The sequence below is a fragment of the Oscillibacter sp. genome, from assembly GCF_040505565.1.
Taxonomy (GTDB): Bacteria; Bacillota; Clostridia; order Oscillospirales; family Oscillospiraceae; genus Oscillibacter.
In genome coordinates, this window is sequence record NZ_JBEUWZ010000019.1 from 1 (window position 1) to 57671 (window position 57671).

Below are 57671 nucleotides of genomic sequence, written 5' to 3' on the forward strand. Positions count from 1 at the left end.
TGATTCTATCACATTTTGGGTGTTTGCTCTCTGCACTTCTATGATATCCCTCCACTTCTATGATATCCCTCCAATGTATCCACGGCTGCGCAGATTTGGCACCATGAGGTACATCGTTCCCATGCGGGTATCCAGCCGCCGGGGGCGGTAACCGCAGCGATAGTCGCTGCGGGACGGATTGTGTGCGTTCTTTTCCGCGCCAACGATCCCGGAGACTTCCGCCTCCATAAGTTGCTTACACAGCCACTCCAACACGCTGAGCATAGGATCTGGCTCGCTCATACATTTGAGTAGCAAATCCGTGAGACCTGTGATATTCTTTCCTTGAGCCATTGAGTGATCACTCCTTCTTTGAATGTCTCGACACCATTCATTTTACTGGAGTCCCAATGGCTTTTCTATGCCTTCATGAAATTGCGAACTTTATTATACACGGCCCTACAGTACGTATGGCGTAAGCAGTATGAAACGAGATCCGGTGCTACTACACTTTGGATTATCTGGTTGCGGTACACTTCCGCTCCCATGCGGATATCCAATTTTCTCTTAAAGTTGTTCCAAGCGTCTCCAATTGAGCTGTGTGAATGAATTTTTCTACTCAGCGGCTGGATTAGAACCGACTCGAACGGGCCTTCACGGGCAGCAAGTAATTTCGACCACAGCACATCTTGGATTGGAATATCTCAATTTCCCGCATCGCTTTTTGGGCTTTTTACTTCTCCTGTCCTCCCACTTTCAATTGCTTCACCCGGACGCAAACCACAGTAAAGAGCCAGAAGATATCGAATCAATTGGCGCCCGTCTCAAATCCAGAAGTTAAGCAAAAGCGGTCCGTATGCCGCTAAGAAAGCGGAACATAAAAAGTCATCCATCCGGTCTAAAGTCGAACATGTTTTTGTGGGAGTGAAGGGTCAATCCCGATACAGAAAAACGCGATACCGCGGTCTGCAAAAGCAGACCGCTGAACTTAATATGCTGGTTGCACTGGCAAATGCGATTCTGGCTGACAGGTCCTGCCTGGCAGCTTAAGTCGGTTTGTCTCCGCAGCAAAAAGAAAGATCTTCCCTGTGCTGCTCATCTGCTATTGTGAGCAGCACAGCTTTTTATTTCATTGCGCGGTGTTGCCCTAATTCTTCTTTCCTATGAGAATCGGTTTGACAGCTATCCTTTCAGCAGCGCAAGGTCGATGCAAGCCATGACCAGCGCCGCCATAATGAGCGGCACCATGCCGTCGATAAAACCCGCCGGCGCTGAAAGCTTATAGTACAACATATAGCAGATCAGGCTGATCACCGCGCCTGCGGCAATGATCGCCGCAAAAGTGATCGCGATCCTGTGACTAAATGCGCCGCCGCCGAACAGGGCGCTCACCTCGCTCAGCGCCAGCATCGCCCAGCCCACAATCAGGAAAAGTTCCGTCGTCACCGGGCGGTGCAGCAGGAACCTGGTAGCCGCCAGCAAAACCACATACGCAAGAACGCTGCCCCAGAGCACCCAGCCGGACGGGAACAGGCCCGGATAGGCCGCCGCCACACCAAGCCCTTTGGCCGCAAAGACCACCGCCGCAATACCTGCGGCGAAGGCCGGAATCAGCAGCCAGCCAGTCTTCATGCCCTTGATGGGATTCACCGGCTTGAATACCAGCAGCCACCACGCCAGATAAAATGCACAGCAGATGACCAGCAGCAGATTGGCGAGAAAAATTTGTCTTGTCTGAAAATTAAAATCATGCCACATAGGCATCCCTCATAATCTCCCGAACCATAGCGCTAAACCTCCCGGCTTTTTTACGATAACATAATTCAATTATAAATTGCCTTCCGGAATTTGTATACGGTGTGCTGAGCGTTGGCACTTTTTTAATTCAGATGAAAGCTGTCCGCAATTCGGACCTTAAGCCCTTGAAAGGCCAAAAGCTGGTAAATTTCAGAATTGAATTTCAAATTTTTCTGCGGTATGTTAATGGTATGATTTAAATAGACCCGGGGTGTTCTGATTTTTTGTTGGGGAGGAATTTGATGTCGTCCTACATCAGTGCCAGTCAGGTCCCCCGCTCCGTACCGGAACCGCAGAAGTTTATTCCCTTTCTCTGGAATGGACCCGAATTCTCCCTGCAGCACCGGATTTTTCCATCGGAACACGAACTTGGCCAGCTGATTATGGACTCTTTTGAAATCTCCAACTCAAGTGGTGCCACCATGTCCTACCCCATTCTGCCTTTCGGCGGGCTTCGGGCTGTCTTTTTGTTCAATAGGGGGCTTACCCGCGCGGAACTGTGTGGCCCCACCACCTTGCTGAAAAAACTGTCTCTTCCACCCCAGTCCAGCGTTTTTTGTATGCGTTTCTTACCCGGAAGTATGCGGTACTTCAGTCCGCTGTCCGCCTGTGAGTTAGCCGGACAATCGCAGCCCCTGTCCCAGTATCTCTCCCACTCAGACAATCTTTCCTCCGCCATGCGGCGGGGTGAGTCATTTCATGCCCGGAACGTCCTGTTGGTCCGCACCCTGTGCGCGGGAGGGGCCGCGCGCTTTCAGCCATTTCCCCTGATCGGCCAATCAGTCGGATTTATCTCGGAGCACAGGGGCATCGTCAGGGTCTCCCAAATTGCCGCAGAAATGGGATGCAGTGAGCGCTACCTCAGCCGAATGTTCCAGGAGCATATCGGCATTTCCGCAAGCTTTTTTGTGAACAGATTCAGCTTCAATTTTTCTTGTATCTTATCGTGGCTACCAAGCCGAAAGTCTTGACGGCCACCGCCGAGCGCTGCGGTTATTTCGACCAGACCCACATGAACCGTTCTTTCCGTAAGTTTCTGGACTGCACCGCAGGCGATATGCGCGCCACCAGGAACGACTTCATTAATCTACAGGGTGCTGCCAACCTCATCTGAGCGCGGTTAACCTTTATGATTCTTGCTAGTTCTGCGCTCTAAATTTCGTTTGGGAACTCCATCAAATTTTTTAGGAGGTATTACTCATGAGTATGACAAAACTGTTCAGCCCCGGTCCCGTTATGGTAAAAGATAATGTCCGCCGCGCCCTGCTGCACTATGACATCTGTCACCGCAGCCACGAGTTCGAAGAGATGTTTCAGGACACCCAGTCCAAGATTCTGAAACTGTTCAACGCAGACGATTCTTACTATAGTTTAATCGTCTCCGGTTCCGGTACATCTTCCAACGAAACGGTGCTCTCCTCCATTTTCAAGCCCGTTGAAGAAGTCTTGCTGATTCGCAACGGCGTATTTGGCGAGCGGTTGCTGGAAATTATCAATAAATACAACATTCCCCTTGTGGATCTGTCTTTTCCCTGGGCCACCATGCCGGATCTCGCTGTGGTGGAGCAGGCGCTGAAGGATCATCCCAGCGTGAAAGTCGTGGCCATGGTTTTCCACGAGACCTCTACTGGAATGATTAACCCCGTATCTAAAGTGGGCGCCTTGTGTGACAAATACGGTAAGATCTTTTCCGTAGACTGCGTCTCCGCCGCCGGCGGCCAAAATATTGATGTGGTGCAAAATCACATCTCCATCTGCACATCCGTTGGCGGTAAGTGCATCGGTGCGTTCCCCGGTACTGCCTATATTTGCGCCAAGAAGTCCCTGCTGGACAGCTTGACATCTGACCAGTGCAAGAACGTTTACCTGAACCTCTACAAGCACTATCAGAGTTCCGTGGCTTCCCATCAGACCCCCAATACGCCCAATGTCAACCTGTTCTGGCCTTTGAATGTTGCTTTAACCAACATCATCGAGGATGAAAGCTTGGCAGGCCGCATCGCCCGGTACCAGCGTTGTGCCGCAATTATCCGCGAGTGTGTGCTATCCATGGGCTGCCGTCTGCTGCTGAATGACAACATGGCCAACACGGTTACTTCTGTCTATTTACCCGCCGGAATCGATGCTCAGACTTTTTTGGACGAGATGACCAAGCGGGGCTACACGTTCTACATCGGCAAGGGCGACTACGGCAAAAACGGTATGATCCAGATTGCCAACATGGGCGAAATCTATGAGCAGGACTGCCATAACATGTTGGAGGTCTTCCAGGTTGTGCTGAATCGGCTCAGTAAATAAAACGGCTTTTCCTTTTACTCATTTAATCTTTGCGGAAAGCGCTGGACGGTGGAAGCTTTTGCTTCCACCGTCCACTGTCTGATTCTCCGTTTTACTTTTGAAATTCTGGCATCTTCTGTATATTGGTATGGGGGTAATGTTCTTCCTTAAATAGAAGTTTTTTGTAAAGGCCGAGAAACTTTTCCTTTTTTCAGGTGAAGAAGTGTGGTAAAGTAAATTCTGCCGATAAAAGCACAGTAAATTTTGCACAAAAAACCCGATTATAGGGGAGGAAACTATGGCAGCGCAGTATTATCTCGGAATTGATCAGGGCAGTACGGGCACCACAGCAATCCTGTTCGACAGCACATGGCATGTAGTGTCCCGAGGCTACAGTAATATCCATCTCTTCTATCCCCGGGATGGCTGGGTGGAACACGACGCCGAAGAGGTGTGGCAATCCGTACAGCGAGCAGTGGCCCAGGCCCTCCGTGCCCCAGCAATCCAGCCGGCCCAAATTCGAAGCATCGGTCTAAACCATGAGGGCGAGACCGTGGTCATCTGGGATGCGAAAACCGGCCGTCCGCTCTGCAACTCCATCGTATGGCAGGACCGCCGCACCGCCCGATATGCCGACGCCATGGCCGACCAGTATAACTCCCTGGTCCGTGAAAAAACGGGGCTGATGATTGACTCCTATTTCAGCGCCACCAAACTCAAATGGATGCTGGACCATGTGGAAAACGCCCGGGAATATCTGCACCAGGGCCGCCTGTTGGCGGGTACCATGGACTCATGGATCATCTGGCGGATGACTGGAGGCAGAACCCATATCACGGATGCCTCAACCGCCTCCCGCACAATGCTGTTCGATGTGGCGGAGGGTGACTGGTGTCCGGAGCTGGTCGATTTATTTGACCTGGACCGCTCTATTCTCCCCACGATCTCCGACAGCACGATCTCTGGCGTCCTCACGGATCCAGAAAGCTTTCAGGGCATCCGTGCGTCTTTGTCCGGCGTTCTGGTGGACCAGCAGGCAGCCCTGCTGGGACAAGCTTGCGTTACGCCAGGCTCCGTAAAAACCACCTATGGCACCGGATGTTTCATGCTGATGAACACCGGGCACACGATGGCGCTTTCCAAAAACGGCCTGTTGCCCACTGTGGCTTGGCGACTCCATGGAGAGACCACCTATGCCCTGGATGGCGGTGTCTACATCACGGGTGCCGCAGTAAAATGGCTTCAGGAAGGGTTAGAGGTAGTAGCATCACCGGCGGATACGGAACAGCTTGCTCTCTCCGTTCCGGACAACGGCGGCATTTACTTCGTTCCAGCTTTCACCGGCCTCGCGGCACCTCACTGGGATTCCTATGCGCGGGGGATGATGATCGGCATCACCGGCGGTACCCGGCGGGCTCATGTAGTCCGGGCCACCCTGGAATCCACCGCCTATCAGGTGCGGGATGTGCTGGACGTGATGCGGCGGGAGTCCGGGGTCTCCGTTCCGGTCATGCGCTGCAACGGCCGGGCCACATCCAACACCTTTCTGATGCAGTTTCAGGCGGATATTCTCGGTATCCCTTTGGAAATTCCGGAAATCGAGGAAACCACCGCTCTTGGCTCCGCTTTTCTTGGGAGCATTGGTCTTGGGGACTACGACGGCGTGGAAGATCTGGCACAGACCTGGCGCTGTGCCCGCTGCTATGAACCACGCATGAGCGCAGACCAGCGAGGCAGCCTGCTCTATAATTGGCACAGAGCCATAGAACGGGCCAAGTATTGGAGTGAAGACTGATTTTTTTGCTGCAAAGCTCCCAAAAAAGGAAGACGTTTCCGCTCATGCAGAGCGGAAACGTCTTTTTACATATGAACAGGTTGCTGTATTCTTTTGCTTATGTCCGACAAACGGTCAGTTCAGAATCCACTTCTGCGCCCGCTCAACGGCCCGGTGCCAATCCGCCAGCAGACTCTCCCGCTGGTCCGCGCTCATCTTGGGCTCGAAGCTGCGGGCCAGCTTCCATTGGCCTGCCAGTTCAGCCGGGGTGGAAAATATCCCGACTCCGATGGCCGCCATATAAGCGGCCCCCAGGGCCGTGGTATCCGTAATCTCCGGAACATTCAACGGAATTCCCAAAATGTCAGCCTGAAACTGCATCAGGAAGTTATTGGCCGTGGCGCCGCCGTCGCAGCGCATGACGCTGATGGGGACGCTGGAATCCTGCTCCATCACCTTCAGCACGTCACTAACCTGATAGGCGGTAGATTCCAGGGTAGCCCGCACCACATGCTCCTGCGTCGTTCCGGCAGTAATACCGATCATCATTCCCCGCGCATAAGAATCCCAGTAGGGGGCCGCCAGCCCTGTGAAGGACGGAACAAAATACAGTCCCCCGTTGCCGCCCGCTCGCAAAGCCATCTCCTCTGTCTCTGACGCGGACTTAATGATCTTCAGCCCGTCCCGCAGCCACTGTGTCGCTGCGCCGGAGATATAGATACCGCCATCCAGGGCAAAACTGCGTTTTCCCTTCAACTGCCAGGCCACTGTGGTCAGAATGCCATTGGGGGAATATACCGGCGTGTCCCCCGTGTTCATCAGCATAAAGCATCCGGTGCCATAGGTTGTTTTCACGGTGCCGGGTGTGATGCAGGTCTGACCGAACAACGCCGCTTGCTGATCCACCAGAACGCCGGAAATTGGGGCGTTGATACCGCAAAAATCGATAGGATCAGTATAGCCGAACAGCATGGCGCTGTCGCAGATTGTAGGCAGAATGCTGCGGTCCACGCCCATAATGTCCAGCACATCCTGATCCCAGTCCCCACTGCGCAGATTCAGCATCATCGTGCGAGACGCGGTGGACGCGTCTGTGACGTGAAGCTTTCCATGGGTCATCTTCCAAATCAGCCAAGTGTCCATCGTCCCTGCCAGCAGCCTCCCCTGTGCCAGCAGAGACTTGGCCTGTGGCACATTTTCCATCAGCCAGTGGAGTTTTGGTGCGCTGAAGTAGGAATCGACCATCAGCCCGGTCCGCTCCCGGATCAGGTCGCCATATTCCGCCGTCAATTGATCCGTATAGCGGGCCGTGCGGCGGTCCTGCCAGACGATGGTGTTGTAGATGGGTTCGCCGCTGAGCTTATCCCACATGACTACAGACTCGCCCTCATGGTCAATCCCTATGCATGTGATGTCCCCGGGCTGAGCGCCCACAGCCGCCATAGCCTCCCGGATCGCAGCTTTCGTCGAATTCCAAATATTAATGGCGTCATGCTCCACCCAGCCGTCCTGGGGATAAATTTGGTTGATCTCCCGGTATCCCCGAGCAGTCAGGTTCCAGTTCTCATCGAACAAAATAGCAGTGGTACCGGTGGTTCCCTGGTCCAGTCCCAAAAAAAATTTTTTCATGGCGCAGCCTCCTCAAATCATATCAAAGAGCAGCCGGAATGTCATCCGCGATGATCGTACTGCTGTCCGCATAGCGGATATCACTGGCGGTGCAATCCAAAAGTTTGCGATATAAGCGGTTCATATGCGTCTGGTCAAAATATCCAAAATTCACAGCAATATCCAGCAACGATTTTGGCTGCGTTGTCAGAATGCTGTATAGGGAAAACTGCATCTGGATGATCTCACTGTATAGCTTAGGGGAAATGCCCACCCGCTCTTGAAAGACGCGGTTGAGGTATCGGTCACTGCAACCCACAGTGGCCGCAATCTCCGACACCCGCGCCAGTCCGCAGCTGTCGAGAATCAGATCCATACAGCGACGCAGAAAAGCCATGGGCCTGTATTGTCCGGCCTCCCGGGCAGACAGCATACGGGTGATCAACACGCACCGCTCATGGAAAGATTCGCTTCTGCGTAGGCCAGTGAGCAGCTGATCGGTGCCATGCAGGTACCGCGTCAGCGGCGCGGCCCGGTCCGCCAGTAAAGACGCACCGTGCTGTTCAACGAGCCAATCACTGCTCTCAGGCCTAAACCTTACGCAGAAAACCAGAGACCCGGCAGGAATCCGCAGCCGCCGCATGGTTGTCAGTGCTCCGCACAGGATGCAGCTGGCAGCTCGGGGACTCAGATAGAAAATCATCATCATACAGCCGCTGGGCAGCATAAAGTAAGGCTCCTCTGCGCCGCTTGTATTATTCAATTCGAACATATCCTGCAGCAGCTTTCCAAACTCAAATTCCTCGGAAAAGGTTCTGTGCTGCATACCCAGATCAGGCGACAGCAGCAATAGCGGCACAGGCGGCCGCTCCGCATTTTCCCGATCAAGCTGCTTACTGCTGATGTATAGGGACACAGGAATCCCTCCTTTTCCACAGTAGTGCGTTGGCAAAGTAAAGTCTTTTTTGATTTTGGTAAAATATATGGATGATATTTTAGTTTAGCACAAAATTTCTCGTTGGAAAATTCCGATTTGTGCCAAAATTGCAATAGGCAATATGTTAACATGCTATTATGTTTTATCTTACCCCCCATTTGTTTTATTCAGATAGTAAGAGGAGGGGGAGATGGCAAGAGTAAGGAGGATGAAAGGCAATGCAAGAAAGCAAAAACAAGGTTCTGACGCGCGCGTTGGGTCTACCGGAGTGCGTCACGATCACAGCCGGCGCGGTTATCGGCGTCGGTTTGTTCACCACCGGTTCCTCTCAGGTTGGCATCATGGGCAGCTCCATCATTATTGCAACCATCATCGCATTCCTGCTGGTCCTGTGGCCCGCCGCCATCTATGGTGAGCTAAGTGCGGCACTACCTCTGGCTGGAGGCACCTACGCCTATGCTAAGCGCGCCATCAATTATCCTGTGGCTGTGTTCTGCAGCTGGAATTATACCGTTGCCCAAATCGGCATCGGCGGCGCTGAGGCGCTGGCTTTTGCAAACTACTGGGCGATCCTGCTGAGTGCGCTGGGCATTCCCTGGAACGTGGATCCCCGGATCACGGCCAGCACGCTGTTCATCATCTTTGTGGCGGTAAACTATTTCGGCATCGAGTTCGCCGGAAAGTGGCAGAACTGCTCCATGTACTTCTTCTGGGGCGCTTCTATTGTCTGGTTTATCAGCGTATTCAATAAGATGGACTTCACTCGGTTCACCTCTCCCATTGCGGGCATTCCCAGCAGCGTGACCTCCTTTGCTACAGTCGTGCTGATGGTTTGGTGGTGCTTCGCGGGATTCGAAACCGTAGTAGGTATGGGCGCCGAGGTGAAGTTTCCAAAGATCACGCTTCCCCGAGCCCTGTGCATTTCTCCTTTTATCGTGTTCGGCGTAAACACCCTGTTCCAGTGGTTCCTTGTAGGGTTGACCCCCGCCGACTCCCTCAGTGGCCTTGCCACTGCCACTGCTCCCTTCGCTTTTTGCATGAATACTGCCGGAATCATCGGCATCCCGGTAGTTATCCTGTGTCTGGGCATTACTTTCGGTGGGGACTTTTCCACTATGAATCCCTGCGTAACCGGCCCCGCCCGCTATATGTACGTCATGGCAAACGACGGAAATATGCCCAAGGCTTTTGGCCGGCTGCACCCCAAGTATAACACTCCTCATATCTCTATCCTGACGGTGGGCATACTGGGAGTACTTCTTATCTCCACTGGCTCTATCGCGATTTTGGCGGCTATGTGCGCATTTTGTCAGATGACCTGCTATATTATCGGTTACATCTCCTATCTCATGCTGCAAAAGAAAGAGCCCGATCTGGAGCGTCCCTTCAAGGTCCCCTTTGGTACCTTCGGTGCTTGGTTTAGCATCGCGACATACGCCGTGTTGGCAATTTTGGCCCTGGATATGCATGCCCTGCCTTTCAATCTGGGTTTTGACGCAATCTGTATCCTCTACTATTTCATTTTTGTTCGCAAACGCCCCATCCCCCAGGAGGCCATAGATGTGGAACTGCTGACACTGCAGTCCACAAGTCCCACGGCCGAGGAAAAGTTGTCTCTGGACAAACAGTTCAATCGCTGGAAGTTTGCTGCTATCGCTGCGTTCATCGTGTCTCTTTTACTGTTTGTTATAAGCTATTTCCTGTAAATCGCGTTTTCGTTTCGATACCGCATCCCTGCCAATAGCGGCGGGGGTGCGGTATTTTTTTTATTTACTACGACTACATCTGCTATGGTCCTTTCTAAGGATAGGAAGGGCTGCACTTTCGCGAACGAGATCACGCGCAGCCCGTGTTTCCTCGCCACTTTTCCGTCGGTAATGCACGGGCTCAACAGCAAGAGTGTCATTGCTTCCATGAGTCAGTTTGAGAAGCTGCTGTATAAAAACGAGAGCGATGTTCTCGAGTACATCTTTTGGTGTAAGAATACGATTACAAGAGGCCTGAGCGGTTTTCATCGCTCAGGCCTTTGGAGAGAGTATATGTTGATATGTAAATTACCGCTTAAAGAGCATCTGGTTCCTTACAGGGAGTCTCCTTTTCAACGCAGACATGGTGTCCGCTGTACTGACCTGGCATTGCAGCCTTCTGGGCCTTTGCGGCAGCTAGCGTGCGGGAGAAGCTAATCCCGGTGTCATAACCCATCTCATTGAGCATCCACACCAAGTCTTCCGTTGACAAATTGCCCGAGGCGCCGGGTGCAAAGGGGCAGCCGCCCAGTCCGCCCAAGGCAGACTGCACTTTATGCACCCCCATGTCGATGGCCGTCAGCGTATTGACCATGCCAAGTCCCCGCGTATCATGGAAATGAACCATCAGATCCAACTCTGGATATGCGTCTTTCAGGGCACCCAGCAGCCGACGGGTCTGGGCTGGGTCCGCAATTCCGATCGTATCGCATAGGCAGCAGGTTTTCATGCCTGCGTCCGCATAGTCCTTCAGAAAAGATACAGCCTGCGCGGGATCTTCGAATTTGCCTTCAAATGGACAGCCAAACGCGGTCGCCAAATCCACAATGACATCCAGATCCGGATAGGTTTCGCGGATTTCGCGGTATGCTGCCAAAGACTGCTCGTGTGTGCGGTTGATGTTGGCTTTGTTGTGACTTACGCTCAAAGAGACTACGTATACCACTTTGCGCAAACCAAGCTCATAGGCATTGTCTGCGCCACGCAGGTTTGGAACCAGGGCAAACAAGTCCATATCCGTGTATTTGTTTAGAACCGCCTTGGTCACTTGCCGTGCATCCGCCAACTGAGGAATGGCCTTGGGGCTAACAAAGGAGGTATACTCCATGTGCCGAAAACCGGCCTGAAACAGTTGGTCGATGATTTCCAATTTCTTCTCCGTGGGAATTTGATAGCAGTCAGCCTTTACGCTTTGGAATCCGTCGCGGGGGCCAACTTCTATCACTTCAATTTTTTGAGACATCTTTTTTCCTCCCTTAGATCACGCCGGAAGTTTTGAACTGGCTGATTTTTTTAGCATCTAGACCGAGGAACTGCCCATACACCTCATCGTTGTCCTGACCCAGAGTGGGTGCGGGACGGCTGGGATCGGCGCTCTCGTTGGCAAATTTCAGAGCATTGTTGGTCAGCCGCATTTTCCCAGCTACAGGATGATCCATCTCGGGGAACATATTCCGGGCCTCAGCAATTTGGGCATCCCGTGTCACCCGGTCAATGGAGTTAATAGGGCATCCGGGGATGCCTGCGGCGTTGAGCAGGTCGGCAACCTCGTCCACCGTGTACTGCATCGTCCACTTCTCCACCATTTCCTTCATGGTCACATGGTTTGCCACACGATCCTTGACAGCGGTAAACCGGGGATCTGTCTTAAGCTCGGGCTCACCCATCAGGTCACACAGCTTGCCGTACAGCTTATCGTTGCCAGCGCCGATGATCACGCTGTCGTCCTTAGTCTTGAAGGAGTCATACGGATAGGTCGATTCGTAGCGGTTGCCGATTCGTTCGGGAATCCGCCCGGTAGCCAGATAGATCATGTTAATGTTGGTCATTGCAGAGACAACGGAATCCACCAAGGATACATCCACCTTTTCTCCTTCCCCGGTCATACGCTGATGCAGTAGAGCTGCCAGAACGCCAATGCTCAGGTTCAGTCCACCCAGCACATCGCCCATAGGCGTGCCGGTGCGGGTGGGTTCTCCTCCGGGCCAGCCGGTCGTACTCATCAGGCCGCCCATAGCCTGCCCGACAATATCATACCCGGCGCGCTGGTGATAGGGGCCTGTATGTCCGAAACCCGAAACGGCGCCATAGACCAGACGGGGATTGATTTCTTTCAGCACATCATACCCAAGTCCCAGCTTCTCCATGGTGCCGGGACGATAGTTCTCAATCACCACGTCCGCCTTTTTCACCATTTCCTTAAACAGTTCTTTGCCCTCGGGGCTTTTCAGATTCAGCGTGCAGCCAATCTTGTCCCGGTTAAAATTCATGTAATAGACACTCTCGCCATTTTTGAAGGGACCGAATGCCCGACTGTCGTCCCCTTTGACGGGAACCTCGATTTTATAGACCGTGGCGCCCATATCCGCCAGCAGCATTCCGCAGTAGGGACCCGCCAAAACGCGCGTCAGATCCAAGACGACAATGCCTTCCAGAATACCTTTTTTCAATTTGAACACCTCAAAATTATTTAAATGTTTTGCTAATTGGTTACAGTATGCTGTACATACCGATGAAAGCGGCGAAAATGATCAGAAGCAGCATCAGTCCGGAAACGATAAACAATTGAACAAACAGCTTGTTTTCCTGCTCTTTGTCAAAGTTTGGGTCGGTTGCTTTGGCTGCCATAATGAGCGCGCCGCCGGTGGAAGCAGGGCTGAGTCCGGCAAAGGAGGCTGTCAGACACATGATGCTGATCAGGCCGTTGGCGGGAACGCCGACATTCTTTGCAATATCACCCACCGTGGGAACAAGGGTGGGCCACACAACTCCGATTGCAGAGCTGAACCAGGACATAATACCGGCCGTTAAACCTTGGATGGCAATCGCGGTATGGGTGCTCATGATGGAGGAGAGTGCATCAGACAGTGCGATAACGCCGCCCACATTAATGACAACCTCCATAAGCATGCCTACGCCTGTGACCATCAGCAGCGTGGACCAGGAAATCGTTTTGAACACCTGCTTTTCGTCCGCCGCCTTAATCAGAACCAAAACGATGCCCACCGCAAAAGAAATTAAGCCCACGTTCCGAGAGAAAAACGCACTTCCAATAATCACCACCACAAACCCCAGGAGTGTGAAAATCTGATTGCGGTTAAAAGCGGGAAGCGCTTCCTGCTCCGCAATCTGTCCTTTCACCTTGTAGCCTTTGAAGTAAATAAATGCAACCACGGACAACAAAACCGTGGTGACCGTGGCATAGATCAATACGGCAGATTGATAACCCGAAATCCCCTGGGGTTCAGCAAGACCACTGATCAGCACGGATTCCGGTGTGATTGGGGAAAAGCGCCCTGCAAAAGAGCCGATTTCTCCAATGACAGCCAGCATTACGGAATTGTAGCCGGTAGACTGCCCCAGCGGCAGGGCAAGCGCTGCCACGATGCCCAGAGCCGGAACACAGCCAGGGCCCATCGCGGCAATGCCGTAGCCAATAATGTAGATCAGGAAGGGAGCAACCACAGCGTGACCGCCGGAAAGTCGGAGAAACTTTTTGGACAGGAGCTCAAGCGATTGATTTGAAATGGCCACCGCACAGAGAAAGGATACGCCCAACAGCATGATGAACAGATTTGCGCTGAATCCTTTGATAATCTCTTTGTCGCTGGATCCCACAAAGGCGCCAAAGATGGCAGCTGCCAGAATTGCAACCAGTCCGACGTTGATCTTTCTAAAAAAGCCAAGCAGAATGACCAGAATCAGAACGAGCAAAGAGAGAATTGCTACATTCATATTGTAACCTCCATATTTTCCCCAATAATTAATGCGAGCGCTCACTCTATACCAAGCAAATTGTGTGCCAAATCAAGAGGCACCGAAAATTACTTGATTTTAGGGCGTTTTCGAACGTAGGGATGATCGCGAGGGAAGAAAAAAGGCAGTGCCATGTATCAAAACAAAACGTTTCAATACAGGACACTGGCCCAAAACGACGCACTTATGTGCTGAGTTTACGATACAGAGTCGAACGACTGATCTGAAGTTCCTTCGCGGTGCGTGTTATATTCCCATCATTGCGTATCAGAGCCGCCTGAATCCTGCTCCGCTCCACCTGCTCCAGTGTCTCCGGAGCGGAAAGCAGGGGTATGACAGTTTCCATCCGCTTTTCGCTGTGATTCATCGCCCATAGCGTATCCAAAATTCGTTCCTTTTGCAGCCCCCGCTTTTGCAGCAGGCAGATGCGCTCCACCACATTATTTAGCTCCCGTACATTTCCGGGCCAGGGATAATTGCAGTAACTCTTCATAACCTCCACAAATCCGGTGTGTTCCTCCGCAGAGCGGTGAGGCGCAACATTTTTATAAATCAGCTCGGCAATTTGCAGGTAGTCGTCTCCTCGCTCTCGCAGTGGAGGAATCATCAGATTCAGCACATTGAGGCGATAATACAGGTCGCGGCGGAACTCTCCCTTTTCCACCCGCTCCACCAAATCACGGTTGGTCGCACCAATCACCCGGATATCCACTGGAATGACGGAATCCCCCCCGACTCTCCGCACTTCCTTTTCCTGAAGCACCCGGAGGAACTGTGCCTGAAATTCCAAAGGCAATTCTCCAATCTCGTCAAGAAAAATGGTGCCGCTGTGTGCAATTTCAAAGAGTCCGGGCTTTCCGCCACGCTTTGCTCCAGTAAAGGAACTGTCCGCATATCCAAACAATTCCGACTCCAACAGGCTTTTGGACAAGGCCGTACAGTTGACCGCCACAAAAGGACCAGACCTACGGGGGCTTGCATTATGAATACTTTGGGCAAACATCTCCTTGCCTGTTCCGGTTTCGCCGTAGAGCATGATGGTAAATTCGGAATCCGCAAAATTTGCAGCAAGTTCTTTTGCACCGGTCAGAAGTTGGGAGGTTCCCACGATATCCGATAGATGGTATTTGGCAGTAAGACCCTTTTCGTGCATCTTGATGCGAATGCTGCGCTCGGCGCTTTGAAGGGATTGAACATCCTGAAAGGTAGCCACAACTCCTTTGACCTGATCGTTCACAATGATGGGGATCCGGTTTGTGGAAACCATTGTTCCGTGTATGCTCATCACCTGATCCGTCTCCATCTGACCGCTACGGAGTACATCATAGATATGGGTGTTGGGCAAGATATCCTCAATTGCTTTTCCTTCAAATGGTTTTCGATTCGGATCCAGCATCCGTTCCGCCACTTGGTTTGTGACTTCCACGTAGCCCTGTGCATTCACGGCTATAATGGCGTCGTGGGTATAGTTCAAGATGTTTCGATAGCGTTCAAGCTTAATCTCCAATCGTTCCTGCTTCTTTTCATTCGCCTTTTGCAGGGAATAAATCTGGCAGGCTGTTTCAATCGCTTGAGAGATTGAGAAGTCAGAACTCTCCACAACAATGTACGACAAATTCATTTCCGCAGCGAATTTCCCGGATATAATCCCGCCAATTCCCAACACGGCGCCATCCTGTATCGCTTGCTTCACGCACGCGCGGCAACTGGCGGTGTCTGAGAATTGATAATGACGCATGTGGATATGCATGAGAAAGCAGATGGTCTGAAGCTCATTGCTGAATGCTTCATAGGAAAAGAAGGCAACCATTCCGTTTACCTTCTGTGCCTGCAGGATTGCCGGGATATAGTCGGAGGCCTCAATGGGAATATTTACAACGGTGGTATTCAGTTCTTTTTCCAAAAGATCCCGCGTACCCCTTCTGCTGATAAACAACCAGGTTTTCCGCGCTATCAGCTCCCGTGCCAGCGTCACCGCTTCCTCCAAAGCCGCGGTATGCACTTCTATTGAAAGATTTTGCCTGCGGATGATGGTTCTGGCACGGTCCGCTAAATTTTCCGTGGGTGCAATCAAGCAAATTTCCTCTGTATTTAATGACATAAAACCGATCTCCTCCGGATATAACCGCTGCATAATACACTGCCAACATAAAACAATTTCGAGTCCTGTTCAGAGCCGACAAAGAATTCACCTCTGAAAGGAATACAATCTGTTTTACGATTTGCTTAATTCTACCTTTATTGAATTAATTTTGCAATATGCCGACTCAGCTCGCTCTGTGACAGACGTTATTGATGGTCCTTGTGTGGGAATCGCGATTCTCGGGCTGATCAGGACACAGCCCAGCGGGGCCGTTTTAAGTCTACTTCGATCTAGCGTGCAGCGAATCATTCTTTTATAGTTGCTCCCGTTCAAGCTCTATGCATTGCGCTGCACAGTCTGTCCTCCGCCAAGGGAGTAGCGCGGCTCAACGCAGCGAGGGTTTAAATCTCTCTTTCTCCGCCTAAAAGGGCTGGAAAACCGCTTAGTAAACGGTTTTCCAGCCCTTTTTTCTTCCTATTTGATAGATATTTATAATCGCCTGTTTTTGAAAGACTTCAAAAAATGCTCTATGAAATCAAAAAAGCAGACCTGTAAAGTACAAGTGGCCAAAATAAGATCAGCCAACACCAGCTTCCTGTGGAGCTGTTAGGGCGGTTTATTAATCTGAGTGTTTTTTCGAATGCTTAGGTTTAATCGCAGACAAGTATCAAAAAGCCTCTTTACGCCATTCCCTCCGCTCTTTTGTCCTTTTAATCCTCATCTTTGTTAAAATCATTCAGTTCCTCGGAAAATTCCGCGTGTGCCAGTCTGGAAGAACCATAATCTTGCGGGTACTTTCTGACTTTGACATTCCGAGTGATACCATAACAGGCCGTATAAAAAGCGACAAGGCAAACTCCTGCAATGAGACCGGACAGTTGATCTTTCACAAAAGGCATACTGGCTATCGCGGCAATCAGAGACACCAGAACAAAAACGGAAGTATACGGAAATCCGCGCATCTGGCAATTTCCATCCGGCGGACAGCCATGTTTCCTGCGGAAACGGATGTGTGTCGCCATAATAACCGCATAGGAAACCAGCAGCGCAAAGCCGCCGGAACTGATCAGGAAAAGGTAGACTCTTGGGAAAAAAAGGCCGGACCGCAGCGCGAACAGCATGGCTGCCCCGGAACAGAGAATACCGCGATAGGGAACATCGCCCTTGTCCCGAAGCCATTTGGGGGCCATATGCTCATCTGACAGTGACCGCATCATTCTGCCCAGCGCGAACATCGCCGCCAGCATAGTGGACAAAATCGCGGTGATCAGCACCACATTCATGGCGGTTCCCACCCAGGCTAATCCGTTTGCTTGCAGCGCCATTACGATTGGACTGGAGTTTTCACTGATTCGGTCTGTGGGAACAAGCGGAAGCAGGAGAAACATAAAAACAACATACAGTCCTACCAGCGAGATTACCGTATACCGAATTGCCTTTGGAATTGTTTTTTGCGGATTCTCCGTTTCGGAAGCAGTGAACCCAATGACTTCGAAGCCGGCGTAAGTGAACATCACGACAAGCATGCTCCCGGCGAGGCCCGCCAAACCGTTTGGCAACAGTGGCTCGCCCGAAAGCGCGCCCAGCCCAACGGCCGCTTTTCCCGGAAAAAGTCCAAAAATCAATAACAGCGAAACCATGAGAAATGATAAAACCGCCAAAATCTTTAACCCGGCCAACACGCTTTCCAATTTGCTGAGGTTGCTTGCGCCAAGAAGGTTCAATAAAGTCACAGCCAGAATGATTCCGCTTCCAAGCCAGGCAATGGACACGTTCGGCAACCATTCCCGTACCAGTGTGGACACAGCGGCGGCTTCGCTGGACATGGCCAAGACCATTCCGGTCCAATAGGTCCATCCGACTACAAATCCGGTTCCAGGGCCGAATGCCTGGGAAGCAAACGCCCGAAAAGAGCCCTTGCCCGGATTCGCCACCGTCATTTCGGAAAGAGCGTACAAAATATAATAGACGAGAATGCCGCCGAAAATAAAACCAATCACCACAGAAGGCCCCGCGGTATGAATGGCAACCGAGCATCCCAGAAAAAAGGAGCCGCCGATGACGGTACCCAGAGCCAGCATGACGATCTGCCATACGCTTAAACCTTTATCTTGCTTTTTCATTTTTCACTCCAATATTACATTAATAGCTTTAGTTTCTCTAAAAATCCTGTATCTATGAAGATGAGTTCTTTTTCTTCAAAAATTTGAGGCCATGCGCTTTTGCGCATGGCCTCAGACTCCGTATTTTAAAATCGAGTAGAAGCCTAACCCTCTGATTAAGCTCTTACACAATTCTTGCACTGTGAAGTTTAAAACTTATACCCTGTGCCCGTCATCTTTCGCGTCTCTTCCGGCTGCCCGCCGCGCGGCTATACTGTTTTGCGGATTCACCGTGAGGTCTTGCATATGAAAAGGGATCGGTCGCCGAGGCATGCGGTCTCCTGGGCTTAGCTGTTGCGGTTGCATGAGGATTCCCAAAGCCATACCGTTTCTGCGGCGCCTTTTCGGACTTTTGCAGAATCGTCATCGGCCATTCCGACTTTTCCTCAGGGATGGTTTGCCCCATCAGCTTTTCAATATCTTTTAGATAGGGAATTTCATCATAGTCGCAGAAGCTAATGGCGACGCCTCCCAGACCGGCACGACCAGTTCTGCCGATGCGGTGAATATAGGTTTCCGGTTCATTGGGCAATTCATAGTTAAAAACGTGGGACAGCTCAGGAATATCAATTCCCCTCGCCGCAATATCCGTTGCAACAAGGATTTTGATATCTCCGCTCTTAAAGCGTTTCAGCGCGTCCTGCCTGGCATTCTGGCTCTTGTTTCCGTGAATAGCCATCGCCGTCATACCGGCTTCGGCCAGTTCCTTGACTACCTTGTCGGCGGCGTGCTTTGTGCGTGTGAAAACCAGCGCGCTGCCAACCTCACGGCCGCGGAGCAGCTTTGCCAACAGGCGGCGCTTATTGCCCTTGTCAATCAAATACACATGCTGGAGAATGGAAGAAGCCGTGCTGGTCACGGGATCGACTTTTACCGTAACCGGATTGTGAAGGATGGTATTTGCAAGGGCCTCGATCTCCTTTGGCATAGTTGCGCTGAAAAGAAGCGTCTGCCGTTCCTTTGGCAGAATGTTTAGGATTTTTTTCACATCTCGGATAAAGCCCATATCCAGCATACGGTCGGCCTCATCCAAGACGAAAACTTCAATCTGAGAGATATCAACATAGCCCTGATTTATCAGGTCGCAAAGCCGACCCGGCGTGGCAATCAGGATATCAACGCCGCGCCCCAGTCTTTCTACTTGCGGCACCTGGCTGACGCCGCCAAAGATAACGGTGCATCGAAGGGGTAGATAGGTCCCATAGTACTCAAAATTTTCCTGAATTTGAATCGCCAATTCCCTTGTTGGCGTCAGGATTAACGCTTTGATTCCTTTTCTCCGTTCCAATGCAAGATTTTGAAGAATCGGAAGGGCAAAGGCCGCTGTCTTTCCTGTGCCGGTTTGGGCGCAGCCGATCAGGTCTCTCTTCTGCAATAGCATAGGAATTGCTTTTTGCTGAATGGGAGTCGGTGTAGTATATCCCTGACGGTCAACCGCCTTTAAGATAGGTGCTGTGAGGTTCAGTTCTTTAAATGTCATTTTGCTCTCTTCATTCTAAAATATCAGAATAGACGGCATTCATGCACACGGCATAGATGCTTTCTACTTTGTAAGACTTAAAAAAAGCAAAGCAGCTTCCGTCAATCAAAATCAACGGGAACCGCTTTGCTTTTTGATGATACTATTATAGTATACCACAAATAGAGAAAAAAGAAAAGCTATTTTTTGAGGGAGACCTCATAAACAACGTTGCCTCCATCAGAGAACCTTGCTCAAGAAATCCACCAGCTGCAGATTCTTCGGTGAGCCAAATACCTCGTCTGGGGTTCCTTGCTCGGCAATCACGCCGTCGTGAATAAAGAGGACGCGGCTGCTGACCTCACGGGCAAACGCCATCTCGTGCGTGACGACGATGGTGGTCATGCCCTCCTGTGCCAGTTCCCGGATGACAGCCAGAACCTCCTTAACCATTTCAGGGTCAAGGGCGGAGGTGGGCTCATCAAAGAGGATGACGTCGGGATTCATTGCCAGCGCCCGGACGATGGCGAGACGCTGTTTCTGTCCGCCGGAGAGAGACCGGGGAAAGGCATCAGCCTTATCCTCCAAGCCGACGCGCTTCAGAAGTGTCATGGCAGTATCATCTGCCTGTTCCTTCGTCAGAATGCCGTTGCATACCGGAGCGAGGGTGATGTTTTCCTTCACGGTAATGTGGGGAAACACGTTGAAGTGCTGGAACACCATGCCGATCTTCTGGCGGTGGCGGGTGATGTCCAGCTTGGGATCTGCCAGATCCACACCCTCAAAAATGACCTTGCCGGAAGTGGGACGTTCCAGAAGATTCAGACAGCGGAGGAAGGTGGACTTGCCGCAGCCAGAGGGTCCAATAATGGAAATAACGTCGCCCTTGTAGACTTCGTAGTCGATCCCATTCAGGACCTCCAGATCATCGAAGGACTTGTGCAGGTTGCAGACCCGAATCAGCGGTTCAGCCATTTGCGTTCAACCTCCTCTCCAGAATGCTCAGAAGCTTGGAAATACCCAGCGTCAGGATCAGATAGATGATGCCTGCGATGGTCAGGGATTCCAGCGCCAGATAGGTGATGGACTGGATTTGCTTCATGGTGGTCATGATCTCGCCCGCCATAAACGTGGAGGCCAGGGAGGTCTCCTTGATCATTACGATGAACTCGTTGCCCATAGCAGGAAGGATATTGCGCAGCGCCTGAGGGAAGATGACCTTCCGCATAATATCCCGTTCCTTCATTCCGAGGCTGACGGCGGCCTCTCGCTGGCCGGAATCTACTGCTTGAATACCGGCACGGAATACCTCTGCCATATATGCGCTGGAGTTGATGACCAGTGCAATGCATACACAAGTCAGATTGCCAATATTTGAAAGGCCAGGAATCTTGGGCAGCAGAATCCAAAACAGATAGAGCTGCAGCAGCATGGGCGTGCCGCGGAGGAGTTCGATGTAAACGCTTGCAATACGGGAGATCCATTTGCGCTTGGACATTCTTGCCAGCGAGATAAACAGGCCCAAAAAACTGCCCAACAGCACAGAGATCAAAGAGAGGAACAGTGTAATGACCGTACCCTGCACATATTTCATTCCGTATCTTGTGAGAATTTTTTTGATATTGAAGAAAAAGTTCACCCGAGGGTCACTCCCTTCTGAAAGTTAATGGGGAAGCCGGACGGCGAAGGCCGTCCGGCGCCTTATTCGCGATCGACTAGATATTAGAGTCCTAATTCCTTCACACGGGCCTGAGCGGCAGTCGTCCAATCGGTGTACAAGCCCTTGGAAATTTCGTCGGCGATGATTACGTTGATCGCAGCCACAAGATCGCTCTCGCCCTTCTTGCAGGCGACGACCAGACCGTTCTTATCGTAGATGAAGTTCACATCGCTGATCACCAGGTCCTTGTTGGCCTCCACCATGGGCAGGCCCACCTGATAAGCAATGGCCACTGCGTCACACTTGCCGGACTGCAGTGCCAGAACGGCGTCCTGCACACTGGAGAACTCAGAAGTCACAGGGTTTTTCAGCTGGTTGTTGACCAACTCCTGTTGGACAGTACCCATCTGGTAAGCGATACGCTTGCCGTCAAAGTCAGACAGCTGGGTATAGTCGTTAACCTTGTCCTTCGGGACGATAAAGGTCTGCACGTTGGTTTCATCGGTAACGTAGATGTCGCTCAGATCCATAGCCTCGGCACGCTCTTCGGTGTACAGCATACCGGAGATGGCCATGTCATACTTGCCGTCCTGCACGCCGGTTGCCACGGCATCCCAAACGACGTTATCGATCTCCAACTTAACGCCCAGGCAGGAAGCAATGTAGCGGGCCAGCTCCATATCGGAGCCAACATAAGAATCCTGCTCGTTCGAGATATCGGGGTCTACGAACTCATACGGAGCGAATGCAACCTCGGAGACACAGGTGATCTTGCCTGCGGCAAGGATATCGGCCAGACGGCCCGTTGCGTTGTTCAGAATGGAATCCAGTTCCGGCATACCGGTATTATACTTGGCGCCGGAGGCAGAGGCGGAGGCGGAAGTGGAAGCCACAGCGGAAGCAGCGGGTGCGGCGGAAGAGCCGCAGCCAGCCAGCAGGCTGGCGGTCATGGTCAAAGCCATGAGCAGCGCAAACATCTTTTTCATCATCATTTCCTCCTAATTTTACTCATAAAATTGTTGTCTCTTCTTATGTCAAGCGTGTGCGGAGATCCGCGTCGCACAAAACATCCAGAGCGGTGGCTGCCATTGCTTTGGCAGCAGTGTGCAGCAGCTTGTGGGCATATGAAGAATCCACGACATCCAGATAAGCCGCGTCATGGGGATTCGCGTTGGAAATGGCGGAAGTACTCAATACGCCGTAACATGTAGGCGCGTGATAGGAGACATTGCCGATGTCGGTGGACCCGGCATGATAGAGATCGTCCTGTCGGAAATCCGTTATGCCAAGGCGCTGGAGATTCGCCTGCATTTTTTCCACCAGCGGTATGCAGTTTTTCATATCATAAAAGGTGTTGGGGGCCCGCTCAACGACCAGCTGACAGCCGGTCATCAGCGCCGCGCCCTTCGCACAGTTATTCACCTTTTCAATGATCTTCTCTAATAGATCCTTGCTTCGGGAACGGACGAAATACTGCATCACGCAGTGGTCGGGCACAACATTGCAGGCGGTACCGCCATGTACGATGATGCCATGGACGCGGGTGTCTGAGGGGAGATGTTGGCGCAGGGCGTTGACGCCTGCAAAGGCCAGATTGCATGCATCCAGTGCATTGACACCGCTCTCAGGATTGAAGGAGGCATGGCTGGCGTGGCCGGTAAACGTATACGTCAGATCGGTACAAGCCAGTGCATAATTTTCCAAGCAGCAGCCGGGAGCGCCAGCCAGATGGAACTGAAAGACCGCATCTACGCCGTCAAACGCACCCGCTTGCGCCATATTGATTTTCCGGCCGCAGGTTTCCTCTGCCGGCGTGCCAATCCAAATGATCTTGCCATGAAACTGGGATTTGACGGATTTCAATGCCGCTGCCGCCGCATAGGTACTGGCGGCGATCCAGTTGTGGCCGCAGGCGTGACCGTTGCCGCTGCCGTCAGGACTCTTGTCTCCGTAGCCCGGCAGAGCATCATACTCCGCCAGAAAGGCGACAGACGGGCCGTCATCATCACCGAACTCTGCCCGGAAGGCAGTAGGCACGCCTGCATAGGGCATCTGCACCTGATAGCCCAGCGATTTTGCCATGTCTGCCAGATACCGGCTGGACCGGATCTCCTGATCTCCTAACTCTGGATGGGCATACAGAAAGGCACTGACCGCTTCAGCTTCCGCCGATGCGGCATCTTCCGCTGCAAATGCCTGCTGTTTCAGTGCGTCGAGTTCCACGAAAAAGCCTCCTCAAGTATGAAAAAGCCGTCGGATACCGACGGCTTTGCTTCCACAGTATGCGCTCTGCGCATTTTTGCTTCACAAAGCAGACAGCGCTCCATCCCGTTCAGGGGGTGACAGTCGTCAGGTTGTTTGCCTGAAAACCAGAATCAGTGCCCCGGCGGTACAAATTCTTCGGCGGCTTTTCCTTTCGCGACGGCATACGGATTCCGGGTCCTGTCCGCGCTAATCATAAAAACCGCGCCTCTATTCTGCAAGGTTGTGTTTGAGTTTTTATTATCGTAATGCGTTAGTATGGTAAAGTCAACTGTAAATTTGCATAAATTTTCATTTTTCGTGAATTTTTCACAGTCTGTGAAGTGCGTACAGCGGTAAAACCGTCGCTTTTCCAGTGAGAAAGAGTACCCAACTCCGCCAAAAGGCGGGGACGGGTACTCTTTACAAGGTGTATCACTGCAATTCGAGGTTCCGCAAAGGAAAATGAATCTGCCTGCATAGCAATTCCATCACTTTAGATAAGTTACGGGCCATGTGCCGCATAACCTCTTGCATAACAGCAGGCGAAAACAGCAAGACAAGGATTTTCTGGGATTCCAATATGCCAGGACAAAAAGCAGGCGGCACCAGATCGGTACCGCCCTGTAAACCATTCTCAGTTTGTGTTTACTAGTCCCCCACCGCTCCTATTAGTAGATTTGGCGAGGATATGCAAGCAGCAAATCCAGAAGAGCCTAGCAGCTTCGCACACAATTCCTGCCAGCATTTTTTGCCTCATACATCAGATTATCTGCTCGCTGTATTATAGAATCAACCGTTTCATTCGCACAATATTCCGCAACTCCAATACTAACTGTTATCTTATTGGCAACCAATGTGTCCATTTTACTAATACTATTTCTCAATTCTTCAATTAATAGTTTGGCCTCAGCAAGCTTTGTATGTGGAAATAATAAAATAAATTCTTCCCCTCCCCATCGGGCCAAACAATCAATTTTTCGAATTCGATTATTAATTGTTTCTGTTAATTTGGTTAAAACAATATCCCCAGCATGATGGCCAAAACAGTCATTGATGGATTTAAAATGATCTATATCCAGCAAAGCAACCGAAAAGGTGCCCCAGCCCTGCTTTTGTACGCGATGACACTCTTCCTCTAACTTTTCAATAAAATACCGGCGATTATATACACTTGTCAGTGGATCGGTTGAGGATAAAATACGCAGCTCCTCTTCCATATGTTTTTGTTCCGTAATATCATCAATAATCAATTGCGCTCCAATTGAATTACAGCAGCCTGTAAAAGGCTTGATATGCAACCGAATATATGCCCTTTTACCCCATTTAGATTCGTAATCCATTTCGAAAATGCCGTGCACATTGTCCACTATGCACTTTTTGAGTTGCTCAGATAATCCGCAATGAACGAGAGCCGGAATCCTAAATATATTAATTTTTTTTGTTTCTTCCGCACTTGGCGAGCCCAATATTTCAAGGGCGGATTGATTCACAAAAATAACATTTCCGTTGCTATCACATTTCAAAATTCCAACCGGAGCATTCTCCGCTAATTCTATATATTCTTTGCGGCTGGCTTCAAGTTCTATATGAGCCTTCGCAATTTCATAATTAAAATTTTTTGTTTGCTTTTTTTCCTCATGCAGAGTTAACGCCATTTCAATTGTAGATAATAGCGAAAATTCATTTGTGCCCTTGAGGACAAATCCATAGGCCTGAACTGAGGCAAGTTCCAGAAAAATTTCCTTTGACGCATTGCCTGTTAAAAAAACAATAGGAATATCCTTATTTTCTAGTATTTTGCGAGCAGCATCGATCCCATTCATGCACCCTGCTAACTCAATATCCATAATAATTAAGTCAGCTAAAGAGCTGCTGCAGGCTTTTTTCACTGCCGCTTCGCCTGTATCAACATGTTCTACTTTGTATCCGTTTTCGATTAGGAAATCAGAAATGATTTTAGATGAAAGACGACTATCTTCTACCAGTAATATGTTTTTTTGCATCAAGCAGCTTACCTCTTTTATGAGCAGAATAATCAGGCCTAAATTCCATGCGTATTTCTATCGCGTACAACGTCGGTTCCTTGTCCCATCTAAGCATGTTTAGCTCCTGCCGCTTTTCTTTTGCTTTTCATTATTGTACATCTGAAGTCTTAATTTTGCAACAATATGGGGCCCAAAATGTTCAATAAGAATTCGGTTTATTGTTGCAAATTATGTTGTAAAAATAGGATTCAAATATCAAATTTTGCTGGCATACATGTATTAAATTGCTGTAATCGTTTGACACAGAGACTCTTCCGTGCTACGATTGCAAAAAATGCTCCGGCCGGCCAATGGGCCCCGCGGGAGATACACAGGAGGCGTATCCATATGCAGAAATTGTCAGACCGGACGGCGGACTTCACTGACTCTGTGATCCGGCGGATGACCCGGATATCCAATCGATACGACGCGGTAAATCTCTCTCAGGGGTTCCCGGATTTCAAACCGCCGAAGGAAATATTGGACCGCATGGCCCAGACAGCCCACGAGGATTTCCATCAATACTCCATTACATGGGGCGCTCAGAATCTGCGGGAGGCCCTGGCGGCGAAGCAGTCTCGCCTGATGGGACACGCCGTCGACCCGAACGGAGAACTCGTGGTCACCTGCGGCTCTACCGAGGCGATGATGGCCGCCATGATAACCGTGGCGAATCCCGGTGACAAAGTCATCGTGTTTTCTCCGTTTTACGAAAATTACGGTGCTGACGCGATTCTCTCCGGGGCGGAGCCGATCTACGTGCCGCTGTACCCGCCCGCGTTCAACTTTGACCCGGAGGAGCTGGAGGATGCATTCCGCCGCCGTCCCAAGGCGCTGATCCTCTGCAATCCTTCCAATCCCTGCGGAAAGGTATTTTCAAAGGCGGAACTGGAGACTATTGCCGCTCTGGCCGAGAAGTACGACGCTTATGTGATTACCGACGAGGTGTACGAGCATATCGTATACGCGCCCAACCATCACACCTATTTTGCGTCCCTGCCGGGCATGTGGGAGCGGACCATCTCCTGCTCATCTCTCTCCAAGACTTACTCCATCACTGGTTGGCGACTGGGATACACCATCGCGCCGCCGGAGATCACGGAACGTGTCAAGAAGGTCCACGACTTTTTGACCGTGGGAGCTGCCGCGCCGCTGCAAGAGGCGGTAATCCCGGGATTGAAATTCGGACAGGATTACTATGACGGACTGCTGGCGGTCTATACCCGCAAGCGGGATCTGTTTTTAAAGGGCTTGGATGATATCGGCCTGATCCACAATGTACCCCAAGGGGCCTATTATGTTCTGATGGATATTTCAGAGTTCGGTTTTGACAGCGACCTTGCGTTTTGTGAGGCACTGGCGGAAAAAGTGGGCGTGGGGGCCGTGCCCGGGTCCAGCTTTTTCCGGGAGCCGGTGAACCATCTAATCCGCTTTCACTTTGCCAAGAGGGACGAGACGCTGCGGGAAGCGCTGGACCGGCTGGAAGGCCTGCGAAAGAAGATTCCGCCGGAGAAGCGTGGCTGATACTATCTCCGATTAAAAATGCCGCGCGCCGCAAAGAAGCGGCGGCTTCAAGCGCGTTCCGGCAGGAACCTAAAGTGAGCCGTGGGTATTCGTAAAGGCAGACAGCAAATTTTGCTGTCTGCTTTTGTCTGTTAAACGGCGTTTTTCTTTGTTTTCTCTATGTCTTACGGTGTACAGGTACGCTATGGAAACAGCCTGGCCGCAGACGGGGTTGTTGGCAATGTATGTGACGAGCGATACTATTAAATCGTGTAGGCACGCAGATCTTTTGCAGGCAGAGGAGCAAGTCACATCAAAGCAACGCACGCAAAAAGGTTGTATGCGTTTTAGTTTTATCAGCATATCAAAAAACAAAGCAAAAATCTCTTTCTATACGCTACCACAAAAGTACGGAAAACAACTCCAATTAAATGTTCGCTTTGCCGAAAAGTCTGAATTGCGCGTTACTTGACAGCCAATAATATCAACTATAGATTTTCCTTTCATGTATTTAGCTAATTTTTACAGCGTCACAAAGAAATATTTAAGTTTACTTTCATAATAAAGTAAGATACTATATATTTAGGAATCGTTCAAAATTATATTTGCACTTCCTTAACACTATTTTCATTATGAAATAAGGTGGAGCGGATGATAAATAAGAGCGGAATATTAGATGAATATGCCCGCTACAAATACGTGATAGAAAATATAAAAGACGTCATTTGGGAACTTGACACGAATCTAATATTTACTTTTATTACTCCGGCAGTTAAGAAAATGACTGGGTATGACGATTGTGAAATTATTGGGCAATGCATGCTGAATTTTTTAACTAACCAGTCAAAAAGAGCTATAATGGATCAAGTAAACAAAAGAAAAGCCAGTGGAAATAGAGACGAGTCACCTTTATATGACGTAAAATTTATCTGTAAAGATGGGCACAAAATATGGTGTGAGGTTTGTGTTAAGCCCATCTTTAAAGATGAGGCTCTTATTTGCTATATCGGAACAACACGCGATATTTCCGAAAAGAAAATATATGAAAAAAAATTAAAAGAAATGATTGCAGAGCAGAAGAGGATTAACAAACAGCTGGAAAACTTAGCGACCTTTGATACGCTGACGGGAGCATATAACAGAACGAAATTTGAATATTTTATCACCTGCGAAACTAAAAAAGCTGAGAAGTATGGGACGACGTTTTCAATTGGTATATTTGATATCGATAATTTTAAAAAGGTAAATGATGTGAACGGGCATGACAAAGGGGATCTCGTCTTGCATGATATCACTACATTAATCAAAAACACGTTCCGGGCCACAGATCGGTTGTTTCGCTGGGGCGGCGATGAATTCATTATTCTCTTTCCTGATTTAAACATTGAAAATGCGCTTGTTGTCGCAAATAAAATTATTGAAACCGTTGACTCTTATCAGTTTGATATTGAGGGGAAATCAATCTCGATTAGCTTTGGGATTGGCTCCTATAATTGCAATGAAAATATGGACCAGTTTATCTCGCGCGTTGATAAAGCCTTGTTAAGGGCTAAAGCTACTGGTAAGCATACGATTGAACAATGCTAATACTAGTATACCTAACAAGGATTTTTCACACTCAATTCGCCTCACAGCGCTAGCCTGTGTATCAGTTCAGCATATAAGTGTACCAAGACAACCTATGCTGGCAATGCCTTCTCAATGAATTGGGAACTCATTCCGTATCGGCTGGGGTTTATTAAAGTATTAGTTAAAGGGAAGGAATTCCCCACCTGACCGTGAAATGATTGCTTCGGTTGTTTCGTATGCCTGTTCCTCCGCATTTTTTAAATCCGGCATACAGAGGCAATTCAAAGTACTTTTTCAGGTTTTCCAAACTATTAAAGTGCCTTATACACAGGAGTAAACCACTCCGCTATTCAGAGCTGTCTGTGTTTGCTTTTTTTCTTGGCCACAGCAACCGCCTGGGAAAGCTCTTCCATGCCGGCGAAGGTCTTCCCGCAGTTGGTGACTACCGCGATGGAGAGCGCGGCAATGGGAAAATTCTCCGTAAAGCCATGGCGGTTTTGGGAGATGATATACCCCCGATTCCAATCCTCTTCGTTATATAACGAGCGGATAGATTCGCTAAAGGTAAATTTGATCCGGTCGCACAACGCCTGCACTGCGTCTGGCTGGCACAGAGCCGAGACAATCACAAAATCGTCCCCTCCGACATGTCCTTTCAAGTCGTCGTCGAGACAGCAGGTACGGATGGTATCTGCCACCGTCTTGATCATCCGGTCTCCGTTGGGAAAGCCGTAAGCATCGTTGTACGCTTTAAAATTGTCCAGATCCAGATAGATCAGCGAAAATGGCCGGTTGTCCTTCAGAGCGGAAGAAATGGCGCCCTGGATCACGGCATTCCCGGGAAGACCTGTAAGCGGATTCGCCTGAGTTGCCCGCTGCACCTGAATGCTGATCGTCGCCATCAAAAGATCCCGTACGGAGATGGTTCCGCAATAAACCTCATGGTCCGTCACCGCCACGCAATCATAGACGCGGGAGGATTCCCGTTCCATCGCGAGGCGCGCTACATCGTCGATGGTGGCAGTGCGGTCTACGTGTAGAAAGCTGCGCAGCGCCAACTGTCCGGCAGTCCGCTTCATGTTGAGATTGTATCCAAACTGTCCGCCGAAGCGCTCAAACAAATATCCGCGTGTCAAAATGCCGCAGATGGTCCCGTCAGGATTCAGGACAAATTTTTCCTGGATCTGTTCGTCTTGCTGCATCCGCTGGTAAACGTCTACCGCCGGGAGTTGGATTTGCACCGCTTCTTCGTGCCGACAGATCGAGTCTATTGTGCCGAAGACTGAAAGCTGCTGCACAAATGCGGAGACTTTGCTCTGCTTATCCTTGATTGCCAGTTTTAAGTCAATGGATGGCTCCTTAAATTCATCCTGCGGCCTGCCCAGATAATATCCCTGGCCATAATCGACACCCAGTCGTATCAGCGTGTCCAGTTCCTCCTCTGTCTCGATTCCCTCGGCAATCAGAGAAATCCCCATTTCCCGGCAGAACTTCACAATGCTGCCCACCAGAGAGCTTTTGTTGGCAAACGCATGAATATTCCGAACAAGCTCCATATCGATTTTAATATAGTTGGGGTGCAGGGCGCACACACGGCTCAGACCCGAGTAACCCGCGCCGAAGTCGTCAATGGCGATCTTGAAATTCTGCTTTTGATAGTGCGCGATGGAGTCTGTAAAAATGTTCATCTCTCCGATGGCACTCCGCTCCGTAACTTCAAAAACAACCTCATCGGGGTTGAGTCCGTATTCCTCCAACTTTTCATGGGTAAACCCCTCCCGAAGGTCCGGATCGTGGATCAGATTTGGATCCACATTCAGAAAAAGCTTTGAGCTGCGAACCTTTTTGGTTGCGGTTTCAAGAGCCGTGGTGCGGCAAAGTTTTTCCAAATCCCAGAGCTTCCGTACCCGCCGGGCAATGGAAAAGAGCTGTTCAATGTTCAATTCGCACTCCGGAAGGCAGATTCGGCTCAGTGCCTCATACCCTAAAACACTGCCGTTTTGCAAAGAGATAATCGGCTGATATACCGTTTTAATATGCCCGCCGTTTAAAATTGCGAAAAATTCTTCGTCTTGGTAAGTTTCCATCTGCATCCCCCAAAATCGGTTTATCCCATTAGGGTGAACATTATCCTGATGGGAATATATTTATATTATCCAGTTTCATTTTAATTGGAAATTTATAACATAGCAAGGAAATGATTGTATAATTTATGTAAAATAATTGCTTGAGGAAGCGTGAAAAATACGCGTTCCGTGCATATCTGAAGTTCTTTACATCGAATTTACACGATTTTTGGAAATACGTGCTATTTTTTTACTTTTTCCGCCTATATGATAGGGGTTGTACAGACCGTATCCCTGAAATTCGCCGTTGAAGCGAGTGAGCGGCAGGCAAAGGAGAAAAAGAATCGTGTTTCAGAAAAAACAAATTTTGCTGCGTGAAAAGCTGATCCTAAGCACCCTGGCGCTGGTCGGGATTCTGATGACTTTACAGGCAGGTATCTCCTACCGGAGTCTGACCCGGGCATACGGCACCGCCCTTGACGTGGCAAAGGACGGCTTTGACACCATGCTGCAGGCGGAAGTTCAGACTATGATCAGTTCTCTGGATGAAAACTATCAGCAGTTTCAGGATGGCAAAATCACCACAAGCCAACTGATGACACGGGCCAAGGAGCTGGTTCGAAATACCCAGTACAACGGCGGAGTTGGTTACTTTGAAGCAGATCTTGCGGACGGCACTTGTGTGGCTCACATGAATCCTGAATACGAGGAGCAAAACCGTCTTCAGGCGCAGGATCAAAAGGGGAATTCCTACATAAAAAATATCATTGCCGCAGGAGATCAGGAGAGCGGAGGCTTTACGGAATATTATTTTCCGAAACCCGGCGGGCAGGATGTCGTGCGCAAGCGGGCCTATACTCTGCAATATCAACCCTTCCACTGGTACATTACCACCGGGGTTTATATGGACGAGGTGGAGGGCAACGTGCAGCAGTACGCCGCAGAAAAGCAACGGGCTTTGGTACTGCTGGTGATCAGCAGCGTTTTTTCAGCCGCCATAATGATAGCGGTAATGGCGGCTCTGGCCAATTCCTTTTCCCGCAATCTGCGCAGTATCACAAGGCGGATTGAACTGCTTGCCGAGGGTGATCTCCATACACCCGTCCCAAAAATCAACACCCGGGACGAGACCAGAATTCTCTCCGACGCAGCGGAGAAGACCATCCGCAGTCTGCACGATATGATTGCGGACATCACCCGCCAGCTCTCCCTGATTGAGAAAGGAGACCTGTCCGGCGGAATTGCAATGCAGTATGACGGCGATTTCGTTCCCATTCAGTCCGCATTGAGTCGGATTCTCTCCTCACTGAATCAGATTTTTCTGCAGTTCCGGCAATCGACAGCACAGGTATCCGCCGGCGCGCAGGAGGTTTCCTTGGCCTCGCAGAATCTGGCACAGGGCGCAGCGGAGCAGAACGGGTCCATGGAAAAACTGCTGGCAAGCGCTGCTGAGATTTCCGTTGGCATAAACGATACCGCCGCTGCCGCCACGGCGGTGCGGGAACTATCCGAACGGGCGGGGCAGGAAGCTCGGACGGGGCAGGTTCACATGGATGATATGGTTCGCGCCATGGAAAAAATTCGGCAGTCCTCCATGGAAATTTCCAAAATTATCAGCCTGATTGAGAATATCGCGTTTCAGACCAAGATACTCGCCCTCAACGCCGCAGTGGAAGCCGCCAGAGCGGGCAGTGCGGGTAAAGGCTTTGCAGTGGTAGCGGACGAGGTGCGCAACCTGGCCGGAAAAAGCGCCGAAGCCGCCAAGCAGACCGGTACACTGATCGAAGCTTCCGTTCAATCGGTAAATGAGGGAGAAAAAAAGGTGAGCATGGCGGCTGATTCCCTGCTGGTCATGACCACAAGTGTCAACGAAACCGCCGATCGAATTCGTCAGATCGACCGTGCCGTCTCTCGTCAGGCTGAACACCTAAAGCAGGTAACAGCGGGCACGGATCAGATTTCCAAGGTCATTCAGGCCAATTCCACCACGGCGGAGGAAAGTGCGGCGCTCAGCGAAGAACTCTCTTCCCAGGCGGAGCTGCTTCACCAGCAGGTCGGTTTCCTGCGGCTTTCGGCTGACACAGCTGCATCGGAAGAAGAGACCTTTTCTGAAAGCGGCAGAATCTGAGTTGCCTTTTAAATAGTTAAAGGAGCCTGACATTCTTCGATGTCAGGCTTCTTAGCAATAAAATCCGTTAGCCACTAGCAGAATGCAGATTTTTAATTAGCCTGTCCAGCCATTTTTTTGTCCAGGCTCCGACTAATCAATCTGGCCAGAAGACTGAATCCGAAGACCATCAGTATCAGCACGGCGGCCGAAAGGTTGGCAACTTCTGTTGAATTGGCATACAGACTTCCCTCTGTGCGCATGGCCCAGATGTGGAGGGCAAGCGTTTCTCCCGGACGAAATGGATTCAAGGGGCAGGTCGGTGATAAAAGGTTCCAGTTAGACCAGTTAATATTGACACTCTGCCCCGCCGTATATAGGAGAGCCGCCGCCTCGCCGAAACCTCTGCCCGCAGCCAGAATGATACCGGTGATCACCCGGGGAAAACAGGCTGGGAGCAAAACGCCCACAATGGTCTGCCATTGGGTGGCACCCAGGCTCATGCTGCCCTCCTTATAGCTGTGGGGCAGAGCGCGCAGAGCGTCCTCCGTCGTGGTTGCGATCAGGGGGAGGCTTAGGATAGAAACCGCCTGAGCCCCCGCCAACAGGTTCCACTTCGCTCCTGTCATCAAAATAAACACAAGATACCCGAACAGCCCCACCACGATAGAGGGCAGGGACGACAGCGCTTCAATTGAAACCCGCAGAGCCCGGGTTGTTCTTCCGGGGCGGGCATACTCCGCCATATAGATGCCGGCGGCGATTCCGATGGGGACGCTGATCAGCAGAGAGAGGAAAACCAAATAGACGGTATCAAAAAACTGATTTCCGATCCCATTTCTATTGAAAGCCAGCAGTCCCGGCTGAAAGTCGGAAAAACCATTGATTAGAATGTATCCGGCCAGCACCAAAAGCAACAGCAGAAAAAAGCCGCCCACACAGTAAAAGATGCCGGTCATGATGCGGTCCGTTTGCCGGGCTCGCAGAGAATGTGAAGTATTCATTCGACCATACCTTCCTTCTTTTTGCCGACCCCATGAATCACCACGATGAACAGGATGGAAATCAGGAACAGCAGAAGCGCCATACTCCACAGAGCCAGATTTTGTTCACCGCCGTCGGCCGAGTTGCCCATGTCGGCGGCGATTGCCGCAGTCAGGTTGTTCGTGGGATATAGTAGGCCCGCGGGAAAAGCTCTGGTTTTTCCGATGACCATGGCCACAGCCAGAGCTTCGCCGAACGCCCGGGACAAGCCCAGCACGATTCCCGTGATAATCCCCGGCGCGGCAGCGGGAACGACCACGTTGTAAATTGTCTGCCAGCGGGTGGAGCCCAGTCCGTAAGCCGCCTCGCGGTACATCACGGGTACGCTGCGGATAGAATCCGCGGCAACCGTTGTAATGGTCGGGAAAATCATGACGGACAGCACAATGGCTGCCGCCAGTACGGAGTACCCGCCCATAGGGGCGTGAAAGGTGTCCCGGATAAAAGGGACCAGGACGGTCAGGCCCACCCAGCCGTAGACAACGGAAGGGATTCCCACGAAGATTTCCACTGCCGGCTGAATCAGACGCGCTCCCAACTTCGGAGAGATTTCCGTGATGAAGATCGCCGCCGCCAGGCTGAACGGAGCGGCGATAAGGAGCGCCAGCCCGCAGGTCAGCAGAGATCCACAGATATAAATGGCCGCACCCACGCCGCCGCCGCTTTTCGTCCCGCTGTCCATGGGAGACCAATCCGAGGAAAAGAGGAACTCAAGCACGCTGTGACCGTATCGGGCGAAGGTTCCGGTTCCCTTGAAGATCAAAAAGGCACCGATCGAAACGGTCAGGGCAATTACAAAGAGGCCGCAGATTGTGACAATGCTGCGGCCCAAATATTTCTGAAAAAAAAGCTGTCTTCCGGGATTGATTTTTTTTGCTGCCCCAAAAGGCCTTGAATCAGACATCGCGTTCACGCCTCCTGTTATACGGAGAGGCCGGGCAGAAATAACCGCTCTGCCCGGCCCGCTCTCCATTGTGATTTTCGGAATTTATTTGTTGTGAGAGCTGACTGCCTGTGTGCCCATTTTTGAGGAAGCGCCGTAGCCCATGCTCTCAATACTGGGAGCGAACTCGTCGCTCATCATGTACTTGATGAAGGCCTGAGCGACTTCGGAACCATCGCCCTTGGTATACATATGCTCATAGCCCCAGACAGGATAAGTGCCGCTGTAGGTGTTTTCAAGAGTGGGAGCCACGCCATCGATGGACACGGTCTGCACGTCGGCATTGTTTACCAGATAGGACAGGGCTACATAGCCGATTGCGCCCTTATTGCTCTCAACAGTCTGCAGCAAGGTGCCGGAGTCGTCGGTTTCCAGGGACTGATTGGAGGCTTCCTCTGCGCCGTCCAAAGCCCAGGTTTTAAATAGGGCGCGGGTGCCGGAGGAGGTGGGACGGGTCACCAGCAGAATGGCCAGATCGGGGCCGCCCACATCCTTCCAGTTGGTGGTCTTGGCCGAGAAGATGTCAATCAGCTGCTGCTTTGTCAGATTGGCGACGCCCAAATCCTTATTGACAATGGGAGCCATGGTGATGGTGCAAACCTCGTGGTCCACCAGGCCTGACGCTGCGGAGGCATCCAGCTTTTCCTCCGCGAACACGTCGGAGTTGCCGATATCGACGGAACCTTCGGACACATTTTTCAAACCCGTACCGGAGCCGCCGCCGTTCACCGTGACGGAGCAGTCCGGATTGGCGGAGTTAAACGCATCCGCGGCCGCCTGGGCCAGAGGCTGCAGCGCAGAAGAACCGGAGGCAGTCACAGTCCCCGAAACAGAGCTGGCCTGTTCAGTGGGCGCGGACGCAGGAGCGGAATCCGCCTCAGAAGCGGGGGCCGGGGTAGTCGTTCCACCGCTGCCGCAGCCGGCCAGCAGTGCCATAACCATTGCCGCAGACAGTAAAAGGTTAAAAATTTTTTTCATGTAACCATTTCTCCTTTAATTATTACAGCTTGCTTTCTCTGAGAACTATTTCATATTAAGCCTATAATTGTAAAAGTGACGACCACGATACCGTTATAAATTTGTAAAAGTTGTGCGGCCGCGCGGAATCAAGCAGCCAATTGCCGGGGTGCGATACAATTGGCCGGTTCTGCGCTTTTCATTTATGGAGTACGGTTTTCAGGCAAATCATAATTTGACAAGTATTTATAAGATCCCGCTATTGAAAAACTCCAAAAAGCAGTTGCATCTATATCCTTCCGAATTTTCTTTTCTCGCGGTACGGGCTCGAAATTTCCCGTGGACTAACTAGGCATAAAAAAAATTCATTGACATATTTTGCGTAATGTGGTATTTTGCAAACGTAACACAAACGCGCTTTCTTAATTCGGCGCGATTTAAACCGCTGAAAATTAAATAATTTCGAATGACTAGCTCGGGAGAGTACGTGTTTTATCACGACACCGAAGGGGTATGCGAAAACTCTCAGGTAAAAGGGCCGAGCTACGACGATACTTCGAAGAGTACAGCGTTTCGCTGTACGCCGACGGGGCAACCCACATCTGCGATGTGGGGAATCTCTCAGGCTAATGACGAAGGCACAAAGTTTTCAAAAGAGGGGACTTTGTGCCTTTTTTTATGCGATTTTGTGTGTTTGTATAGGCTTGATGCAAAATAAAAGGAGGAAAAACATGAGCGATCTCAAACGTACACAACTTTACGATCTTCACGTGCTATACGGCGCCTCTATGGTGGATTTCGGTGGATGGGAGATGCCAATTCAATATCCGGCCGGCATCGTGGCCGAGCACCTCTATACGCGCCATGCCTGCAGTCTGTTCGATGTATCCCACATGGGGCGCCTGCTCATCGAGGGGGCGGAGCGGGTTCAGTTTTTACAGCATGTGCTGACCAGCAATGTGATGGCGCTGGATATAAATCAAGCGCAGTACTGCATCATTCCTGATGAAAACGGCTGTGCCATAGACGATGCATATCTGTATCGCTTTGAGGAAGATCGGTTTTTGCTGGTGGTCAACGCCGCCAACACAGAGAAGGATCTCGCGCATCTGACAAAGATCGTGAGTGGCTATGACTGCACCATTACGGATATTACAAAAGACTATGCTTCCATTGCCGTGCAGGGCCCCAAGAGCCGAGAGATTCTTGCAGTGCTCTCCGGCGGCGAGGCGGTCACTGAGCCAATGAAAAATGCTCTGAACACCTTGCAGATGGAAGGGCGGACGGTACGGGTGGCCAAAACCGGCTATACCGGAGAGCCGCTGGGCTATGAAGTATTCGTTGCCAGCGAAAATGCGCAGTGGCTGTGGAACCGTCTGATTGAGCTGGGAGCAAGGCCCGCAGGTTTGGGCGCCCGTGACACGCTCCGTCTGGAAGCGGGTCTGCCGCTGTACGGCCATGAAATGGGCGTTGATCCCGATGGCGTCCCGATGCCGATCTTTGCGGTATCTCTGGCCAGATTTGCCGTCAGCTTTTCTGAGCAGAAGGGCAGTTATATCGGACGTGAGCCGCTGGAGCGGCAATATGCGGCTTTTAAGAAGATCATGAGCCGGGATTTCAGCGATTTGAGTGTTCTGCCCCGCCGCATTCAGCCCATCACCCTTGTCGACCGCGGCGTCATGCGCGGCGGGATGCCGATTTACCGCGGCGACAAGATGATTGGATGGGTTACCAGTGGAACCATGGTCCCTTACTACCGTCACGAGGGCGAGGGCCTGGCCACCAAAATTCTCGATGATACGGCAAAACGCGCCATCGGCCTTGCCTATCTTGCCAGCGACGTGCTGGAAGATGATGTGGTAGAGGTGGATATTCGCGGCAAGCGGCTGAAGGCCGTCATTCCGCCTTATCATATGAGGGTGGATGCACCTCCTTTTGCGCGCCCCATCCTGTATAAACCGGCAGAGCAGGAAGCTGATGCCGATACCGGAAGCCGGGCGGCAAAGGCGCTGGATTTGATCCAGATGGCCTCCGAAAATCATCAGTGGAGACAAACGTGCTGCATCAACCTGATTCCCTCGGAAAATAGTGCCAGTCGCGCCGTGCAGCTGCTGTGCGCCTCCGACCCGGCCTTCCGCTATGCAGAGCACAAGAAGATCAAATCCTTCTACGATCAGGAAGTCTTTTATTATCAGGGCACCCGTTTTATAGACCGGGTGGAACAGATGCTGGTGGAGCAGATGAAGCAGTATTTAGGCTGCTGCGAAGTGGAGACGCGCGTCATCAGCGGGCAGATGTCCAACATGGCGGTTTTCTCCTCGCTGATGGATTGGAAAAACCGTCTGGACCGCAAGCACACACCTAAGCGGCTGGGCTACGTGCTCAATAACCACATCATTAAGGGCGGCCACCTCTCCGCGCAGCCCATGGGCGCGCTGCACGACTATATCGCCGTGGACCCTGTCACAGAGCGGTCTGCCGTGGTGAACTTCCCGGTCTGCAAGGATAATATCTATAAAATTGACGTGGAGGAAACCAAAAAGGTTCTGGAAAAATATCGGCCTGAGCTCATTATTTTCGGCAAAAGCATGGTGCTGCACCGTGAGCCCGTGGCCGCCATCCGGCAATTTGTGGATGAGCAGAACATCCCCACCACCATTATGTACGATATGGCGCATGTCCTGGGTCTTGTGGGCGACCACTTCCAGAAGCCCTTCGAGGAGGGCGCGAACATCGTGACCGGCTCCACGCACAAGACGTTCTTTGGCCCCCAGCGCGGAGTCATTGGGGTCAATTATAAAAAGTCCGATCTCGAATACGGCCTGTGGGAGACCATTGAGACCCGCGCCTTCCCCGGCAGCGTGTCCAATCATCATCTGGGAACGCAGCTGGGGCTGCTGATGGCCGCATATGAGATGAATACCTTTAAGGACGAATATCAGAAGGCCGTTGTGGACAATGCCAAGCACTTTGCCAAATGCCTGAAGGCGCAGGGCCTTGATGTTGCCGGTGATCCCGCCAATGATTACACGGAAACCCATCAGGTCATCGTTTCCGTCGGCTACGGTGCCGGCCCCGAGGTGGCCGACCGTCTGGAACAGAACAACATCATTGTCAACTATCAGGCAACGCCGGATGAGGAGGGCTTCACTGCCTCCGGCGCACTGCGGATGGGAGTCAGTGAAATGACTCGCTTTGGCTTTGGTAAAGAGGACTTTGGCAAACTGGCCGAGCTGATGGCGGATTGCATCCTGCGTGCCAAAGATGTCAGCGGTGACGTGGAGAAGCTGCGCGCCGGACACACCACCATGCGTTACTGCTTCAATGATGAAAAAATGCAGGATGCACTGGAGGGATTCCTGGGCCAAATGGGTCTGTAACTCTGTAAATCCGGCAGGAAGCCGACGGAACACAAGTACGGAAATCAATTTTATATGGAGGTACCCTTATGAATTATCCTGCTGATTTGAAGTATTCCAAGTCCCACGAGTGGGTAAAGATGGACGGCGATGTGGCTGTCATCGGCATTTCCGACTTTGCACAGGATTCTCTGGGCGATGTGGTCTTCATCAATCTGCCTCAGGAGGGCGATGTAGTCTCAGCCGGCGAGGCCTTTGGTGATGTGGAGTCTGTCAAGGCGGTTTCCGATCTGCTCTGCCCTGTCAGCGGCACAGTTTGCGAGGTAAACGAGGAGTTGTTGGATGCGCCGGAAAAGCTGAATAGTGATCCCTATGGCGCCTGGATTATCAAGGTCGAGGGCATTACCGGTCAGGAGGAACTGTTGGACGCCGCAGAATATGAGGCCGTCTGCGCCGTCGCGGAGGATTGAGAATGGGAAGCTATGTGCCCTCCACCCGGGAGGAGCGGCAGGGGATGCTGGAGGCCATTGGGCTGAAAGAATACAGTGATCTTTACCGCGATGTGCCCCGGGATATGCTTCTGGATCACCCGCTGGAGATTCCGTCCGGCATGAGCGAGTTGGAAGTTAGCAGAGCCATGCGCGCCATAGCAGCCAAGAACCATGTGTTTGCTACCGTGCTGCGCGGCGCCGGCGCCTATGACCACTATATCCCCAGTATTGTCAAGAGCATTCCCGCCAAGGAGGAATTTCTCACTGCGTACACGCCGTACCAAGCGGAGATGAGTCAGGGTGTGCTTCAGTCTATTTTTGAGTACCAGACGATGATCTGTGAGCTGACCGGCATGGAGGTTTCCAACGCCTCTGTGTACGACGGAGCCACCGCCGCCGCCGAGGCCGCCGCTATGTGCCGGACCAATAAGCGCCGGGTCACGCTGGTCTCCGCCGCCGCCCATCCCGATACCATCGAAACCATCCGCACCTACTGCTATGGCACCGGTGACGAGCTGCGCATCGTCCCGCAGAAGTCCGGCCGGACAGACACGGTCGCTCTGCGGGAAATGCTGACGGATGATGTGGCGTCGTTTTATCTCCAGCAGCCCAATTTCTTCGGGCAGCTGGAGGATGCCGAGGCCATCGGTCAGATCGTGCATGAAAATGGTGCCATGTATGTCATGGGCTGCAACCCCATTGCCCTGGCCATTATGAAAACACCCCGCGACTGCGGGGCCGATGTGGCTGTCGGCGAAGGGCAGCCTCTGGGAATGCCGCTGAGCTACGGCGGCCCCTATCTGGGCTTTATGGCGACCACGGCCAAATACATGCGAAAGCTGCCGGGACGTATTGTGGGCGAGACGGTGGACAGTCGAGGCGAGCGGGCGTATGTCCTGTCCCTTCAGGCGAGAGAACAGCACATCCGCCGGGAAAAAGCCAGCAGCAACATCTGCTCCAACGAAGCGCTGTGTGCAATGACCGCCGCGGTCTACATGGCGGCCATGGGGCCTCGCGGCATGGCGGAGGCGGCTCGTCAGTCCATGGCCAAGGCCCACTATCTGGCGTCCCAGCTGTGTAAAATACCGGGCGTTTCCCTGCGTTATAACGGCGCATACTTCCACGAGTTCGTGACAGAGATGCCCCGGGTTCAGGAAGTACTGCAATCGCTGGAACAGGCGGATATTCTGGGCGGTTTGACTGTGGACGGCGCTATTTTGTGGTGCGCCACGGAAAAAGTGGAAAAAGCCGCGCTGGACAAGACTGCCGCCATCGTAAAGGAGGTGTTGGAGCGTTGAAACTGATTTTTGAAAAGAGTGTCTCCGGCCGCGGCTGCACACTGCTGCCGCCCTGCGATGTTGATTCGGTGTCTCTTCCTGATACACTGCGGCGCAACACGCCGCCCGCTCTGCCCGAGGTAAGCGAAACGGAGCTTTCACGCCACTATTCCGAGCTCTGCCACAAGGTCCACGGAGTCAACTGCGGTTTCTATCCGCTGGGCTCCTGCACCATGAAATACAATCCCCGGATCGATGAAGAAATGGCAGCCCTGCCCGGGTTTACCAATGTGCACCCGCTGGCGCCGTCCCATACGGTGGCTGGCTGCCAAGAGGTGCTGGATACCGCGAAAAACTATCTGTGCGAGATCTCCGGCATGGCGGATATGACCTTCCAGCCCGCCGCCGGTGCGCACGGCGAATTTACAGGTGTCATGCTGATCAAGCAGTATCATAAGGCCCGCGGCGACGCGAAGCGCACGAAAATCATCATTCCCGACTCCGCGCACGGTACGAATCCCGCCACTGCGTCCATGTGTGGGTTTGAGGTCGTCAATATTGCCTCTGCGCCGGATGGCTGTGTCGATCTGGAGGCGCTGAAGGCCGCCCTGGGTGAAGATACCGCCGGACTGATGCTGACCAACCCTAACACGGTGGGCATCTTCGATGAACATATTCTGGACATCACCCGCCTTGTCCACGAAGCCGGAGGTCTGTGTTATTATGACGGAGCGAATCTGAATGCGATCATGGGCGTGGTTCGGCCCGGCGATATGGGATTTGACTGCATCCATATGAATCTGCATAAAACGTTCGCCACGCCTCACGGCGGCGGCGGACCCGGGGCCGGCGCTGTGGGCTGCAAAGAATTTCTGGCGCAGTATCTGCCCAAGTCCGCTCTGATGGATGGCGGAGACCACATTCAGGTCCGCAGCTTTGCCGGGAATTTCCTGGTGGTGGTGAGGGCACTGACGTACCTGATGACGCTGGGTTGGGAGGGAATTCCGGAAGCTGCGCAGAACGCCGTGCTGAATGCCAATTACCTTATGCGGCGGATCAAGGGAACCTTTACCCCCGCCTTTGACCGCATCTGTATGCATGAGTTTGTGCTGGATCTATCGGAGTTTAAAAAGCACACCGGCGTATCCGCGCTGGATGTGGCCAAATCCCTGATCGACTATGGGATGCATCCACCCACGATGTATTTCCCGATGATCGTCCATGAGGCGTTGATGCTGGAGCCTACCGAGACTGAGAGCCGGGAGACGCTGGACTGGGCCGCAGAGGTGTTCTGTAAGCTGTATACACTGGCGCATGAGGACCCGGAGTTTATGCACAATGCGCCCCATAACGCACAGATCGGGCGTCCGGATGAAGTTCGGGCGGCCAGAAATCCCGTGCTGCGATGGGAACGGGCATAGTTTCCTGTCTCTCCATGGAGGAATTTTTCAAATGTGCGGATAGGATCTAAGAGTGCGCTGCTGCAACAGGAGGGCGGGCATCTTGCCCGACTTCCTGTGCGGCGGCGTTTTTTTTGAAGGGACGGGCTTTGCCGGATGCCGGCAGAACAGGAGATTAAAAATGAATAACTACCAACTACTTGTGATCGGTGCCGGACCGGGCGGCTATGCGGCCGCGCTCCGGGCGGCCAAACTGGGACTGCGCACGGCGGTCGTGGAAAACCGCGAGGCAGGCGGCACCTGTCTCAACCGCGGCTGCGTCCCCACGAAGACGCTGCTGCATTCGTCCCGAATCTATCAGGATATCTGCTCCGGTAGCCACGCCGGCATCACCGCGGATTCCGTACAGATCGATATGGGCGCGATTTTTGCCCACAAACGACAGGTCTCTGAAAAGCTGTCCGGCGGGATTCTGTCGCTGTTTAAAAGTGCAAAAGTCGATTTTATCAGCGGTACCGGGACCATCGTGGACGCCAATACGGTTCGCGTGCACAGCGCCGAGGGAGAGCAAATCTACACCGCGGACGATATTCTAATCGCAACTGGCTCTGTGCCTGCCCGTCCGCCGATTCCAGGTCTCGATCTGCCCGGCGTTATGACCTCCGACGAGCTTTTGAATGGCTGTGACCACCTGTATCGCTCCATCGTAATCATCGGCGGCGGTGTGATCGGCGTAGAATTTGCAACCTTCTATAATGATTTGGGCTGTGAGGTGACGATCATTGAGGGGTTGGACCGGCTGTTGCCCACCATGGATCGGGAGCTTGGGCAAAATCTGACTCTGATTCTGAAAAAGCGCGGCGTCAAAATCAGTACCGGCGCACTTGTGCAGAGTGTGGAGCAAACCGGCCATGGTCTGACTGTCCGCTACTCCGCAAAAGAAATGCCGGGTCAGGCGGAGGGCGAAGCGGTGCTGTGCGCCATCGGCAGGAAGCCCTGTCTGGACGGGGTATTTGGCGAAGGACTCCAGCCGGAGATGAACGGCCGGAGCATCCGCGTGGATTCCAACTTTCAAACTTCCATTTCCCATGTCTACGCCATTGGCGATGTGTCGTCCCGGATACAGCTGGCCCATGTGGCCTCTGCACAGGGGACAGCCGTCGTGGACCTGCTGTGCGGGAAAGAGAACAGCGTCAATCTGGAGATCGTGCCCAGCTGTATCTACAGCCGTCCGGAAATTGCCGTGGTGGGTATGACGGAGCAGGAGGCAAAGGAGGCGCAAATTCCGGTCAAGTCCGGCAAGTGCATTCTATTTGGCAATGCCAAGACCGTCATTATGGATGGAGACCGCTGCTTTATGAAGCTGATTGCCCGTGCGGACAATCACTGCATTTTGGGCGCTCAGCTGATGTGTGAGCACAGCACCGATATGATTTCTGAGATCGCACAGGCGATGGCCAACCACATGACAGCCGAGCAGCTGGCGCAGGCCATGCGGCCGCACCCCACGTTTGAGGAGGCCATGGCCGAAGCGCTGAATGACCTGATAGAAAAGTTGAATCACTGAACTATTTTGCAGCATCAAGTTGAATCTTGCCTGCAAAACCCGCGTGTTTTGAGAACCTTTTGAGGGCGCCCTAAAAGATCCATGTGCAGATTTTTTATTCTGTCACATGGATCTTTTATTGCGGCTGTGAGACGTTCCAACCGCGCAATTGTTAATTGCCCTTTTCTACCGTCATATCCGGCCTATAACAGTATCTCAAAATGCTGCCATTTATACGTCTGTATCGATGAAGCTGCGTGAAGTCTATTTTTTTGTCAGAAGCGATTGGATCATTTCGTTTAGTTTTGTCTGCGAGATGGCTCCAACGTTTTTATTAACAACATTACCGTTTGCGTCTATAAAAAATGTGGCCGGAAAACCGCGCAGTCCGTACAAGGTGATTGCCTTGCCCTCTGTTTCATAAAATACCGGGAAGGTATAGCCGGACTCCTTTATAAAGGTTTTTCCGCCGCCGCTACTTCTTTCTGATTTTACGGGGTTGAGCATTATAAATTGAACCTGATCGCCATACTTCTTATAGGCCGATTCGAAATAGGGCATTTCGGCCTTGCAGTAGCTGCACCAGGAGGTCCAAAAGTTCAGCACGACCGGGGTGCCCTTGAAGTCCGACAGTTTTACAGTTTTTCCACTTGCATCCTGCATGGTGAAGTCTTGCGCCGCAGTCGCGGCAAAAGCCTGTTTGCTAAAACTCTCCGCAGATGCCTCAGCCATTGTCTGAGAAGCATCGGTCATCGCTCCTGTCGTGGGATCGACTTTGTTCACATACACATTGTAAACCGCCGCTGAAGCAGCAATCACCACCACCAAGGCAATAATGGATACTGCTAAAATTTTTCGATTGTTCATTACTTTTCTCCTTTGTTTAACTGCTGAATATTGTCAGGAATTTTCCGAGCAGACCGGTCATCATCAATACACCAATTACAACAAGCAAAAGTCCGCATACGAAATTTATCACCTTGTAGTTCCTTTTAATAAAACTAAAGGCGCTTTCCAGTTGTTTTATTAAAAGTGCGGAAAGAATGAAAGGGATTCCAAGACCTGCGGAAAAGCAAAGCAGCATAACCGTTCCCTGCACCGCCGAGCCACTGACCGAGGCCATTGCCAGCGCCGAGCCTAAAAAGGCCCCTACGCAGGGCGTCCAGCTGACGGAAAAAATCATTCCAAACAGCATGGCCTTAAAGAAATTCAGATTTCCGGTGTCGCCGCTTTTCATTCCCTTCATGCCGAATATAGGCTTTATGACACCCATGAAACCCAATCCGAATAAGACGACAATCGCGCCTAAAATGATGTTCACAACCGTGGAATAGCTCTGCAAAAAGGCGCCAAGGGTCCCGAAAAACAGGCCAAGGGCCACAAAAACAAGCGTAAAGCCCAACACGAAGGCCAAGGCGTTTATTAAAGTTGTTTTCTCCCTATCTTTGGTTTGTCCGGCAGCAAAATAACTCACGTATATGGGTAGCATGGGCAGCAGACACGGGGATATAAAAGAAATAATGCCCTCTAAAAATGAGAATACATATTGCATGATCTTCCTCACTGACAATTCATGATTTCATCAATATGTCGTATTTATCTCCAATAAAATCTCCATTATACTTGCTTCGTCGTAATTTGTTGAAATGCGTCCATTCCGTGGTGTCGGTCAGCTGCCATGTTGATGCGATGCGCCCAACTTTGAAAAGCAACAAGCATCCAAGGCGAAAAAATGAAATGACCCCGCCCTCCATTATTTGGAGAGCGGGGTTTTCGTATTCTTATTACTCAGACACATGTAAAAGCAGGCAGCCTTTATAGGGAAATCAGTTCATCACCCAAACGAAGAATGCCAGATAACCGGCAAAGGACACCCAAATCAAATACGGGATCTGCAGTATTGCTGCAGCTGGACGAATTGTCCGGAAGGAAGCAATCATGGCAAGGATCAGAAGCCACAAAAGCAGCAGCCAGAAAAAGGAAAGTCCGTACATTTGAAGGTTAAAAAACAAAAAACTCCAAACCAGATTAACAATCAGCTGAATTACATAAATGCGCAGAGCTTTCGTCTTTTTGGGGGATTCGGTCTGATAGATCATGGCTGCACTGATCCCCATCAATACATACAAAATGGTCCAGACAATCGGAAATACAAAGGATGGAGGAGTTAAGGACGATTTCCGAATTGCTGCATACTCCTGCATTGCTCCAGAGGCAATCCATCCAACCAAACTCGCAGCCACAAGATTTATAAGTATAAAGAAAATATATGGCTTAACTGATTTTTTCATGGTAATCCCTCCAAAGATGTTTTGCGGCAGGCCAAATCGTGTCCCACAGTAATTATATAGCACTGCAGCGAAAATATGAGTGGAGAAATGCGAGTATAAGGGTAGAAACGTTCAACCTTCAGTAGAAAAAACGCGAGGAAAAACGCAGAGGACATTGGCGTTCTCTGCGTTTTCCCTCTTAAAATTAATTGAGCTGTCCGACACAGCCTGATTGAATTGATCGCATACCATCACTCTTTTTTTATCCGTATAACCACAGTCGGCGTCAAGCAGGATTAACGCCACGCCAATATTAAATCAAACTGCCATCCCCACCCATAAGCGCAGTCATCTCCTCAATACGCTCCAGCGGAAAAGGGGGAGAACTCAGGGGCTTCATGGCGATGCTCATAAGCTTCATGGGATTGTCGTCCGCCGCCACGCGGTTGGACGACAGCTCTCCGCACCGGCGGCAGCGGTGGATGATCGCCCACTCGCCATCCTTGCGCACCCAGACAGACACGGGTTCCATGATCCCACCGCAGTCGGAGGCCCGGTCGCCGGGCTCTGTATCCACATGCAGGCTTGCAAGGCAATTGGGACAATGGTTGCGATGTTCGCTTCCGGCCCCGGCGGGGACGACAAGTCTCCCACAAACTTTACAGGTAAAGCTGTCGGTACAGGCATGCGTTTTATAATAATTTTTTTCGTATTGCTTCCGCTTGTTTTCGCGGTTCATATTTTTGATCCTCCTAAAAGTAAATGAGTTCCTTTTGGGAGGAATGCGGAGATTACCTGTCGCAAACCTCCCGGCTTGCCACACTCTCCAGTGATTTCATGTTTTTCATAAAGGTTCCTTTCAGTTCAAAATAGAAAATGCTTCAAAAAGCTTGTTCAGGATTTCTCTAGTGATTTCAAATTGCTCCGGGGATAAGCGCGCAAGGCGCGCCGCCAATGCTTGTACGTCATTTTCTTTTATATCTCTCTCGAAAAGAATCTCATCGCCGGAAATAGACAACACCTGACAGATTCGTTGTATAGAGGACAGAGACACGCCTACCGTTCCTCGCTCCAATGCAGACACACTTTTTGTACCCATTCCAATGAGTTCAGAAAACCGCTCCTGCGTTAATCCGGCATTTTCTCTCGCACTTTTAATGCGCGCACCAACTTCAACATTCAATTGCTTTTTCTGTTTCAAGCCCAGCACCGCCTTACAATGGTAGTTTATGTAATGGTATCGTTAAGTGTAACACATTGCTAAAGTTATTATTTATCGCATTGTTAATGCGACTTAAGAAAAAATAGTGGTTTTAAACCGCTTCCTGTCTCAGCTCATCGGGATTAGCGGCCTTTTTTAACCGTCTCTCCGCCGTCCCCATTTTTAAATGCTTCCCGTAGCTTGGTCAGCGCCTTTGTCTCCAGGCGCGATACATAACTCCGGGAAATTTTAAAAGACACTGCCACCTCCCTCTGCGTCAGGGGGACTGTTCCACCCAAACCGTATCGCAGGCGAATAATCTCCGCCTCCCGCGGGGTCAGCGTCTCCGACACAAGCCGGCGCAGGCGCAGAGCGTCGTCACGATCCTGAATGTCCTCCAGCATCGTGTCGTTGACCCCCACCACGTCCATGAGCTGCAGGGCATTGCCTTCCTTGTCCGTATCAATTGAATCCGCCAGTGACACATCGCCCTGGAGCTTTTTTTGACTGCGGAAATACATCAGAATCTCATTTTCAATACACCGCGCCGCGTATGTGGCAAGCCTTGCGCCCTTGGACGCGTCAAACGTCGAAACGCCTTTGATAAGACCAATCGTACCGATAGAGAGCAGATCCTCCTGATTGCTCTGGGCGCAGTAGTACTTTTTTACCACATGCGCCACCAGCCGCAGATTCCGTTCGATCAGCGCGTCCCGCGCTTTCATGTCCCCCTCAGCCATACGGCGGAGATATTCCCGTTCCTCCTCCGCCGACAGGGGCTTTGGAAACGAACCGCCTCCGTTGAGGCGCAATGAAAAAAGCAACGTGTTTGCAAACAGCAGCAGAGCCGCAGTCAGCATAAGGCCCTCCCTCTCCGCAGCGCGCAGCGCTGCGCGCAGCATCTGCCGCTTTCACGGCGAGCGGCCCGCCGATTCCAAGGGCACGCAGCTGCGCGTCCTCCCCGCTATCTTATGCGCGGGAGACAGCCTCCTATGAGCACAAATTGTCGCCGGGCGGAATTGCATTCCACCCGGCGGCTCTGCTTTCTTAGCGTTTTCTTCTCTTATTTGCGGCAGTAAATTTCGATGGCGGCCGCCATGAATGCCGCGGTGCCTACACCGTTTTTGTCGATGTTGTCCGTGAACCGCTTATCGTCCACGTACATGGCCCCCAGACCACCCAAAATTTCATCTGTGCAGTGATAAAAATTATTTGTAATATAATCCTTCCACTGGCAAACCAGCTCCTGCACAGCAGCACCTTCCGGTGCTTCGCTCCGGCGCGCCGCAAATGCCTGCATAAGCGCAGTACCCTCATCGTTGACGGCGTTCCACTTGTCAGCGCTGTATTCCGCTGTCTTTTTCTGCTCCTCTTGATAAGCCGCGGTACCGCCCCATCGCTCTCGGACCTCCGCCGCGTACCTCTCCTTCATATATTCAATTTCCGTTTTGTCAAATTCGCGAAAGCTCATGTCACTTTTTCCTTTCAAAGTTCTATCTACCAAACCGATCAGACCTTCCAGGCGTTCCTTCTTTTTCAAAAGCATTTCCCGGTGTTTCTCCAGTGCCTCCCGTCGATCATAATCCGGTCTTCCCGTAATCTCCCGAATCTCCTGAAGTGAAAAATCCAGTTCCCTGAAAAACAGGATCTGCTGCAACGCTATCAGCGCCTCCCGATCGTAGAGTCGATAGCCCGCCTCGGTAACCCGGCTGGGTTTCAGCAGACCGATTTGGTCATAATAATGCAGCGTCCGCACAGTGACCCCTGTGCGCTTTGCCACTTCGTTGATCTTCATAGATAAGTCCTCCCTTCCCCTGTTCTGCGGGCCACAAAATAAACATACTTTATTACGTTACGTCAGAGTCAATAGAAATTTAAACTTTTTTAATGCCTGTTCTTATAATGCCCAGTGCTGTGACTGTCAGCAGAACAGTCACAGCACTCTTATCCTGTCTTTTCCAGTGCTTAATAGCCTCTGGAAAAAGCCGGCAGAGCCTTACAGGCTCTGCCGGCTTTCGAGCTATCGTATGCTTCTGGACACAGGAGCATACTTTTGAATCACTGCATCGCTTTTTGGGAGTCTTCAGCCCGGATCCCCCGGAGTGCCAGTTTCACCACCGCCTTTACCGGATCTTTCTTACCCAGCTGGCGCAGGCGAAAAATCAGATGTGGGTTGGGCAGGCTCAGCAGGCACGCCGCTATGATGTCCACATCCAGGTCGGAGATTAGCTCCCCGGTGGCCTGTGCCCGCCGAATAGCCTGCTCTACCATGGCGGTGACATCCGTACCAAGTTCCTCGATCACCGGCTTCAGCTCCGTGAGAGAACCGTCGGTAAACATGTGCAGGACCTCATTGAAATCAATTTCCTGCGCCAGTCCCAGCATCATTTCGACGTAAAGCTCATACTGTCTGGAAAACGGAATCTCCTGCATAAAAATAGATAGAAACTGCTCCTCGACCCGTTGAATCTTTGTCCTGCACGACGCACAAAACAGCTCCGTCTTCGACGGAAAATACTCATAGATTGTGGACTTTCCGATCCCGGCCCGGGCGGCAATCTCCGACATGGAAACCCCGCCGATGCCCCGGAGGCTGAACTCCTTCAGCGCGGCCTGCAAAATTTCCGCGCGCCGCTGGTCACTGATCTTCGACACGGGGAGGTTCCTCCTTTCCCAGGAGCGCGGGCCGTTTCTTTTTTGCCGCGCGCTTATCTGAAAAGCGCTGGCTGAGGCTGTCCAGAACGCTGTAATACACCGGGGTGAACAACAGCGTCACGATGGTGGAAAGCAGCATACCTGTAATCATGACGATGGCCATGGGCTTCATCATCTCCGATCCCTCACCCACGCCAATGGCCATGGGCAGCAGGCCCAGCACCGTGGTCAGCATGGTCATCATCACAGGTCGGACACGGCGGGGACAGGCGTTGAGAATAGCCTCGTTCTTTTCCTCGCCCCGGAGGCGGCGGGTCTTGATGTAGTCCACCAGCACAATCGCAGAGTTGACCACAGTGCCCGCCAGCATAATTACGCTTACAAACGAAATAATAGAAATTTTCATGCCAAAGAAAATTTGTGTGCTCAGGGACCCCAGCAGGCTCACCGGCAAAATCATCATGATGATGACCGGCATCAGGAAGGACTCAAACTGAGAGGCCAGCACGAAGTACACAAGTCCCAGCGCCACAATCAGAGCGTTCCCCAAGCTCCTGAAGGAACTCATCATTTCGCTGTTCTCTCCGGCCACATCCACAATGACGCTGTCGGGAGCGTGATAGCCGTCAATCACTGTCTGTACGGATTTGGCGATGCCCACCGTGTCGTCTGTGCGGCTGTCGCCGGTGATGGTGATGGTGCGGCTCTGGTTCTGGCGAGTAATGGTCTGGGGCGCCATCACCACGTCCACGTTCGCCACCATATTCAGCGGGATAGAACTACCCATCGGCGTGGTAATGGGCATGGATCTCAGCGAGTCCAGACTCTTGCCCGCGTCCACCTCACCCCGGACTACCACGTTGATCTCCTCGCCGTTGACCTTCAGAACGGTGGCGGTGGAGCCGGTGAGCTGGCTGCGAACGGCGGTGCCGATGGTCGCGGCGGTAAGACCGTACTGCGCTGCCACATCGCGCCGCAGCGTCACATCCACCTCCGGCACCTGATCGCCGGCACTGGAAGAGACATTAATGGCGTCGGGAATTTCAGATATCTGATCAAGAAGGTCGTCCGCAGTGGCTTTCAGCTCGTCATAGTCGTCGCCGGACAGGGTGACGTCAATGGGACTGCCTGTCAATTCGGACATATCCATCATACCCGCGGAGGACACGGAAATATCCGTTCCGGCAATATTCTGGAGATCGTCCCTCAGCTGATTTCCGATCTCCTCTGCCGAGCGATGGCGGTCCCCGATGGGAACAAGGTTCAGCGTGACGGAGGTGGAATTGTTGCCAGTCATGCTGCTCATAGTACCGCCTCCGGTGGTATAGTAGATATCCTTGATCTCCGGAACGGTATCCATGGCGATATTCACCACCTGCTCGGCGATGTGCTGCGCCTCTTCCGTCTCGGTACCCACCGGCAAGCCCACGGTAACGTTGACGCTGCTCTGGTCCATGGCGGGCATCATCTCAAAGCCGGAGACGGCGATGATACCGGTAAAGACCACGATCATGCCCAGCGAGGCCAGCATAGCCCGCTTGCGATGGTTGATGAAGTACTCCAGCTTCTTCACATACCACTGTGTCAGGCGGCCTCTTTTTGCCTTCTTTGCGGCCTCCATGGCCTGGGCGTTGCCCTTCAGGTCCTTCCGGCTGCGGCCCAGCAGCATATAGCTCAGCAGCGGCACAATCGTCAGCGCCACCACCAAGGACATACCGATCAAAGTGCAGATAGTCAGGCAGAAATCATAGAACATCATACCCACAATCCCGTCGGTCAGTCCCATCGGCAGGAACACCGCCACGGTGGTCAGTGTGGAGGCCACGATGGCGAGGGACACCTCGCCGGTACCCTGAGTACAGGCGGAGTAGTTATCATATCCGTCAGATCGGTATCGGAAAATGTTTTCCAGCACCACAATGGAGTTATCCACAATCATACCGACACCCATGGCCACGCCGCCCAGGCTCATTATGTTCAGTGTGATGTTCAGAACTTTCATCAGAAGGAACACCGCCACGATGCAAAGAGGCATGGATACGGAGATGACCATCGTAGCGCCCCAATCCCGCAGGAACAGGAACAGTACCAGCGCCGCCAGCAGCACGCCCATAATGATATTTGAGATTGCACTGTCAACGGACTGATTGATATACTCGCTCTGGTCCATCAGCACGGACCAGCTCAAAGACGGGTTCTCCTTCGCGATATCCGCCATGGCCGCCTGTACGCTCCTGGCCGTGGTAACGGTGTTCACGTCGGACTGCTTATTGACGGACAGGACCACGCAGTCCTCCCCGTCCACCCGGGCGATTGCGCTTCGCTCCTGAGGCTTGAGGTATACATTTGCCACCTCGCCCAGCCGGACGCTGCCGCCGGTGGGCAGAGGAATCAAACAATTTGCAACGTCTTCGGCGGAGGAAAATTCCCCGTCGGTCCGAACGGAGAGGGTATTGGCCCCATTGTCCACACTGCCGGCGGGAATGGCCACGTTTTCGGCCGACAGGATCTGAGCGATATAGCTCAGGGACAGTCCGTAGCCCTCCAGTTTTTCCGTGTAGGTCTCTACGGCAATCTCATTTTTATAGCCGCCCTCTACGTCCACGGAGGCCACACCCTCGATACGCTCCAGCGCCGGAGAAATGGTGTCGTCCGCGATGGATTGGAGAGACGCCAGATCCGAGCCCTTTAGTCCGATAACCATCACGGGCATGGCGTCCATATTCAAAGCCATCATCACCGGATCGCCGGCATCATCGGGCAGGGTACTCTTTACCATGTTAATTTTGTCCCGCAGATCCGTCTTGGCGGTGTCAAGATCGGTGCCGTCGGCAAAGGTCACCATCACCAGGGACATATTTTCAACGGAGTAGGACTGGAGCTTATCCATGCCCGCCACCGACGCACAGGCGTTTTCCAGAGGAACCGTTACCAGATTCTCAATCTCCTGAGGGCCGGCCTGATAGGTGGTGTACATCAACATCATGGGCAGCTCTATGTCCGGCAGCAATGCCAGGGGTAGCTGAGAAAAGCCCAGCACGCCGAAGATCGCCACCATGATGCAGGCCATGATGGTCGTTACCCGGTGCCGGATGCAGAATGTGACGATTTTCATCCTTTCGCACCCTCCGCGCCGCCAGACGCCGCGCCGGAAGAGGCCGCGGAATTCTTTGCGCCGGCGGCAGAAGAAGACGCAGAGGAGGAAGCGGCAGAAGAAGACGCGCCGCTTCCGTCCGCGGCGGAGGCGGCCGCCGTGGCATTGGTGACGCGGACGGGCGCTCCGTCGTTCAGATAGCTTTGTCCCCGGGTTACCAGCTGCTCTCCCCCGTGAAGTCCGGAAGTGATCTCCGTCTGGGTCTCGCCCACAAGTCCGGTAGTGATGTTCACCTGATAGGCCGTATCGCCGTCTACAATATAAATGAATTGATGCCCGTCTTCCCCGGTCAGGATGGCTTCCGTGGGAATCAGGACCGTACCCACCCGGGAATCGGTGCGGAAGACGGCCTTGGCGAACATGCCGATAGAGACCTTCAGATCCTTGGGAAGATCGATATGTACCTCATACAGGGCGGAGGTCTGGCTGACGGCGGAGGCCACGGAGGCCACCGTTCCCTGAACGGTTCCGCTGCCGATGGATGGGATCGACACATCCACCGCGTCACCCACGCTGATGGAGGGCTGCAGCGTCTCGGAGACGTTTACAACTACCTGGGGCCGCCCAATCTCAGACACCACCACCGTGGGAGTGTTGGGAGCCACACTGACCCCGGCGGTGACGCTGACGCTGGAGACAGTCCCGGAGATAGGCGCCGTAACAGTGGGATTGTTCAGCACATCCCATACGTCGTCAAGCCCCATCTGCGTCAAGGTGCTCTTCCGGGTGTTCTCCGCCTGCATCGCCCCAAGCTTCGCCTGATCCAGCTGGTTCTGGCTCACCGCGCCCAGTTCAAAGAGGGACTGAAGGTTGGTGTAGCTCTCCTGCGTCTGGCGCACCTGCTCGTCGAGAAGCTCCCGGGTGCTGGTATACGTGGTCAGAGCGCTGCCGTAGGTATCCTCCAGATCGGAGGTATCCAGCGTGTACAGCGGATCGCCCGCAGCCACGGTGTCGCCAGCCTTGACCTTCACACTTTTTACTTTGCAGGCCACCTTACTCAGCACCGGCACATTGCGGTTGGCGGTAACGCTGCCGGTGACGGTGCTCTGTGTGGCGATGTTGCCGGTCTCCACCGTCTGAACTTCCACGGCAGTACCTTTGACTTCCGGCTCGGCAGAGGTATCGCCGCTCTGGCCGCAGGCCGTCAGCGAACCGATCAGCAGCGCTGCCGTCAGCAGCGCAAAAAGAGGTTGTTTTTTCATGCTTTTCTCCTTTATTTCAAGCAGCCTCAAACTAGGCCGTACTGGGTCGCATTGACATAGGCGCGATAGGCGCTGAACAAATTCCGCTGAGCGGTCTTCAGGTCATCCTGTGCGCTGTCCAGATCGCTCTTGGCGGACAGATACTCCTCGTGGGACAGCATCCCCAGCTCATATTTTTTCGCGGCGATGTTAAATGTCCGCTGCTGGAAGTCCACCGTTCCCTGCGCCGCAGTCACCAGGCGGGAGTCCTCCGGAATCGTTATGCACACCACCTTGAACTTTGCGGCAAAGGTGTTCTTTGCCCCCGAAAGCGCATTCTTGTTGGCGCCGCTGTCCTTGGTACTATAGGAAATCTGGGCGTTTGCCACGTCCACGTTCCGATCCATGGCGGTGCTGAGCATCTTGTCGTAGCTCACGGCGTCCAGGTCGGCCTGAGTGGGTATGGGAAGCGCAGCCAGCTTTACGGAGCCGCTGAGCTCCATGCCGCACATTCCTTCCAAGGTGACCTTGTTGGAGGAAATCTGGAATTTCAGGGAGTCAATCTGGCTTTGCAGCTGACTGCGCTGGTGATGGATACTCTCCACGTCATAGGCGGAGGCCATGCCCAGCTCCTGCCGCTTTTCGGTGATTGCAACAGCCCGGTCCAGCGTCTCAAGGCCCCGGTTCATAGCGTCCAGCCCATCCTCCATGGTGACAATGGCGATGTACAGCGTCTCCGCTCCCTTGACGATCTGATTGATGGCGTCGTTCAGGGAGTTTTTCGCGGACTCCGTACTGTCGTTCATGCTGTCACGCTGAGCTTGCAGAGCGCCGATCTGGCTGCTCAGCAAAGCTTCCTCCGTGTACAGCGCAGTCCACAGGGGAGTATTTATAGGCACGGAATTCTTCGCTTCGCTTACGCCACTCTTCATCTGACCCAAAGGGACAATCATGTCCCACACATCGGCCGTGGTGGTGTTGGAAATATCCTTCATCTGCCCCTGAAGTGAGAGCACCGTGTAGTTATACTTCTCCAACGCCTTGCGCAGATTTTCAAAGTGCAGCGTGTCGGCGGTGTTGTCCGCTACCAGAGCTGTGTTATGTATGCTGTTCGCCGTCAAAACATTTACATCCGAAGACGTCGCCGCGTCTTCCGGACCCGCAGACGCCGGCGCATCCGGAGCGGGTTCCCCAGTCGTCTCTGAACCGGCGGCAGCGGAGGCACCAGAGGAGGCGGACAACGGGGCCCCCGCCCCCGGATCGGCAGCGGACGAAGCCGTTTCCGGCGCGGTCTGAACATGATCGTACGCCATGACCGGCAGCGCGGCGGCCACCGTCAGTACAACAGACAAAAGCAGCGCTAAGGTTCGTTTCATATCAGGACTCCTTTTTCTGCGCAGCGCGCAAAGTTCTGCAAAGCTAAAAATTCCGACCGAACGGTCGGTCGGGATTTTTATTATAGGCGTGCGGCCAATGTCTGTCAAGAGTAATTTTCCAGCCGAATTTTAATGCGTCGCGCGTTGAAGCCCCGCGCATAAGAATGCCGGGAGTCTGACGTTGTCAGGCTCCCGGTATTCTTATGCGCTCATTCCCCCGATCTTTCCGCCGCAATTTCCTCGCGGATGCGGCGACGGCTGTCGTCAAACAGCAGTTCCCTGTTATGGCGGAAATAGGCGTCGCAGCCAAAGTGCTCCACAAACCAGCTGGTATCGTACCCGGCGGTGATTTCCGTCACAAAAATCACCAGCTCCTGCGAATCGGAAAAGGTCTCTTCCAGATACCCAAACGCGTTGTCAAAGCACTGCCCCGCCGCCTGAACGGCAGCTTTACGCACCTCCACCTCCGTGGCAAACCAGCCCCGGACGGCGTCCATGGCGTCTTTGTCCGCAATATCGCCGTCCAGTAAATCCTGCCGGTAACGCGCCAGAATCTCCAGCTCCCGCTGGTCCATAGTCCGGTGCTCCCGGTCCAGCTGTCCGGCGGCGGCAGCGCGCTCCATGCTCTCCCGGCGGAACTGCTCCAAATCGCGAAGGGCCTCCCCCGCCACAGTTCCCCCGGTCAACCGGGCCTTCAAAGCGGTGAGATCGGTGTGGAGCGTATCCGCCAAGGCGTCCTGCGCCCGCACACGGCCCGCCTCCTGACTGAGACGGCTCAGCAGCAATCCCAGTACCGACAGCTTTTCATCAAAGGGTGCGGTTCGAAGCTCGGACACGGCTGCGGCGGTCCATTTTCCCGCAAGAATCTCCTCCACGCGGTAGGTTCGCTGGTACTTCCTGTAAAGCTCCAGATATCCCGTGAAATCCCGGGCAATGCGGGGCAGCTGGATATACTGTTCCACGACCTCCCGGTCCACGGGAAGACCCAGCTTTTCATAGGCATAAATCAGCTCGCTCAGGTCCTCCCAGCCCCGGGCAGTGGCAAACTGAATGCCGTCCACCGTGGTCTCAATGCGATAAAAATTTTCCTTCTTTATGTCAAGATACGAAACAACCGCCCCGTGCAGACCCCGGCGGCGGGCGTACTCCTTCCAAACGGCGAAGTCCTCCTCAACATCTATGCGCTTCACCCGGTCCAGCGTCACCACGTCGAAGTCCCGGACGGATTTGTTGTACTCCGGCGGGTTCCCCGCCGCGGCGATGAGCCAGCCCTCGGGCAGCTTTTGGTTGCCAAAGGTCTTGCACTGCAAAAATTGCAGCATCATGGGGGCCAGCGTCTCGCTGACGCAGTTGATCTCGTCCAGAAAGAGAATGCCCTCTTTGATTCCGGTCCGCTCCATCAGGTCGTAGACCGAGGCCAAAATTTCGCTCATGGTATACTCCGTGACGGAGAACTCCCGCCCACCGTAGGTCCGTTTTTCGATAAACGGCAGACCCACAGCGCTTTGCCGGGTATGATGCGTGATGGTGTAGGCCACCAGCCCCACGCCGGTCTCCGATGCGATCTGCTCCATGATCTGGGTCTTCCCGATACCCGGAGGCCCCATCAGCAGCACAGGCCGCTGACGGACGGCGGGAATCAAGTAGTTCCCCAGGTCGTCTCTGGTCTGATAGGCTTTCAGGGTGTTGGCAATTTCCTCTTTTGCCTGTTTGATATTCATAAGTCCGTCTCCTTATAGCTCCGGCAGGTCCCGGAGGTCCGTTTCGTCCCGCTCGTCCGTATACGCCGCCTGCCTCTGGGCAGCGTCCAGTTCCGGCTCCGTCAACGCCATCCGGATGGCCCAGGGCGGCACCTCCACCGCCATAGCCGGGTCCTCCATCATCACAAACGCCGTCTCATAGGGCGGGCGCTTTTTCGGATACCGACCCATGCCGTCCGTGAAGTAGAGCAGGCCCCGCAGGCCTGTCAGTTCCCCGGCCTTTTGCAGTTCCTCCACCCGCCGGAAAACCGGGCGGAAATCCGTGGCACTGCCGCCTTCCAGATGAAAGTCCTCCATGTAGGTTTTC

At 52.4% G+C, this 57671-nt stretch carries 44 protein-coding genes, 2 pseudogenes and 3 riboswitches (1 of these 49 running past the window's edge); of the genes and pseudogenes, 14 read left to right on the forward strand and 32 right to left on the reverse strand.

The genetic code is table 11. From position 1 onward, the window contains the following. Positions 1-72 precede the first annotated feature (72 nt). A pseudogene (locus ABWQ15_RS10115) lies at positions 73-333 on the reverse strand (transposase); the annotation flags it as partial. Between the two features lie 435 nt (positions 334-768). On the opposite strand from ABWQ15_RS10115, the pseudogene ABWQ15_RS10120 reads away from it, so the two are divergent. Continuing rightward, positions 769-1029, forward strand: a pseudogene (locus tag ABWQ15_RS10120) (transposase); the annotation flags it as partial. 132 nt (positions 1030-1161) lie between these two features. On the opposite strand, the gene ABWQ15_RS10125 reads toward ABWQ15_RS10120, so the two are convergent. Next, positions 1162-1737 carry a hypothetical protein gene (locus ABWQ15_RS10125; protein ID WP_353908652.1) on the reverse strand — a complete coding sequence of 192 codons (576 nt, stop codon included), beginning with the start codon at positions 1735-1737 and terminating at the stop codon, positions 1162-1164. Between the two features lie 281 nt (positions 1738-2018). Between ABWQ15_RS10125 and ABWQ15_RS10130 the strand changes: the two genes are divergently transcribed. From ABWQ15_RS10130 to glpK (ABWQ15_RS10140), 3 genes are all read left to right on the forward strand, one after another. Further along, entirely contained in the window at positions 2019-2747 is a 729-nt protein-coding gene (locus tag ABWQ15_RS10130) for a hypothetical protein (protein ID WP_353908653.1), read from the forward strand. 229 nt (positions 2748-2976) lie between these two features. Continuing rightward, a complete protein-coding gene (locus ABWQ15_RS10135; protein ID WP_353908654.1) occupies positions 2977-4074 on the forward strand; it encodes a pyridoxal-phosphate-dependent aminotransferase family protein in 1098 nt (365 codons plus the stop codon). Positions 4075-4351: 277 nt separating this feature from the next. Beyond that, complete coding sequence (gene glpK, locus ABWQ15_RS10140) at positions 4352-5848, forward strand: glycerol kinase GlpK (protein WP_353908655.1); 1497 nt, start codon at positions 4352-4354, stop codon at positions 5846-5848. Positions 5849-5962: 114 nt separating this feature from the next. Here the strand turns inward: glpK (ABWQ15_RS10140) and glpK (ABWQ15_RS10145) are convergent, their stop codons facing one another. Continuing rightward, the gene (glpK, locus tag ABWQ15_RS10145) at positions 5963-7456 is read right to left on the reverse strand and encodes a glycerol kinase GlpK (protein WP_353908656.1); all 1494 of its coding nucleotides are present in this window, start codon (positions 7454-7456) and stop codon (positions 5963-5965) included. 22 nt (positions 7457-7478) lie between these two features. Then, positions 7479-8351 carry a helix-turn-helix transcriptional regulator gene (locus ABWQ15_RS10150; protein WP_353908657.1) on the reverse strand — a complete coding sequence of 291 codons (873 nt, stop codon included), beginning with the start codon at positions 8349-8351 and terminating at the stop codon, positions 7479-7481. Between the two features lie 239 nt (positions 8352-8590). Here ABWQ15_RS10150 and ABWQ15_RS10155 point away from each other — a divergent pair, with 239 nt between their 5' ends. Beyond that, positions 8591-10078: an APC family permease gene (locus tag ABWQ15_RS10155; protein WP_353908658.1), complete on the forward strand. Its 1488-nt coding sequence runs from the start codon at positions 8591-8593 to the stop codon at positions 10076-10078. 355 nt (positions 10079-10433) lie between these two features. On the opposite strand, the gene ABWQ15_RS10160 is transcribed toward ABWQ15_RS10155, so the two are convergent. The 11 genes from ABWQ15_RS10160 to ABWQ15_RS10210 form a co-directional block, all read right to left on the reverse strand. Then, positions 10434-11360 (reverse strand): hydroxymethylglutaryl-CoA lyase, encoded by a 927-nt coding sequence (locus ABWQ15_RS10160; RefSeq protein WP_353908659.1) that lies wholly within the window; start codon positions 11358-11360, stop codon positions 10434-10436. 13 nt (positions 11361-11373) lie between these two features. Further along, the gene (locus ABWQ15_RS10165; protein WP_353908660.1) at positions 11374-12567 is read right to left on the reverse strand and encodes a CaiB/BaiF CoA transferase family protein; all 1194 of its coding nucleotides are present in this window, start codon (positions 12565-12567) and stop codon (positions 11374-11376) included. Positions 12568-12607: 40 nt separating this feature from the next. After that, positions 12608-13852, reverse strand: a complete 1245-nt coding sequence (locus tag ABWQ15_RS10170) for an SLC13 family permease (protein WP_353908661.1) — start codon at positions 13850-13852, stop codon at positions 12608-12610. Between the two features lie 205 nt (positions 13853-14057). Continuing rightward, positions 14058-15974 (reverse strand): sigma 54-interacting transcriptional regulator, encoded by a 1917-nt coding sequence (locus ABWQ15_RS10175; protein WP_353908662.1) that lies wholly within the window; start codon positions 15972-15974, stop codon positions 14058-14060. A 692-nt stretch (positions 15975-16666) separates the two neighbouring features. Beyond that, entirely contained in the window at positions 16667-18079 is a 1413-nt protein-coding gene (locus ABWQ15_RS10180; RefSeq protein ID WP_353908663.1) for an amino acid permease, read from the reverse strand. 211 nt (positions 18080-18290) lie between these two features. Beyond that, positions 18291-19598: a DEAD/DEAH box helicase gene (locus ABWQ15_RS10185; RefSeq protein WP_353908664.1), complete on the reverse strand. Its 1308-nt coding sequence runs from the start codon at positions 19596-19598 to the stop codon at positions 18291-18293. Positions 19599-19817: 219 nt separating this feature from the next. Beyond that, positions 19818-20540: an amino acid ABC transporter ATP-binding protein gene (locus ABWQ15_RS10190; protein WP_353908711.1), complete on the reverse strand. Its 723-nt coding sequence runs from the start codon at positions 20538-20540 to the stop codon at positions 19818-19820. Between the two features lie 4 nt (positions 20541-20544). Next, positions 20545-21171, reverse strand: coding sequence for an amino acid ABC transporter permease (locus tag ABWQ15_RS10195; protein ID WP_353908665.1), 627 nt, complete (start codon positions 21169-21171; stop codon positions 20545-20547). A gap of 128 nt (positions 21172-21299) precedes the next feature. Further along, on the reverse strand, positions 21300-22223 hold the full coding sequence (locus ABWQ15_RS10200; protein ID WP_353908666.1) for a transporter substrate-binding domain-containing protein: 924 nt from the start codon (positions 22221-22223) through the stop codon (positions 21300-21302). A gap of 43 nt (positions 22224-22266) precedes the next feature. After that, positions 22267-23460 (reverse strand): amidohydrolase, encoded by a 1194-nt coding sequence (locus ABWQ15_RS10205; protein WP_353908667.1) that lies wholly within the window; start codon positions 23458-23460, stop codon positions 22267-22269. Between the two features lie 85 nt (positions 23461-23545). Next, positions 23546-23720: riboswitch (Lysine riboswitch) on the reverse strand. A gap of 474 nt (positions 23721-24194) precedes the next feature. Beyond that, positions 24195-25484 (reverse strand): GGDEF domain-containing response regulator, encoded by a 1290-nt coding sequence (locus ABWQ15_RS10210; RefSeq protein WP_353908712.1) that lies wholly within the window; start codon positions 25482-25484, stop codon positions 24195-24197. A gap of 369 nt (positions 25485-25853) precedes the next feature. Between ABWQ15_RS10210 and ABWQ15_RS10215 the strand changes: the two genes are divergently transcribed. The 3 genes from ABWQ15_RS10215 (at position 25854) to ABWQ15_RS10225 (ending at position 28595) form a co-directional block, all read left to right on the forward strand. After that, positions 25854-27029, forward strand: coding sequence for a pyridoxal phosphate-dependent aminotransferase (locus tag ABWQ15_RS10215; protein ID WP_353908668.1), 1176 nt, complete (start codon positions 25854-25856; stop codon positions 27027-27029). Between the two features lie 184 nt (positions 27030-27213). Continuing rightward, complete coding sequence (locus tag ABWQ15_RS10220; RefSeq protein ID WP_353908669.1) at positions 27214-27480, forward strand: hypothetical protein; 267 nt, start codon at positions 27214-27216, stop codon at positions 27478-27480. Between the two features lie 179 nt (positions 27481-27659). Then, entirely contained in the window at positions 27660-28595 is a 936-nt protein-coding gene (locus tag ABWQ15_RS10225) for a sensor domain-containing diguanylate cyclase (protein ID WP_353908670.1), read from the forward strand. 332 nt (positions 28596-28927) lie between these two features. On the opposite strand, the gene ABWQ15_RS10230 is transcribed toward ABWQ15_RS10225, so the two are convergent. Then, positions 28928-30664: an EAL domain-containing protein gene (locus ABWQ15_RS10230; protein WP_353908671.1), complete on the reverse strand. Its 1737-nt coding sequence runs from the start codon at positions 30662-30664 to the stop codon at positions 28928-28930. Between the two features lie 325 nt (positions 30665-30989). Here ABWQ15_RS10230 and ABWQ15_RS10235 point away from each other — a divergent pair, with 325 nt between their 5' ends. Further along, positions 30990-32771: a methyl-accepting chemotaxis protein gene (locus ABWQ15_RS10235; RefSeq protein WP_353908672.1), complete on the forward strand. Its 1782-nt coding sequence runs from the start codon at positions 30990-30992 to the stop codon at positions 32769-32771. A 92-nt stretch (positions 32772-32863) separates the two neighbouring features. On the opposite strand, the gene pstA is transcribed toward ABWQ15_RS10235, so the two are convergent. The 3 genes from pstA to ABWQ15_RS10250 all read right to left on the reverse strand — a co-directional run bounded on the left by pstA (position 32864) and on the right by ABWQ15_RS10250 (position 35715). Then, entirely contained in the window at positions 32864-33754 is an 891-nt protein-coding gene (pstA, locus tag ABWQ15_RS10240) for a phosphate ABC transporter permease PstA (RefSeq protein WP_353908673.1), read from the reverse strand. Continuing rightward, complete coding sequence (pstC, locus tag ABWQ15_RS10245; RefSeq protein ID WP_353908674.1) at positions 33751-34698, reverse strand: phosphate ABC transporter permease subunit PstC; 948 nt, start codon at positions 34696-34698, stop codon at positions 33751-33753. Before pstC ends, pstA begins: the two co-directional genes overlap by 4 nt. Before the next feature lie 84 nt (positions 34699-34782). After that, positions 34783-35715 (reverse strand): phosphate ABC transporter substrate-binding protein, encoded by a 933-nt coding sequence (locus tag ABWQ15_RS10250; protein WP_353908675.1) that lies wholly within the window; start codon positions 35713-35715, stop codon positions 34783-34785. A gap of 445 nt (positions 35716-36160) precedes the next feature. Further along, a riboswitch (glycine riboswitch) is annotated at positions 36161-36245 on the forward strand. Between the two features lie 3 nt (positions 36246-36248). Then, a riboswitch (glycine riboswitch) is annotated at positions 36249-36332 on the forward strand. A gap of 93 nt (positions 36333-36425) precedes the next feature. Here ABWQ15_RS10250 and gcvT point away from each other — a divergent pair. The 5 genes from gcvT (at position 36426) to lpdA (ending at position 43788) form a co-directional block, all read left to right on the forward strand. Next, positions 36426-39074: a glycine cleavage system aminomethyltransferase GcvT gene (gene gcvT / locus ABWQ15_RS10255; protein ID WP_353908676.1), complete on the forward strand. Its 2649-nt coding sequence runs from the start codon at positions 36426-36428 to the stop codon at positions 39072-39074. 68 nt (positions 39075-39142) lie between these two features. Further along, a complete protein-coding gene (gcvH, locus tag ABWQ15_RS10260; protein ID WP_353908677.1) occupies positions 39143-39523 on the forward strand; it encodes a glycine cleavage system protein GcvH in 381 nt (126 codons plus the stop codon). 2 nt (positions 39524-39525) lie between these two features. After that, complete coding sequence (gcvPA, locus tag ABWQ15_RS10265; RefSeq protein WP_353908678.1) at positions 39526-40842, forward strand: aminomethyl-transferring glycine dehydrogenase subunit GcvPA; 1317 nt, start codon at positions 39526-39528, stop codon at positions 40840-40842. Continuing rightward, positions 40839-42242, forward strand: coding sequence for an aminomethyl-transferring glycine dehydrogenase subunit GcvPB (gene gcvPB / locus ABWQ15_RS10270; protein ID WP_353908679.1), 1404 nt, complete (start codon positions 40839-40841; stop codon positions 42240-42242). Before gcvPA ends, gcvPB begins: the two co-directional genes overlap by 4 nt. A 160-nt stretch (positions 42243-42402) precedes the next feature. Then, positions 42403-43788, forward strand: a complete 1386-nt coding sequence (gene lpdA / locus ABWQ15_RS10275; RefSeq protein ID WP_353908680.1) for a dihydrolipoyl dehydrogenase — start codon at positions 42403-42405, stop codon at positions 43786-43788. Between the two features lie 243 nt (positions 43789-44031). On the opposite strand, the gene ABWQ15_RS10280 is transcribed toward lpdA, so the two are convergent. The 13 genes from ABWQ15_RS10280 to ABWQ15_RS10340 form a co-directional block, all read right to left on the reverse strand. Next, complete coding sequence (locus ABWQ15_RS10280; protein ID WP_353908681.1) at positions 44032-44634, reverse strand: TlpA family protein disulfide reductase; 603 nt, start codon at positions 44632-44634, stop codon at positions 44032-44034. Between the two features lie 16 nt (positions 44635-44650). Beyond that, positions 44651-45319: a cytochrome c biogenesis CcdA family protein gene (locus ABWQ15_RS10285; RefSeq protein WP_353908682.1), complete on the reverse strand. Its 669-nt coding sequence runs from the start codon at positions 45317-45319 to the stop codon at positions 44651-44653. Between the two features lie 274 nt (positions 45320-45593). Next, positions 45594-46058: a TspO/MBR family protein gene (locus ABWQ15_RS10290; protein ID WP_353908683.1), complete on the reverse strand. Its 465-nt coding sequence runs from the start codon at positions 46056-46058 to the stop codon at positions 45594-45596. Between the two features lie 292 nt (positions 46059-46350). Next, on the reverse strand, positions 46351-46776 hold the full coding sequence (locus ABWQ15_RS10295) for an RNHCP domain-containing protein (RefSeq protein ID WP_353908684.1): 426 nt from the start codon (positions 46774-46776) through the stop codon (positions 46351-46353). A 120-nt stretch (positions 46777-46896) separates the two neighbouring features. Further along, positions 46897-47238 carry a helix-turn-helix domain-containing protein gene (locus ABWQ15_RS10300; protein ID WP_353908685.1) on the reverse strand — a complete coding sequence of 114 codons (342 nt, stop codon included), beginning with the start codon at positions 47236-47238 and terminating at the stop codon, positions 46897-46899. A 143-nt stretch (positions 47239-47381) separates the two neighbouring features. Then, complete coding sequence (gene sigK, locus ABWQ15_RS10305) at positions 47382-48098, reverse strand: RNA polymerase sporulation sigma factor SigK (RefSeq protein WP_353908686.1); 717 nt, start codon at positions 48096-48098, stop codon at positions 47382-47384. A gap of 203 nt (positions 48099-48301) precedes the next feature. Further along, positions 48302-49033: a MerR family transcriptional regulator gene (locus tag ABWQ15_RS10310; RefSeq protein WP_353908687.1), complete on the reverse strand. Its 732-nt coding sequence runs from the start codon at positions 49031-49033 to the stop codon at positions 48302-48304. Positions 49034-49296: 263 nt separating this feature from the next. Continuing rightward, positions 49297-49893 carry a TetR/AcrR family transcriptional regulator gene (locus tag ABWQ15_RS10315; RefSeq protein WP_353908688.1) on the reverse strand — a complete coding sequence of 199 codons (597 nt, stop codon included), beginning with the start codon at positions 49891-49893 and terminating at the stop codon, positions 49297-49299. After that, complete coding sequence (locus ABWQ15_RS10320; protein WP_353908689.1) at positions 49877-53008, reverse strand: efflux RND transporter permease subunit; 3132 nt, start codon at positions 53006-53008, stop codon at positions 49877-49879. Before ABWQ15_RS10320 ends, ABWQ15_RS10315 begins: the two co-directional genes overlap by 17 nt. After that, positions 53005-54249, reverse strand: coding sequence for an efflux RND transporter periplasmic adaptor subunit (locus tag ABWQ15_RS10325; RefSeq protein WP_353908690.1), 1245 nt, complete (start codon positions 54247-54249; stop codon positions 53005-53007). The genes ABWQ15_RS10320 and ABWQ15_RS10325 overlap by 4 nt, the downstream gene beginning before the upstream one ends. Positions 54250-54275: 26 nt before the next feature. Then, the gene (locus tag ABWQ15_RS10330; protein ID WP_353908691.1) at positions 54276-55604 is read right to left on the reverse strand and encodes a TolC family protein; all 1329 of its coding nucleotides are present in this window, start codon (positions 55602-55604) and stop codon (positions 54276-54278) included. A gap of 209 nt (positions 55605-55813) precedes the next feature. Beyond that, positions 55814-57325: an ATP-binding protein gene (locus ABWQ15_RS10335; RefSeq protein WP_353908692.1), complete on the reverse strand. Its 1512-nt coding sequence runs from the start codon at positions 57323-57325 to the stop codon at positions 55814-55816. 12 nt (positions 57326-57337) lie between these two features. After that, a protein-coding gene (locus ABWQ15_RS10340; RefSeq protein ID WP_353908693.1) for a vWA domain-containing protein crosses the window boundary here: on the reverse strand, positions 57338-57671 show its 3' portion. 1034 nt of this gene lie beyond the right edge of the window; only the last 334 of its 1368 coding nucleotides appear in the window; its start codon lies beyond the right edge, outside the window; it ends in the stop codon at positions 57338-57340.

Coding starts and splice junctions, on each gene's coding strand:
- ABWQ15_RS10125 (WP_353908652.1), bottom strand. CDS start 1,737: ATGTGGCATGATTTTAATTTTCAGACAAGACAAATTTTTCTCGCCAAT.
- ABWQ15_RS10130 (WP_353908653.1), top strand. CDS start 2,019: ATGTCGTCCTACATCAGTGCCAGTCAGGTCCCCCGCTCCGTACCGGAA.
- ABWQ15_RS10135 (WP_353908654.1), top strand. CDS start 2,977: ATGAGTATGACAAAACTGTTCAGCCCCGGTCCCGTTATGGTAAAAGAT.
- glpK (WP_353908655.1), top strand. CDS start 4,352: ATGGCAGCGCAGTATTATCTCGGAATTGATCAGGGCAGTACGGGCACC.
- glpK (WP_353908656.1), bottom strand. CDS start 7,456: ATGAAAAAATTTTTTTTGGGACTGGACCAGGGAACCACCGGTACCACT.
- ABWQ15_RS10155 (WP_353908658.1), top strand. CDS start 8,591: ATGCAAGAAAGCAAAAACAAGGTTCTGACGCGCGCGTTGGGTCTACCG.
- ABWQ15_RS10160 (WP_353908659.1), bottom strand. CDS start 11,360: ATGTCTCAAAAAATTGAAGTGATAGAAGTTGGCCCCCGCGACGGATTC.
- ABWQ15_RS10170 (WP_353908661.1), bottom strand. CDS start 13,852: ATGAATGTAGCAATTCTCTCTTTGCTCGTTCTGATTCTGGTCATTCTG.
- ABWQ15_RS10175 (WP_353908662.1), bottom strand. CDS start 15,974: ATGTCATTAAATACAGAGGAAATTTGCTTGATTGCACCCACGGAAAAT.
- ABWQ15_RS10180 (WP_353908663.1), bottom strand. CDS start 18,079: ATGAAAAAGCAAGATAAAGGTTTAAGCGTATGGCAGATCGTCATGCTG.
- ABWQ15_RS10185 (WP_353908664.1), bottom strand. CDS start 19,598: ATGACATTTAAAGAACTGAACCTCACAGCACCTATCTTAAAGGCGGTT.
- ABWQ15_RS10195 (WP_353908665.1), bottom strand. CDS start 21,171: ATGAAATATGTGCAGGGTACGGTCATTACACTGTTCCTCTCTTTGATC.
- ABWQ15_RS10200 (WP_353908666.1), bottom strand. CDS start 22,223: ATGAAAAAGATGTTTGCGCTGCTCATGGCTTTGACCATGACCGCCAGC.
- ABWQ15_RS10210 (WP_353908712.1), bottom strand. CDS start 25,484: ATGCAAAAAAACATATTACTGGTAGAAGATAGTCGTCTTTCATCTAAA.
- ABWQ15_RS10215 (WP_353908668.1), top strand. CDS start 25,854: ATGCAGAAATTGTCAGACCGGACGGCGGACTTCACTGACTCTGTGATC.
- ABWQ15_RS10220 (WP_353908669.1), top strand. CDS start 27,214: ATGGAAACAGCCTGGCCGCAGACGGGGTTGTTGGCAATGTATGTGACG.
- ABWQ15_RS10225 (WP_353908670.1), top strand. CDS start 27,660: ATGATAAATAAGAGCGGAATATTAGATGAATATGCCCGCTACAAATAC.
- ABWQ15_RS10230 (WP_353908671.1), bottom strand. CDS start 30,664: ATGGAAACTTACCAAGACGAAGAATTTTTCGCAATTTTAAACGGCGGG.
- pstA (WP_353908673.1), bottom strand. CDS start 33,754: ATGAATACTTCACATTCTCTGCGAGCCCGGCAAACGGACCGCATCATG.
- pstC (WP_353908674.1), bottom strand. CDS start 34,698: ATGTCTGATTCAAGGCCTTTTGGGGCAGCAAAAAAAATCAATCCCGGA.
- ABWQ15_RS10250 (WP_353908675.1), bottom strand. CDS start 35,715: ATGAAAAAAATTTTTAACCTTTTACTGTCTGCGGCAATGGTTATGGCA.
- gcvT (WP_353908676.1), top strand. CDS start 36,426: ATGAGCGATCTCAAACGTACACAACTTTACGATCTTCACGTGCTATAC.
- gcvH (WP_353908677.1), top strand. CDS start 39,143: ATGAATTATCCTGCTGATTTGAAGTATTCCAAGTCCCACGAGTGGGTA.
- gcvPA (WP_353908678.1), top strand. CDS start 39,526: ATGGGAAGCTATGTGCCCTCCACCCGGGAGGAGCGGCAGGGGATGCTG.
- lpdA (WP_353908680.1), top strand. CDS start 42,403: ATGAATAACTACCAACTACTTGTGATCGGTGCCGGACCGGGCGGCTAT.
- ABWQ15_RS10280 (WP_353908681.1), bottom strand. CDS start 44,634: ATGAACAATCGAAAAATTTTAGCAGTATCCATTATTGCCTTGGTGGTG.
- ABWQ15_RS10285 (WP_353908682.1), bottom strand. CDS start 45,319: ATGCAATATGTATTCTCATTTTTAGAGGGCATTATTTCTTTTATATCC.
- ABWQ15_RS10290 (WP_353908683.1), bottom strand. CDS start 46,058: ATGAAAAAATCAGTTAAGCCATATATTTTCTTTATACTTATAAATCTT.
- ABWQ15_RS10295 (WP_353908684.1), bottom strand. CDS start 46,776: ATGAACCGCGAAAACAAGCGGAAGCAATACGAAAAAAATTATTATAAA.
- sigK (WP_353908686.1), bottom strand. CDS start 48,098: ATGCTGACTGCGGCTCTGCTGCTGTTTGCAAACACGTTGCTTTTTTCA.
- ABWQ15_RS10310 (WP_353908687.1), bottom strand. CDS start 49,033: ATGAAGATCAACGAAGTGGCAAAGCGCACAGGGGTCACTGTGCGGACG.
- ABWQ15_RS10320 (WP_353908689.1), bottom strand. CDS start 53,008: ATGAAAATCGTCACATTCTGCATCCGGCACCGGGTAACGACCATCATG.
- ABWQ15_RS10325 (WP_353908690.1), bottom strand. CDS start 54,249: ATGAAAAAACAACCTCTTTTTGCGCTGCTGACGGCAGCGCTGCTGATC.
- ABWQ15_RS10330 (WP_353908691.1), bottom strand. CDS start 55,604: ATGAAACGAACCTTAGCGCTGCTTTTGTCTGTTGTACTGACGGTGGCC.
- ABWQ15_RS10335 (WP_353908692.1), bottom strand. CDS start 57,325: ATGAATATCAAACAGGCAAAAGAGGAAATTGCCAACACCCTGAAAGCC.